Genomic DNA, 56178 nt, shown 5'->3' with positions numbered 1-56178 from the left:
TATTTTTTCAGATAATTACTACATACTCTTTGGAGTTTGGAATGAGAACATTCAGTGCAAAGCCGGCTGAGGTCAAACGCGATTGGTACGTCGTGGATGCCGAAGGTAAGGCGTTAGGCCGTTTGGCCACAGAAGTAGCCCGGCGTTTGCGTGGAAAACACAAGCCGGAATATACCCCTCATGTTGATACAGGGGATTACATCATTGTCATTAATGCCGACAAAGTTGCTGTGAGCGGTAATAAAGCTCAAGACAAGATGTACCACAAGCATACTGGCTATATTGGTAATATGAAATCTTTCTCGTTTGAGAAGTTACAGCAACGTGCTCCTGGTCGTGTTGTAGAACTCGCGATTAAAGGCATGCTGCCAAAGAATCCATTAGGTCGTGCGATGTACCGTAAACTAAAAGTTTATGCAGGTGCTGAGCATAACCATCAAGCTCAACAGCCATTAGTGCTGGAAATTAAGGGCAAGGAGTAAGAATCAATGGCTGCAACCCAATATTACGGCACTGGTCGCCGCAAATCTTCTTCTGCTCGTGTTTTCTTACGCACAGGCAGTGGTAATATCACTGTTAACAATCAGCCGATTGACCAATACTTTGCGCGTGAAACAGCACGGATGGTGATTCGTCAGCCGCTAAACAGCATCAGTTTAACGGACAAAGTTGATTGTGATGTGACAGTGACAGGTGGTGGTACAACTGGTCAAGCGGGTGCAATTCGTTTAGGTATTGCCCGTGCATTATTGCAATATGATGAAGGTTTGCGTCCTTCACTGAAAAAAGATGGCTTCCTGACTCGGGATGCACGTAAAGTTGAACGTAAGAAAGTCGGCTTGCACAAAGCACGTCGTGCTACACAGTTCTCCAAACGTTAATCTTTTCTCCAAGCTGATCCGAAAAGCTACAAGTGTTCGCGCACTTGTGGCTTTTTTTGTATTAGACTCATTCATTTAGAGTTCAATTTAAGTCTCAGTTTCAGGTCATCAAGGATGACTCTTTAAGGCGGCTAAGATTAAATAAATTAAATAAGTATAGGGAAGGAGTCGATCAATGAAGCGGATCAAGTTCTTATTAGCCATCACGGGTTTAACGACACCCTTAGTCACTGCAGCCGATACCACGATCTTTGGTACTTTGCATGCCAATTACGGTTTTCTTAAGGACAATGGTAAAAGTGTCGATAAAGTCCATATGACGGGTTCACGCTTGGGGGTTAAAGGCTTTATGCCACTCTCAACAGGGTTGGAAGCCACGTATATTCTTGAGGCTGGGGTTGATCTTGAGGGTGGGCAAGTCACTACCGATACACGCCAAGCTTGGGTCGGTTTGCGGGGTCAGTTAGGTGAAGTCCGTATCGGTCGGCAGTTCGGTGCAACGAAAGTCTCCTCAGCCCCCGTTGATTTATTTAGCGATCAATTCGCCGACTATAACGCTATTTTAGAGTCAGAATTTACTTACAATCAAAGTTTGGCTTATATCAATAAATTGGGCTCTTTAGGTTTTGCGATTGAACTGACTAAGGATCAAGATTTCAGCCCAACCGATACGCAAATCACGGCTATTGATGCGGTAGTGAATTATTCGCAAGACGGTATGTATGCAGCTTTTGCTACGATGCAAGGTAAAGATAGCCTAAAAATGTCCCGTTTAACCGGTGCTTATACTTTTTTTGATGGGCATAAGGTGGGGGCTAGCTTTGAGCGAGCGCGTCCTGAAGGTGCTGAAACTCAAGGGCATGATGCGTTTGTGGTAAGTGGTGGCTATCAATCGGGTGCTTCTTTTCTGAAAGCACAATATGGCGAAAAAAAATCTAAAGCGGGTGGCGAAAAGGAATCTTTGTCAGCGGTCGGCTTGGATTATCGAATGGCTAAAAAAACAGTCTTAAGTTTCGAATATAGTATTAATAAAAATCGAGCACATCTTGCGGGTGATCAAGTCAAAACCACCGCAGTGGGGCTGTCACATAGTTTTTAAGCGTTCGCCGTGGATGGCTTCGATCTTGAGTGGAAGAAGCTTTCCGCCCAGGTGTTGTCATAGCAGTTGCCTTTGGCACTCATATCGTTGAGTGTTTGAATTTCAACCTTCATATCCGACTGAAAGACTTGGCAACGACTGCAGCGCACATGTAGAGCTAAGGCGAGGAAAAAATTTCCTGCCAGTAAATTATGCCCACGACTTGCCCTCGCCATCGCGTAAACCTGCCCATTCACATACTCGTATTTCTGCCCATCCGGGCGGTCGTTTTCCCCTAATAAATATTTTTCTGGGGACACATAAGGTGACTTCGGTAACGCACCCATTGCATTGACTCCTGCATAAGGGATTTTAAGCTCAATTGTATGATTCCATCTTCGTGGTTTTTTAGAACTAGTTCAAGTGATGCGAGGAAATCCAGTAGTTTACAAGAGTATGCGTAAGATTTTCGCCAGCGTTATGCTAGTTTCATGATGGATTCAATACGCTTAAGTCTTGTTAACTTTGGACTTTTGAATCACGCGAAGCAATTCCGCCACTGTATCGGCAGAAGCGAGTAGTTGATGCCAGACCCGCACTTGTCGAAAAAATGAGGCACTGCTTGATTTCTCGTTGGTAAAGGCACTAATCAGCGTATTCGTATCCAATACGAGCCGTTGTCGTGTGGTGGTCATTGATAAGCTTTTGTTAATGGTTAGCAACAGGTAAGACTTTTCTGCCCGTTTTTCAGCGCGTGCTGTCTTGATTTCTTCAAAGGCGAGTTTAGCAGTTCTGGCTTCAAGCCATTCTAGTCGCAAACTGTTATACTTCCACCTCCTAAAACATTTTTTAATCCAAGTACCATGAGCCTCCAATCCCACCAAATCGAACTCCTTGCTCCCGCTAAAACTGCTGAAATCGGCCGTGAAGCGATCCTCCACGGTGCCGATGCGGTGTATATCGGTGGACCTGGCTTTGGTGCTCGGCATAATGCCAGCAACTCAGTGGCAGAGATCGCTGAGTTAGTGCAGTTTGCGCATCGCTTCCATTCACGTATTTTCGTCACCCTCAACACTATTTTGCATGAGGCGGAATTAGAGCCTGCGCGGCGTTTGGTGCATGAGTTGTATGAGGCAGGTGTAGATGCTCTGATCGTGCAGGATATGGCGCTGTTGGAAATGGATATTCCACCGATTCAATTGCATGCCTCCACCCAATGCGATATTCGTAGCGCAGCGAAGGCGAAGTTTTTGGCGGAGGTTGGGTTTTCGCAATTGGTATTGGCGCGAGAGTTAAGCATTCCGCAGATTCGTGAAATTGCCCAAACAGTCGGTGAGGCAGCGACGATTGAATACTTCATTCACGGTGCTTTATGTGTGGCGTTTTCGGGGCAATGCTATATCAGTCATGCTGAAACAGGGCGTAGCGCGAACCGGGGTGATTGCTCGCAGGCTTGTCGTTTACCGTATACGTTGACGGAGCAAACCGGTGCGGTGATTGCTTTCGATAAGCATCTATTGTCGATGAAAGACAATAATCAAAGTGCAAATCTGGAAGCTTTATTAGCAGCGGGTGTGCGTTCGCTGAAGATCGAAGGGCGATATAAAGATTTAGCTTATGTGAAAAATATCACCGCGCATTATCGCCAATTAGTCGATGAGATTTTAGAGCGCCGTCCTGAATGGGCGCGTGCGAGTTCGGGCGATAGCGAGATTTTCTTTAAACCTGATCCTGATAAAACTTTTCATCGTGGTAGTACCGATTATTTTGCGACGGGGCGCAAAGACGATATTGGTGCTTTCGATTCGCCTAAATTTGTGGGTTTACGCTTAGGTGTTGTCCATCAAGTCGGTAAAGATTGGTTAGAGCTAACCAGCTCTGAAGTGATGCACAATGGTGATGGTTTAAACTTCATGCGCAAACGCGAAGTGGTCGGTGTGCAGGCCAATACGGTCGAGCAACGTGGCAAAACCAAAGCAGGTGAGTTGATTTGGCGGGTTGTGCCGAATGATCCTAGTGTCTTGGTGGGCTTAAAACTGGGGTCGGAAGTCTCGCGTAATCGTGATCACGCTTGGGAGTTAGCCCTCCTGAAAAAATCGGCTGAGCGGGTTATTCCCGTGTGGTTGAGCTTGAGTGAAACCGCCCAGGGCTTGAGCTTAACCCTGACGGATGCAGATAGGATCAGTGCGAGCGCGCAACTTGCAATGACTTTAGAACCCGCTCAGCAAATCGACAAGGCTTGGGCAAGTTTGCGTGAGAATTTAAGCAAACTGGGCAATACCATATGGGTTGCGCAAGCCATTCAATTGAAGCTGAGTCAGCCGTGGTTTGTGCCTGTTTCTAGTTTAAATCAATTGCGGCGTGATGCAGTGGCGGCTTTAGAGCAAGCACGGCTAAGTGCATGGCAGCGCCCTGCACGGAAATTACCCGTTGAGCCAGCGCCAGTCTATCCTGAAACCACCCTGTCCTATCTAGCCAATGTTTATAATTCATTGGCTTGGCAATTCTATCGCAAACATGGCGTGGAACTGATCGAGCCTGCTTATGAAGCGCATGAAGAAACAGGTGAAGTCAGTTTAATGATTACTAAACACTGCTTGCGTTTTTCCTATAATCTTTGCCCCAAACAAGCTAAAGGTGTGCAAGGTGTGATGGGGCAAGTACGGGCTGAACCATTGATACTCAAGAGTGGTGATGAAACCTATACCCTCAAGTTTGAATGTCGCCCTTGTGAAATGCATGTGATGGGCAAGCTCAAGAAGCATATTCGCAAACAGCCACCTCCAAGTGCCGTGCCAACAACGCTACCTTTGCAGTTCTATAAGCAACGCCCAAGCTAACTATTGCAGCTTTGCTCGCAAGGCATACCAAGCTAAACCCAGCCATTCGTGTAAGGCAATCTGGCTACGAACTAAGGCGGTGGCTTGGGGGATAAATTTCATGTAGTGATCCGACCATTGAATAACACCGCTATAAGAGACCGAAGCCGGCAAATATTGGAGTTTCTGCTGACGAAAAGCATACAGGCTACGGGGCATGTGCCAAGCTTGTGTGACCAGCCAAGCGGATTGAATGCCTTCTGCGGCTAATAGTTCATCGGTAAATTGAGCATTTTGCCAAGTCGTATGGCTTTGCGTTTCTAGCCATTTTACTGGGACATGAAATTCATCTTGCAATACATCACGCATTAGCTCCGCTTCGCTGCGTGCTTCAGCCAAAGGGCTGCCCCCTGTGACTAAGATCGGTAAACCCGTTGCCCGATGTAAGAGAGCTGCATAGCGCAGACGTTCGATCCCAGCCAGTGAAGTGCTTTCCCCACCTGCATACTCAGGTACATTTAGATTTCGCCCTGAACCCAGTACCACAATGGCTTGCGGGACGGGATCATGTTTCCAGAGTTCAAAGCGCGGTGGATATTGCTTTTCGAGTTTACCCAGTAACCCACTAGCGGTTAGTGGCAGACTTAAGATCAAAACCTGCAAAACGGCTACGGTCATTAAGGTGCAGACGAGCATTTTGCGTTTTCTCCAAAAAACTGCTAACAGTGCCAACACTAATAACTGGCCGGGAGGCAGGAATAAAAATTCTAGACTGCGATTGAGGAGGGCATTATCCATTCAGGGGTTGCTCAGTTTTATGAATTTTTGTCTAAATAGCGCATGTCGATTCGGAAGGGTTTATACTTGATTTCACTGAACTTTGCCTAGGCTGAATAAAGTATGGGTATGCTAGATAATTCTATCATCGTCGTTTTGATTATGGCACTCATCCTCGTGCTGTTTGTGGTTGTTTTATTTTCAACCTTTTACCGACGCTCGACTAAAGACCGTGCTTTCGTGCGGACAGGGTTTGGCGGTGAGCGCGTGGTGATGAATAATGGTGCACTAGTGCTGCCCGTTTTGCATGACATGATGGTTATCAATATGCAAACCATGCGGGTGGAGGTAGAGCGCTCTAACCATGATGCCTTGATTACTCATGATTCTTTACGGGTAGATGTGGTGGCTGAGTTTTTTTTACGGGTCGCACAAAATCATGCGGCAATCTCAACAGCGGCACGTACTTTAGGGGATCGTACTTTAAATCAAGAGCGGATGAAGGAAATCGTTGAGGCGCAATGCGTGGCCGCCTTACGTTCGGTCGCCTCGAGTATGTCTTTGGATGAATTGCATGTTAAACGCGCTGATTTTGAAAGCAATGTAGAAAACAATCTCAATAGTGAGTTTCAAAAAAACGGTTTAGAGCTAGTCTCCGTTTCTTTAATGCGTTTAGATCAAACTGCCCGTGAATATTTAGATGAGAATAATGCCTTCGATGCGCGTGGTTTGATTAAGCTGGATGAAATCACCGAGGAAAGTAAAAAGCGCCGGAATGACATCGAGCAAGAAAACAAAATTAAAATTCAAGAAAAGAATAAAGAATCTGAGCAACGGCGGTTACAGATTGAGCAGCAGCAGGTTGAATCACAAAAGCAGCAAGAGCGTTATTTAGCTGATTTACAGGCGCAAACAGCGAAAGATATTGAAGAAAATAAATTAAGAGTAGATCGGGAACTCGAAGAAATTCGTATTGCCAAAGAGACCGCTATTGAAATGGCTAAGCGTGATATGGAAGTAGCCCGGGCAGAGTTTGAGCGCGGTATTGCAGAAGCTTGGATGGCAACTGATAAGATGAAAGCAGAAGCGGCTCGTTTGACCGAGGAAATTGCCACCTCTCGAGAAAAGGCCGAAGCCGAGCGCAAAAAGCTGTTAGAGGTGATTGGTGCACAAAGAGAAGCGCAGCGCCAAACGATTATCGCTGAGGCTAATGCGGAGGTGGAGCGCTTAGCAGCGAAAGCAGCAGAAATTCGTTATCAAGTGGAAGCCATTGGTAAGCGCACTTTAAATGAAGCCGCCAATATCCTCGGTCAAAGCCAAGTGGATATGCAAGTGAAAATGGAAATCGTGCGGCAATTGCCCCAGATTATTCGGGAAAGTGTTAAGCCAATTGAGAACATTGATGGCATTAAAATTATGCATATTGATGGTCTTGGTGCACTTTCTAGTTCATCTTCAGGCAGTCTTAAGGGCGGCGGTAGCAATGGTGGTTTAGCCGATCAAATTGTCGATAGTGCTTTACGTTATCGGGCGCAAGTGCCATTAATTGATAGTTTACTGCGCGAAGTCGATTTAAAAGGCGATACCAGTGAGGGTTTAACCGGGTTCATCCGAGAGCAAATTGCCCCCGGTGAACAGGCTAAGCGTCGCAATCAAGATAAGTTTGAGGCTGATGATAAGCCGGATGCGGCTTAGTTTAATTTTGTTCAGTTTGCATCCGCAGAGGGTGTTGGTTCGGTCGCGGAAGCCTGTTTATTTTCCCATTCACTTAAACGGGCTTCTAGCGCCTCTAGTTTTTCCCGGGTGCGTTGTAGCACTGCGGTTTGAATATCAAACTCTTCCCGAGTGACGAGGTTCATTTTTTGCAGCCCCGTTTCCATCATGCTGCGCATATTCTTCTCAAGATCGTCCTGCATATTACGCAGTGGCTCAGGCATTAGCTCTGAGAATTTCTTCATCATATCGTCAAGTGGACTTGTCATTTACCCCATTCCTTATTGGTTGTAACGAAGATACTGGTGCAGCTCGATTGAGGTTAAGCACTTTTCTGGTGCATTGCTGTCGCTGCCTGTTCGCTAATCAGCGCTATTCTTGCTGAATTTAAAGATTTTACGTTGTTTTTAGAGTTGGCACATCACTTGCTAGCAAGCATTTAGGTTTTAACACTGCAATATTGCAATTGAACGGCCTTTATTAAGGAGTGCTCGTGATGAAGATGATAACAGCCATTATCAAGCCATTTAAGCTCGACGATGTACGAGATGCGCTGAGTGAAATCGGGGTTAAAGGGATCACGGCGACAGAAGTGAAAGGCTTTGGTCGCCAGAAAGGTCATACTGAGCTCTATCGAGGTGCTGAGTATGTAGTTGATTTTCTTCCAAAAATTAAAGTTGAAATTGCCATAGATGATAGTTTGGTGGAGCGTGTGATTGAAGCGGTCAGTCAAGCCGCTAATACGGGCAAAATTGGCGATGGCAAAATCTTTGTAACTGCACTAGAGCAAGCTGTGCGGATTCGCACCGGTGAAACTGGCAGCGAAGCACTCTAAAGGGGGATCTTATGAATTTTAAATTGGCTTTGATGCTAGTGGGCGCTGTATTCGGTTTATCCGGTCTAGCCTTGGCTCAAGAGGCGAGTACTGCAGTGGCAGAAGCAGCTCCTGCTGCACCTACACCCGATAAGGGCGATACCGTATGGATGATGATCTCTACTATTTTAGTGATCATGATGGTGATTCCGGGGTTGGCTTTATTCTACGGTGGTTTAGTACGTGCTAAGAACATGTTGTCGGTGCTCGCACAGGTCTTCAGTATTTTCTGTTTGATTGCTTTGCTCTGGGTGATGTATGGCTATAGCTTGGCGTTTACGGATGGTGGCAGCTTAAATAGCTTTATTGGTGGCTTTGATAAGCTGTTCTTAACAGGGGTAGACCCTTCAGTCACCGTAGAAACTTTCAGTAAAGGGGTCGTGATTCATGAAATGGTCTTTGTGATTTTTCAATTGACCTTTGCGGCGATCACCGTTTCATTAATTGTGGGTGGTTTTGCGGAGCGGATTAAATTTTCTGCACTTTTATTGTTCTGTATTTTATGGTTCACCTTCTCTTATCTGCCGATGGCACACATGGTTTGGTTCTGGGGTGGTCCTTCGGCTTATGATGCACCTGCGGGTTTCTTATTTGCTAAGGGTGCTTTAGATTTTGCAGGCGGCACGGTGGTGCATATCAATGCAGCGATGGCCGCTTTAGTGGGGGCGATTGTGGTCGGCAAGCGGGTGGGCTATGGGCGTGATTCGATGGCTCCGCATAATTTAGTCATGACCATGATTGGAGCTTCCTTACTCTGGGTGGGTTGGTTTGGTTTTAATGCAGGATCTAATTTAGAAGCCACCGGCACCGCAGTTTTAGCGATGTTGAACACCATTGTGGCAACCGCTGCTGCGGGTTTATCGTGGATGATGGCAGAGTGGTTATTAAGGGGTAAGCCGTCCTTATTAGGAGTAGTGTCGGGTGCGGTATCTGGTTTAGTGGCAATCACGCCTGCTGCAGGTTTTGCAGGTCCAATGGGTGCGATTGTACTCGGTTTAGTGACGGGTGCAGCTTGCTTATGGGGGGTGACGGGTCTTAAGCATATGCTCGGCTATGATGACTCCTTGGATGTATTCGGGGTGCATGGAATCGGCGGGATACTCGGAGCGATTGGTACCGGTATTTTGGTGAATCCCGCTTTAGGGGGTTCAGGTGTGTTTGATTACTCAACGGGTACAGTAGCAGCGTATAACAGTGCTCAAATCTTGAGTCAGCTCTGGGGGGTGGGGGTTGCGATTCTGTGGTCAGGTGTCGTGAGTTTTGTGATTCTAATGCTGCTTAAATACACCATCGGATTGCGGGTCAGTCAAGATGAGGAACGCCAAGGCTTGGATACAGTCACGCACGGTGAGCGCGCTTATACCATGTAGTTTAATAATTTAAGGTTGGATGTCTTGCTCTAGATTTGGCGGGTATTAAACCCGCCTTTTTTAGAGGGTTGAAGCAGGCAAAGCGGCCATACTACTTAGAATTTAGGTGTAAAAGGATCCATCACCACCATCTTGCCTTGGCGGGTGCGCATTAGATTATCACCGTGCAAATCCCAACTTACAAAATCTTGATGCTCACGATAATAACGACACAACTGTCGGAGATCCTCTGCTAAAGCTTGGCCATAGCGATCTTTGACCCAAGTCCAGACTTGAAGGCGTTCTTGTTCGTCCATCCAATCAATCGCGTGCACATGATCAGTGAAAAAATTGGTATCTTCTTCGTTAAGGTGCTCTAAACGTTCCATGACATAAATAATTCGATAATCTGGCTCTTGCTCCTTAAATAGCTCAATACGCTCTAAGGGCAGGACAGTATCATCTTCAGCGAGTAAACCAATGCGTCGAATAAAAGGAATTTCAGTAAGTTGCTGGTGCTGAATCGCATCACAGAAGTATTCGAGGCCTAAAGAAAATTTCTCGAGCAGGACATAATGCCTCCACTCGCCCTCTTCGGTATCACTAAAAAAACGACGGTGGCAGTTTTTGCACCGCAGTGAGCTTTTGCCATCATGGTGGATGGCATACACATTGGTTAGGAAGGTGTTTTCACATTGTGGGCATTGCAGGCGTTCATATTGGCCTGCAAGAAAACATTGCAGAATTTGTTGACTGGCGTCCATGAATAGTTATATCTATATTAATAATCAATACCATTGATTTGTAAGATCCACGTCCCCGGATGCGCGATGCCCGGAAAATAATCATCAATCCACAGACCTATATCAATGCCTTGTTCGTATAAATAGGCGCGCTTTAGTTGACCGTCTGTAGTATAGATGGGAATACTATCATCTTTCAGTGTTTCCCTGATTTCTGTAATACCATCAGCATCGTTGCAGCGTAAACTGCAAACCAAAGGTTCCCAAGCTGCTGCACGATAGGCGGCAATCAAATGCATGAAAAATGAAGGGTCGGCCGTAATGGTGCAGTCAAAATCGAGAGCCACTCGACGCGAAGTGGGCGAATCAGCCAATGCGTAAATATCGACTTGGAATTCGTCAAATTCTGAGGTTAAGCGATGCAGATTTTGTTGCTCGAGTGTTTGGCTGAGCACCTTAAACGCAGGGCATAAGCCCGAGTGTCGATAATAAAAAACGAGATCGCTCATAGTTGCTCTCCATCCATTCAGCCGAGCCTACTGGGTTGCATTGCATATTCTAGCAGTTAGGGTATAAAACTAGCGTATAAAATACTGAATACCTGTTTTTAAGGAGGCTTGTTATGTTCACTGTTCCCGTTGCTTGCCCGCATGATTGTCCTGATACCTGTGCTATGCGCGTTACCGTGAATGAGCTAGGCCGCGCAGTAAAGATCGAGGGTGATCCCTTACACCCAACAACCGATGGTGTGTTATGTACCAAGGTTGCTCGCTATTTGGAGCGTACCTATCATCCTGAACGTTTATTACACCCGCTCAAACGCATTGGCCGCAAAGGTGAGGGTAAGTTCGAACCGATCAGCTGGGATCAAGCTTTAACCACTATTGCCGAGCGCTTAAAATCTATTGCGGAGCGCAATCCAGAAGCCATCATGCCGTATAGTTATGGTGGTACGATGGGGATGGTGCAACGAGAGGGTATGGCTGCACGCTTTTTCAATAAACTAGGTGCTTCGCGTTTAGATCGAACGATTTGCGCTTCAGCAGGGGCAGCTGCCATGCGTGCTACGTATGGGGCTGGTGTGGGGATGGATGTCGAGCAACTCGATCAAGCTAAGCTGATTCTGATTTGGGGGAGTAACCCGATCACGACGGGTGTTCATATTTGGCGCAAAGTTCAGGAGGCCCAGCGAAATGGGGCTAGGGTCATTGCGATTGATCCGCATTGCTCTTTGACTGCACAAAAATGCCACCAGCATCTCGCGATCCTACCGGGTACAGATGCCGCCTTAGCCTTGGGCTTAATGCATATTTTTATCCGTGAGCAATGGCTGGATCACGAGTATATCGAGCGCTACACCTTAGGTTTTAATGAATTAGCCGAGCGTGCTGCCGGTTACTCTCCAAAGCGGGTCGCAGCTATTTGTGGAATAACCATTGCTGAGCTTGAAGCCTTGGCACAAATCATCGCCAAAACCGCTCTTCAAGATAAGCAGCCTGTGGCTTTTCGTTTAGGCTATGGTGCTCAGCGGGTGCGGGGTGGAGCGAATGCGATTCGTGCCGTTGCGTGCTTGCCTGCATTAATCGGTGCTTGGCGGCAGGCGGCAGGTGGCTTATTACTGTCTAGTTCAGGTTTTTATCCGATGAATCCTGCGGGTTTGGAGCGTCCTGATTTATATCCAAACGGCTTGCCACGGTTATTGAATATGAGCACGCTGGGAGATCAGTTACTGCATGAGGGTGACGATAGCTTTGGGCCAAAAATCGAAGCCATGATTGTCTATAACAGTAATCCAGCAGCGATTGCGCCTGAAAGTCGTAAAGTCGCCCAAGGCTTGGCCCGTGAGGATTTGTTCACTGTGGTTCTGGAGCATTTCCAAACGGATACAGCGGACTATGCGGATATTATCCTGCCTGCAACCACGCAATTAGAGCATAGCGATATTCATAAATCCTATGGGCATCGCTATATTTTGCTTAGCCAGCAAGCGATTCAGCCTTTAGGTGAGTGCAAATCGAATGCAGAGATTTTTCGCTTATTGGCGGCTAAAATGGATTTTACCGAGCGCTGTTTCCAAGACGATGATATGAGCTTAGCCCGAGCGGCGTTTAATTGGCAGCATCCCCATACCGCAGACATGAGCTGGGAAACTTTGCAGCAGCAAGGTTGGCAAAAATTAAAGATAGCGGATGCTGCGTTTGCAGAGGGGAATTTTCCCAGTCCTTCGGGACGTTGTGAGTTCGCCTCCAGCGAATTAGCCGCCCAAGGTTTAGATCCTGTTCCAGACTATGTGCCACCGTATGAGTCAGTCGCTAGCAATCCAGATTTAGCTGCGCACTATCCTTTACAGCTGATTTCACCACCAGCCCGTCATTTTTTAAATAGTAGCTTTGTCAATGTGGCGAGTTTGCGTAAGCAATTCCCTGAGCCGGGCTTGGAAATTCATCCTGCGGATGCAGCGGCGCGTGATCTACACGAGGGGCAAACCCTAACAGTTTTTAATGCACGGGGTGAGTTTCAAGTCAAAGCAGTGATTACTGATCGAGTCAAACCAGGGGTCGTGTTAGCGTATTCGGTTTGGTGGAAAAAAAGCTCAACAGATGGCAAAAATTGCAATGAAGTCGCCAGCCAAGCACTCACTGATTTAGGGGCAGCCGCCACTTTTTATGATTGCTTAGTCGAGGTTCAAGCCGCTTAAGCTTATTAAGATTAGGAAATGCTCGTGGTTTGATGATCGCTAAGGTCATCTCGAGCAGAGACTTTTTCATGTGGCGAGGCATAGCGTGCTTCGCCGACACGCAAAACAAAAGCTGCAATCGCTAATAATAAAATCGCTGCGACAATAGTGATGATCTTATGATCATCTAGAGCCTTTAAATCAATGGCTAAATAGCGGGTGAGGGCGGTCATTGAGATGAATAATAAGAAAATCACTGGTAAACGATGGGTGCGGAAGAAAATGCCGACCATTGCCCCTAATTCTAAATAAATAAAAAGCAGCAAAATATCATCAAGGCTGGCATAGGGTTTACTCATAATTTCATACATATAAGTATGAATCGCAGCCCAAACAATGGTGCCCCCGATCACAAATAAACCGAGTAAATGGAAGGTATCCACGGCGAAATTACCAAAACGCTCTAGCCATTTGTTGATTTGTATATTCATCCCACCCGCTCCTCTAAGTCAGCTGACTACCTATCATGGCATAGATAGACTCTGGCGTGCTCTACGCCTTAAGCGATAGTGGCTGAAAATAGCGGATAGAACATAAGCACTTCCTGCTAGCAAAATAATGGTTGGGCCAGCCGGTAAATTCGGGCTATAAGATAGTGCTAAACCGCCCACGGTGAAGCTACTACCTAATACCGTCGCAATCAGCATCATCCCCCCGAGGGAGTGTACATAATGTCCTGCAATCGCGGCGGGTAAAGTGAGGAGGGCAATCACTAAAATTAGACCAACGACATGAATTAATAACACCACCGTGACGGCAATTAAGCACAGTAGCAGCAAATAGAAAAAGCTCACGGGTACACCACGTAGACGCGCAAATTCTTCATCAAAAATCACGGCTAAAAATTGACGATAGAACAAGCCCACCACCAGCAAGAGTAAAAGATCCAGAATGGCCATGAACCAGACATCTTGCTCAGGGACGAGCAAAATATTGCCGAATAAATAGCTGGTCAAACTGCTGGCATAGCCCGGTGTTTGTGAAATAAACAATAAACCAATTGCCATTCCCATCGCCCAAATCGCACCAATCAAGGTATCTTCTTGGGTTTTCCAATTGAGACGAATCCAACCAATTAATAATGCAGAGACGATCGCTGCCATCAAAGCACCTAGCAGGGGATCAAAACCAAAATAAACAGCAGCTCCCATCCCCGCTAAGACCGAATGCGCAATCCCACCCGCCAAAAAGGTAATGCGTTTGACCACGACGAAAGTCCCCATCACACCGCAGCCTAAGCTAGCTAATAGCCCAGCGAGTAAAGACATTTGTAAAAAGGATTGTTCAGCTACCGCACTTAGAAATTCAGTCATGGTCGAGGTCGCAACTAAGATTAATGAGCATGAGCCACCCGGCGTACAGGTTCGCCATATAAATCTTGAATAAGCTTGCCATCAATCGCATCGGTTTGATGACAGACTAAAGTGCGATTCAAGCAAGCCACTCGGCTGACATAATCGGAAATAAAGGCGACATCATGTGAGACCACTAAAATGGTCAAACGCTTATTCAATTCACGTAAATGAGTAAAAATATCAGTTTCAAGGCGCATATCAATATTGGCAGTCGGTTCATCCAAAATCAGAATTTTAGGCTCGCTGACTAAAGCTCGGGCTAATAAAATGCGCTGTAATTGCCCACCCGATAAAGCACTAATCGGTCGTTCGGCCAGATCTTGAGCCTCAAGTTCACCTAAGGCTTGTTGAACTGCGAGGTGATCTGCCTCGGTATAACGCCCTAACATTCTGCTGGCACCTAAGCGACCTAATAAAACAGTTTGTTTAACCGTAATGGGAAAATCACGTGCAAAGCCCGGATATTGTGGAACATAACCAATCTGAGTGCGTTGCTGAGTTGGTTTTTTACCCAAGACCGTGATGTTCCCCGTTTGCGGTTTAAGCAGACCCAATATTAATTTGAGCAGAGTGCTTTTACCTCCTGCATTCGGCCCTACAATTCCTAAAAACTCACCTTCCTTTACACTAAAATCAATAGCTTGTAGCACAGGGACTAAGCCATACGAAAAGCTTACCTTCTCTAGCTCGATGACTTTATTCACGGTCTACTCCAGCAATTAAACGGGCGGCTTTACGTAGATTAGGAATATAGTCTTCCGCTAAATTATCAATAGAGACCACTTTACCTTGAATCGCTTTAGCGACTTGTTCGGCGGCGCGTTGGCTAAATTGTGGTTGCACGAAAATCATGGTTACTTGTTCATGTTGAGCTGCAGCGATGATGGCGGCTAAGGCTTTAGCTCCCGGCTCTTTGCCGTCGACTTCAATCGGGATTTGCTGCAAACCATAGGCATCAGCTAAATAACCCCAAGCAGGGTGGAAGACCATAAATTTTAGGTTTTGCTTATCTTTAAATAACTCAATGAGTTCTTGATCCAATTGATCGAGTTCAGCCGCTAATTGTGCGTAGTTTTGCTTAAATAATTCGCTTTGCTCAGGGCGCAAGCGGCTGAAGTGTTCCGCCAATTGCTGAGCCATTTGCTTGGCGATGCGAGGGCTAACCCATAAATGAGGATCAGGTTCAGCCTTGACGGCTTGGGCTGCTGGTTCAGCCTTAGTTTGCTGTTCAGTTTTATGAGCTATACCCTGATCCGCTTCATGCGCTGTGTCATGTTCAGTGTGTGAATGGGCTTCTAAGTGGCGTAGTTTCACCCCGTCACGCGCATCAATGACCTTAATATTTGGATTTACACCTTGGATGCGTTGCATCCATGCGTCTTCAAAAGGCATACCGACCCGTACATACAACTGTGCTTTGGCTAGTGCACTGATCTGCTGGGCGGTTGGCTCATAGGTTTCGGGGCTAAAACCGGGTTGAACCATTGGCTCAACTTTGACTTGATCCCCCCCGACCTGCTCTGCGAAATATTTTTGGGGCACAACGCTCACAAAAATGTGTAAAGGCTCAGCCGCCAAGCTATTTGGCATCAAAGACACTAAGTAACCAGCCAATAGACAAAGGGCTAGTTGCTTGAAGTTAAAGGCAGTTGGTAGATTCATGCTAACTAATCAGCGGATGCAATAATTTAGGGCGCTTGATAGTAGCTCAAACTGAGGCAGTTGGCGATTTTTCTAATTTGGTTGATTTTTGGTCAAACTGTGCACAGATCACACAACCCCGGTGATTTATGTACTCGGCTTGCTGGGATAAATCTGGATAATAAGTTACAACTTATCTGAAATATAGATGACTACCTCCCAAACACCGTTTTGATATATTTCTCTAAAGTTGTCCTAATATTTAGCCCCTGTCATCAGGGGCTTTTTTATGCCAAATCAAAAGGCTATCCCCTATTTAGGTAGAGAACAAACTGAGCTAACGCTTGTCTCAATGTTTAGAGCAATTGTCTGACAAACATCAGTTTTTAAACGCAGTAATGGTATGGTTGTTATATACAAAACATAGCTGCATTATAACTCGGAGAAATGCTATGAACGCCATCACTCGGTATTTACCTTTACCTCAAGTCTCTAAAGCCCTCACAGACCTGCAAATGGGTGCACGCGCCCAGATGCAAGCAGGTAGTGAGCGTTTGGTTCAAGCGCGCACCCTGTATGTTCTTGCGGCTCAATTGGAAAGCTTTGAATCAGGCCTACAGCACAGCAAATTGCAACTCACAGAAGTGGTTGCCAAAAAAATCCATTTACGCTTTCGCTTAGCTGCGTTAAAGCCTGAAACCGATTTCAATTTGCAACAGGCTTATAATGAATTGCATTTATATGAAATGCGCTTACTGGCCTATTTAAGAAAAGGTGGGCAAGCGTTAAAAAATTATCATGAGCGTTTACAAGATTTACGTGCTCAGACTGAGTTAGATAATGAAGAACGGGCTGTGCAGGCCGCTGAATTAGCTAAAAAAATTCAATGGCTGCAAGACGAGCGTTTTGCGCTTGAAAAAGAATTGTTGAAATTCACTGAAACTAAGCAGGAATTAAAATTTACAACGCCAGCAGAGCTGGATTCGACTAAAAGTAATCCTTGGTTAGGACGTATCCGCAGTTGGTTACCCGCTTAGTAAGTTAGCTTGGCCTGCTGAACCTTTAGCAGGTGGGCTAGTCAAATTGTTCTCCAACGTGGTATAGATAGTCTTGATTACAATGAGGAGGAGAACGATGAATATTGTTATGCACCGTGTTTTAACCGCAGCATTCACCCTGTTTTTATTGCTACCTTTGACCAGCCAAGCCGCTGATAATTTTCCGGCTAAGCAAGCTTTTGTCGGTCAAAATCTCACCCTAAATGGTAAAGGAATACGTACTAAATTAGTTTTCAATTTATACACAGCGGGTCTGTATGTGGCTGCACCGAGCAAAGATGCGAATGCACTCTTAGATGCGAAGCAACCTTTGGCCTTACGCATGGAAATCACCTCTAGCATGATCACCAGTGAAAATATGGAAGAAGCGGTCCGCGAAGGCTTCCAAAAATCAGCGGGTGCTAATCTGGCTGCTTTACAGCCGAAAATTGAAAATTTAATTCAGGTTTTTAAACAACCCATTAAAGAAGGTGATATCTATGATTTTGTGTATAAACCCCAAAGCACGGTGATTATTAAAAATGGTCGCAATGCCGCTACCATCGCTGGGGCTGACTTTAAACAAGCCTTATTCGGTATTTGGATTGGCGCTAAACCCGTGCAAGCTAATCTGAAAAGCGCTCTATTAGGAGGCTAATCGGTGATAGGTCGCTGTCGAGTAAAAGTATGTGGCCTGACTTCAGTGGCTGATGCCTTAATGGTGTCAGCTGCTGGCGCAGATGCTTTAGGCTTAGTTTTTTATCCTAACAGTAAGCGCTATGTGAGTATTGAGCAGGCGGCTGCCATCTGTACCGCTGTGCCACCTTTTGTGGCGACGGTGGGTTTGTTTCTTGATGCTGAAGCGTGTTGGGTTGAACAAGTGTTAGCAGCAGTCCCCTTAACACTTTTACAGTTTCATGGCTCTGAAACCCCCGCCTATTGTGCTCAGTTTCAGCGCCCTTATATCAAAGCAGTGGGGATGAAGGGGCTGACTGCTAGGGGTGGCTTTGCTGCTTATGCCGATCAATATCTAGATGCCCAAGGCTTTTTAGTGGATAGCCATGCACCGGGGGCAGCAGGCGGCACGGGAGAAATCTTTGATTGGACTCAAGTTCCACAGGATTATCCTAAGCCAATTATTCTGGCAGGGGGGTTGACGCCAGATAATCTCGCAGAAGCGATTCGTCTCAGTCGAGTCTATGCCGTCGATGTCAGTAGCGGCGTTGAGGCTCGCCCGGGCATAAAAGACGCAGCTAAAGTATGGGCGTTTATTAAGAAAGCGAATGCTGATTCTGCTTAGCGTTATTAAGATAGCGGTTGTTCAAACTTGGTAGCGTAGGGCAACCCAAATTCCTGAGCCTAACATGGCAAGCCCCACCAGCCAGAACGTGATTTCCAGCCCTTGTGACCATTGTGCCAGCAAGCCCATGCAGAGTGCGCCAATTGCATATCCAAAGTCACGCCAGAAACGATAAATGCCTAGCAAGGTACTGCGTTGTGCGGGTGGACTAGCATCCGCTACGGCTGCACCGAGCGTAGGGTAGAGCAGCGCCATCCCGAAGCCGATTAAGCCGGCTTCCAAGGTCCACAACCAGACTGAGTGGCTCAACTCCAGTAATAATACACCCAGCCCACACAGCCACATGCCACTAATAATCAAGGGTTTGCGCCCGAAACGATCCGAGGCTACCCCCGTGCCAAGTTGACTGACTCCCCACACCAGCGCGTAGATACCGATGATGGAACTGCCTTGTACTAAGCTTAGGTTTTGCGTTAAGAACCACACCGGTAAGATAATCCATACCAGCGCATCGGTGAATTTTTCAACTAATCCGGCTTGGTTCAGAGCGAACAGATTGCGGTTTTGCCAACTGGCATAGAAAAAGGCTTGACCTAATGAGGGTGCAGGCGTGGGTTTTATTGCCTGACTGTGTGCTAACGCCCAAGGTCGTGTTTCTTTCACCATGAGCACCGCGAGTACTAAGCCCAATATAATCACCATGGTGCCAAACATAAACAAGCCCCATCGCGCACCGTATACGCCCACTAACCACGCGGTCAACACCCCTGCCACGGCAACAGCGGCATAGCCGGAAAACTCATTCAGGCCATTGACTAATCCTTTCTGACTCAGATGAGTCATATCGAGTTTGCTGTTTAAAGTCATCGACCAGCACAAACCTTGGTTGATGCCGAGCAAAGCAGTTGCTGTGACCACCCAACTCCAGTTGGGTGCATATAATAGCAACAAGGGAATCGGTAATGCTGCTATCCATCCCGCAATCAACACCCGCTTACGCCCGTAACGGTCGGCAAATCGCCCTGCTAAGAGGTTCATGAGGGCTTTGACTGCACCAAAGACCACTACAAACGTAGTCAATAAAAAGAATTCTTGCCCACCCAGCCCGAATTCAGTTTCCGCCAAACCGGGAATGACGGTGCGTGTCATGCCGATGGTTAAACCTACCAGAAAGACTTGTAACAACTGGAGCAAGATTTGCGCGAGGTTGGCATGGATACCATGTTGGACAGTGGCTATATTCACAGAGCGTTACCAGTCAAGAAAATGGGTAGTCTTTTCAACCAACTCGTCCGCATACAGGTCAAGGAAGAAATGGTCTGCGCCCTCTACTGTTTCGATAGTCAAATTGTCCTGTTTAATACCCTCCAGTTTGCTTGGTAGATCTGCAACGACAGCATCAGCCGACCCCATCACAATGAGCATTGGCTTTTTAATTGGTGACAATAAGTCAGGGGTGTTTTTGCGTTTATCATCACGATAATACGATATGACCGCATCGGCGGTTGCTTTAGCTTTTTCACAGTACACAAAGCCCGGCAATTCCATTACCGTATTTCCCTTGCCTGCATCGACCAGTTTTTGTGCCTCAGTCATCACAGTTGCCAAGGGCTTTTTATAACGTTCCTCATAATCTGTGGTAGCTTTATTGCTATCCCAAGTCGCAGGAGCAACCATCACTACTTTATCCAGCAAGGTGGAGCCTTTTTCTGCCGCAAACCATGCTACCTGATTACCGCCCCGTGAATGCCCCAATAGTGCAACTTTGCTCGCACCTTGCTCCTTCAACCAGCGCATCCACGCCTCGAGTTCTGCAACAGCATCTTCGTGTTTATGCTGGTGTTCGATAGAACAATCCAGCATTTGTGACGGACGCTGGTCCAATGCATAACTCAGGTTAATGTTTAGGGTGTTGTAGCCATTATCCTTGAGCAATTCAGCCACATTTTGCATGATCTCCATCCGGTTGTGCGCTAACGTACCATGTAACATCAATACCACACCCTCTTCAACGCTTTTACCCTCAGCCAGTTCCAGATCAGCTCGTAGCTCAATATCTCCTTGCTTGAGCATAACTTCTGCTGCTTGCAAGGAAGTACCAGCAACCATTAATAGAAAACCGATACCCTGCGTGAAACGTAACATCTTACCCATACCAACCCTCCTGACATAAAGCCAATTTAAAAACGATCAATTGATTGATTGAATATAAAACTTTTAGTATTTACAATGCAAGGTATCTCTTTCATCTGTGCCAAAGTAAACAATGTCAAACCAGACATGATCTTAGCTTTTCGAGGTAAGGCAGTTACCCTGATCAGCACCCAAAAGCCTGATGAATGACCACTAGATGATGAGGAAGCATTGGATGAGATGGCAAAAACCCTTGCTGATCTACAAAAAAAGGGTGTACGGGTAGAAGCCTGAACTGGCTATCATGCGTAAGGGTACGCCAGTGTCCCGGTTTACTAAGGGATTCCAGCCATGAAAATACGGAAGTATGGGTTTTTTTGATGGCAGATGCGGCGACTTGCACCATTCCGAACCAGACCACCCCGCAAGGCGATTACAACCTAGAACGCATGGTGAAAGCCGTCATCCATAAAGGTGTGCAAGTCAAAGCCCGTGATACTTGTCTCGACGCACACGGGTTGAAAGCCCTTCCCTTGATCGAAGGCGTGGAAGCCAGCAATATGCTGCAACTAGCGCAATGGACGCTGGCAGCCAATAAAGTGCTGACATTTTAGTAAGGAACAAGCATGACGCTCCCCACCCCAAAGCAACAATTGAATGGTCAATTTGCCCTGATTGCACAAGCACTTGCCTCCCCGCAACGCTTGGAAATTCTCGACTACCTTGCGCAAACCGAGCGCAGTGTGGAAGAGCTTAGCCAGCTTGCCAGCCTGACAGTGGCAAATACCTCGCGGCATTTGCAAACCCTCAAGCAAGCCGCATTGGTGAGTGTACGCACGGATGGCAAACGCCGCGTCTACCGCCTCGCGGGGAATGACGTAGTACAACTGATTGCCAGTTTGCGGCGCACGGCGGAATTGCATCTGGCGGAAGTGGAACGGCTTGCCCACACCTACCTGACCGACAAACAGGCGATGGAAGCGATTAGCGCGGAAGAATTGCTGACCCGCATTCAACGCGATGAAGTCACCGTACTGGATGTGCGCCCACAAGCCGAGTACGCCGCCGGACACATCCCCGGCGCGATTCACCTGCTGCCAGAAGAAGTCGCCGAACGCCTGCACGAACTTGATGATAGCAAAACCATTGTCGCGTATTGCCGTGGGCCGTATTGCGTGTATTCCTACCAGATGGTGCAAGCCTTGCGCGAGCATGGCATTAACGCCATCCGCCTTGTCGATGGCTTGCCCGAATGGAAAGCCGCTGGATTACCTGTTCAAACTGTTTAGGAGGATTACCCATGTTGTTCTTGCAACGGGCTGCACCATCGAACCCTTCCTCGCTTGCTTATTTGTTTGGTTGTGGTGGCAAAGGTCATGCTATTGCGGTCGATGTCCATGCTGAAGATGTGGTTTGGTTCATGGAGCAGGCGGCCAAGCAGGCAGTAAAAATTGATTATGTGATTGATACGCATATCCATGCGGATCATTTATCGGGCGGGCACGCACTAGCGCAACGCTGTGGTGGGGAATACGGTTTGCATGAAAGCACTACGCCGGAATTTGCCTTTACTGCGCTTAAGGATGGGCAAGTGTTGACCATTGGCAATGTGACTGCGCAAGTCTTGTATACACCGGGGCATACTACTGACAGCCTTTGCTTAGTCGTGGCTGATCAGCGTCGCAGTGCTGATCCTTGGTTTGTCTTGACGGGGCATACCCTATTCGTTGGGAGTGTGGGGCGACCCGATTTGCGAGGTGAAGAAGAACATATGGGTGGATTGTTGCACGATTCGCTGTTCAACAAGCTACTAACCTTGCCGGATCATGTCGAAATTTTCCCCGGTGCGCAGGCGGGTAGTGTCTGTGGGGCAGGTCTATCGGGCAAGCCGTCTTCTACGATTGCATTTGAAAAGCGCTTTAATCCAGCCTTACTGGCAGATAAGCATGAATTTGTGGCAGCGATATTAGAGAGTTTGCCGCCACAACCAGAATCTATGTTGGGCATTATTCAGCGTAATTTGATGGCGGATGCGTAGAACTACGCTGTTATGTTGTAGTCATCAATCGGTCGGAGTTCTTCAAAGGATAACGACTTGTCATAGAGCAAGATAGCGAGCTAGGTTTGCTTATGGTAACTTAAGCTCCTTTATTTATTCTGCCGACTCTTGGGAGCAGCTCGTGAATTTCAGCGAATTTAACTGGAAGGCCATGCCGGATGCAGCGGGGCATTTTGGCGCTTACGGCGGGCGTTTCATCGCAGAAACGCTGATGGAACCGATTTATCAATTAGAGCAAGCCTATCATAGCTTAAAAAATGATCCTGCTTTTCAAGCGGAGTTTGATCGTGATTTAAAACACTATGTCGGTCGGCCTAGTCCTTTGTATTTGGCCGAGCGTTTAACCCGTGAATTAGGCGGGGCTAAAATTTTTCTTAAGCGTGAAGACCTAAATCATACGGGCGCGCATAAGATCAATAATACTATTGGCCAAGCTTTGCTCGCTAAACACATGGGTAAAACCCGAATTATTGCTGAGACTGGCGCAGGCCAACACGGGGTCGCTTCAGCCACGATTGCAGCTCGTTTAGGTTTAGAATGTGTGGTTTATATGGGAGCAGAGGATGTACAACGCCAAGCCCCGAATGTCTTTCGTATGAAGCTATTGGGTGCTACCGTTGTTCCAGTGCACTCTGGCTCGAAAACTTTGAAAGATGCTCTGAATGAAGCTATGCGCGATTGGGTAACGAATGTTGACGATACCTTCTATATTATTGGTACGGTTGCTGGGCCACATCCTTATCCTGCTATGGTCAGGGATTTCCAAGCCGTGATTGGCCGCGAAGCCCGCCAGCAAATTCTAGAGCAAGATGGGCGCTTGCCCGATGCCTTGGTGGCTTGTGTCGGCGGAGGCTCGAATGCCATAGGTTTATTTCACCCCTTTTTAGCGGATGAATCCGTCGCTATTTATGGTGTGGAGGCGGCAGGCTCGGGCATTGCTACCGGTAAACATGCAGCTCCCTTAACAGCGGGTAAGTCGGGCGTGCTACACGGCAATCGCACCTATCTGATGGAGGATGATAATGGGCAAATTATTGAGACCCACTCCATTTCAGCGGGTTTAGATTACCCTGGTGTAGGGCCTGAGCATGCATGGTTGAAAGATATTGGGCGCGCTCATTATGTGGCAGTAACGGATGCACAAGCGATGGAGGGTTTCCATACCTTGACACGCAAAGAGGGGATTATTCCTGCCCTCGAAAGTAGTCATGCAATGGCTTATGTGCTGGAGCTTGCACCTAAAATGTCTAAAGAACAAAGCATTATTATGTGTCTATCCGGGCGCGGTGATAAGGATATTAATACGATAGCGCGCTTAGAGGGGATTAGCTTATGAGTCGAATCGCAGCTTGTTTTCAAACACTTCAAGCACAAGGCAAAAAAGCTTTAATTCCCTATATCACTGCAGGTGATCCCCATCCCTCAATCACCGTTCCGCTGATGCATAGCATGGTTGAAGCGGGTGCGAATATTATTGAATTAGGTGTACCTTTCTCTGATCCGATGGCCGATGGTCCTACTATTCAGTTAGCCCATGAACGTGCTTTGGTGCATAACACTAGTTTGACGAGTATCTTGGCGATGGTGCAAGCGTTTCGCCAAACTAATCAGACTACTCCGGTGGTATTAATGGGTTATTTGAACCCTATTGAAATCATGGGGTATGAGGCTTTTGCACAAGCTGCACAAGTAGCGGGTGTTGATGGGGTGTTGACCGTTGATCTTCCCCCCGAAGAGGGTAAACAAGTCTTGCCGCTCTTTAAAGCTCACGGTCTAGACCCCATCTTCTTAGTAGCACCAACGACTCCTGCTCATCGGATGCAGGCAATTGCTGAGGCTGCGAGTGGCTTTATTTATTATGTTTCCCTCAAAGGTGTGACCGGGGCTAATACCCTAGATACCGCACAAGTGGCTGAGCGCTTAAAGCAAATGCGCGAATATACGCAGTTAGCTTTAGGGGTCGGTTTTGGGATTAAGGATGCAGCAACGGCAGCAGCCGTGGGGCAAGTTGCGGATGCCGTGGTGGTGGGTAGTGCTTTGATTAAGCAGGTAGAGGCGACCCCTGATGATCATCCGAGGATTATAAAAAATATTAGTGGTTTGCTAGCCTCCATGCGCACTGCGCTGGATGCGTGACTAAAAGGTAAAAGAGACAATGAGTTGGTTTGAGAAATTGCTGCCTTCACGTATTCGTACTGAATCGGGGTCAGCAGAGAAAAAATCCATTCCAGAAGGATTATGGCGGCAGTGCCCAGAGTGCCAGTCTGTCCTCTATAAAGCTGAGCTTGAGCGCAATAATGAAGTTTGCCCTAAATGTGAGTTTCATATGCGGATTTATGGGCGCAAGCGGTTGGATATTTTTTTGGATAAAGAGGGGCGCGAAGAGATAGGCGCTTCAGTCGGTCCTACCGATATGCTCAAATTCCGCGACACCAAAAAATATAAAGATCGTATCGTTGCTGCACAGAAAGAAACCGATGAAAAAGATGCACTGATCGTGATGAAAGGCAGTGTCTGCGGTATTCCTGTGGTGGCAGCGGCCTTTGACTTCCGCTATATGGGCGGTTCAATGGGGTCAGTCGTGGGAGAGCGGTTCGTGCGGGGTGCACAAGCAGCGATTGAGGCAAAAACAGCCTTTGTGTGCTTCTCAGCGAGTGGGGGTGCACGGATGCAAGAGGCCTTATTTTCACTGATGCAGATGGCTAAAACCAGCGCAGTACTGACTAAACTGAGCGAAAAAGGTTTACCCTTTATTTCAGTCTTAACTGACCCGACGATGGGTGGGGTATCTGCTAGCTTTGCGATGTTAGGCGATATTCATATTGCCGAACCTAAGGCTTTAATCGGCTTTGCGGGGCCACGAGTGATTGAACAGACGGTGCGAGAAACCTTGCCAGAAGGTTTCCAGCGCAGTGAATTTCTTTTGCAAAAGGGCGCGATTGATTTAATTGTGCACCGAAATAAGCTCAGGGAAACGATTGCCGATTTATTAGCAATCCTGCAACATCGCCCCAATCCTAATCCGCAAGCCGTGGCAGCAGCGTGACCTCTTCCGCTCCCTTTGGACAGAGCTTAGCCGATTGGTTGGCATGGCAAGAAAGCTTGCATGTGAATAGCATTGAGTTGGGCTTAGAGCGCATTGCCAAGGTGGCTGCTCGCTTACAACTAGTTCAGCCGACTTTTCCGGTGATTACTGTTGCAGGTACTAATGGTAAAGGCTCTACGGTCGCTCTACTCACTACAATGCTGCAAGCTGCTGGCTATCAAGTCGGCTCTTATACCTCTCCACATATTCTACGCTATAACGAACGCATTAGCTTAAATGGTCTAGCCGTGGAGGATGAGCACTTATGTCAGGCTTTTACAGCGATCGAGTTAGCACGTGGCAATATCTCACTGACTTATTTTGAGTTTGGCACTTTAGCGGCCATGTGGATCTTTACAGAGGCTAAGGTTGAGGTTGCAGTCTTAGAAGTAGGTTTAGGGGGGCGTTTGGATGCGACTAATCTATGGGAGGCTGAGGTAGCGATTATCACGTCCATTGGTATTGATCATGTTGACTGGTTGGGGCATAACCGTGAACTGATTGGGCGCGAAAAAGCAGGTATTGCCCGCCAAGCCAAACCTTTAGTGTGTGGTGATCCGAACCCACCACTCAGTATCAGTCAGGTTGCACAAGAAAAAGGGGCTAAGCTGATACAGCTTGGCCATGATTTTACGGTAGAGCAACTGAATATTGAGCAATTCTCGATCTGTTTACGGTCAGCAAGCTTAGACACAGCGTTAACTTATGTGTTGCCACTGCCTCGTTTGCAAGGTCAAGTCCAATTACATAATGCGGCGTGTGCCGTCGTGGCTTTACAGCTTTTGGCTGAGCAGCTACCACGTGTTAATCTGGCTGCTTTACAACAAGGCCTGCTTAAGGTCAGTATCGCGGGTCGGTTACAAAAGTTACAAAATGAACCTGCTGTCTGGATTGATGTGGCACATAACCCTCATGCAGCTGAAAATTTAGCAAATTGGATAAAAAATAATCCAATTGAGGGGAAAACCTTTACGATTTTTTCTATATTGGCTGATAAGGATATCGCCGGTGTCATTCGTCCCTTGCAAGACAAAGTAGACGAGTGGCATATATTTCCGCTAGATTCTCCCAGAGCCGCCTCTCTTTCAATGCTTCAATCGGCATTCGCATCTGCTAATGTAAATAATTTTCAAGTTTATCCTGATATTTATCATGCTTGGAAAACCTTAAGTAGGCAGGTTGCGTCTATAGACAGAGTGGTGATTTTTGGATCATTTCTGGTAGTATCCAAAGCGTTAGACGGTATTTTTTAAGTGCTGGAGCGCACCCCTCGGCGCATTTGAGTGTATTAATTAAGGAGTATCGGGACAATGGACAACAAGTCAACAACCAAACGTATGATTGGCGCGGTTGTATTAGTATTAATAGCAGCTTTGTTGCTCGCTTGGTTGTTAAAAGGTAAGAACAGACCAGCTGAACAGAAGGATCTGATCGCTGAGCAAACTCAGGAATCTACCCCAATTTTAGGTTTCCCGGGGGTCAAAGAAGATCAGGCTCAAACGGGCGAGGCTAACTTAGCAGCTGCCAATTCAGCGACTGATCCGGCCACGCAGCAAGCAGGTGCTAATCCTAATCAAGAATATGCAATTGGTTCAACCAACGCGGGTGGCGCAGGCGCTGCGGCGGGTGGAGCGACCGCAGCGGCTGATCCGGCTCAACAGCAAGCACAAAATGTTTTAGGTACTCAAGATCCTAATGCAGCCGTGCCGATTGCTGATCCAAATACAGCAGCGCCAAGCAGCTCTACGACCAGTGCAACTGGTGGCGCTACTGAACCGGGGGTCGTTGCTGCGGCTGGAACGGCGGTGGCAGGTGCGGTCGAGTCTGGCAAACAAGCCATTCAAGGCATGACTAGCCAAATGCAATCGGATACTACGGGCTTCCAAGTGCGTGATCCAAAGCAAGGCGAGGTACGCGAAGTCGTTGAAAATGGTCAGAAGCAACCTGGGATTGGGAATATGGGGGCTAATGCGACCACTACGGGTGCGAATACGAAGGCCGCTGCGACGACGGAGGCAGGGAGTACCGCTGCTAAAACAGCAAGCACGGCGAGTACAGCGAGTAGTAATGAAACCGCTAAGGTGGCCAGTACTAATAAATCCAGCTCAACAGCGAGTAATGCCAGTACAAAAGACCGCCCAGCAGTAAGCTCGGGTGAATTAAAGCCTGAAAATCCTCGCTTAGTGAATGAGCGCCCTGTTCCAGCCCCGAGTGCGCAGCCGCGTAATACAGCGAGTACCCGCCCAGCTACCACGACAACAACGACTACCACGACAACCGAGCGTCGTGTAACGGCCAATCCTGCCGAAAAGCCTGCAGTTACGACCGCAGATGCTTCGGCGAGTGGTTATGTGATTCAAGTCTTGGCAACCTCTGATAAAGCTAAGGCCGATAGTATTAAAACGGCCATGACGGGTGAGGGTTATCCGGTGTTTGTAACCAGCGCTAAAGTCGATGGGAAGACAGTTTATCGGGTACGTGTGGGGACTTATCCGGGTAAAGGTGATGCGGCTGCAGTTCAGTCTAGAATGAAGGCTCGCTATACACAAAACCAGTATGTTCAAAATAGTTTTGTGACTAAAAACTAAGGTGTAAAGGTAAGCCACGCATGCAAGTTTCTGCTGATTTGGTAGATTTAGGCATTATTATTCTGATTGTCTTATCTGCGCTCATCGGTTTGGTGCGTGGCTTTGTTCGTGAAGCCGTTTCGTTGGCGACTTGGATCGCAGCGGCGGCTTTTGCTTTCTTGTATGTCCGCCCTCTAGCTGCTCAATTACCGTTTGCACTGCAAAGCGAGGTTGCACGCCTTGGTATTGCCTTTGCTATTATCTTTTTTGGGGTCTTGGTGGTAGGCGCCATCATTAATTATTTATTCAATGCGGCTGTTTCTGCTATTGGCCTCGGCGGGGTTGATCGCTTTTTTGGAGGCCTATTCGGTGCTTTCCGAGGGGCTTTATTAGTGACTTTGGCAGTGGTTTTATTAGGTCTAACCAGCCTACCAGCGAATGCTTGGTGGAAAGAATCGCGTTTATTGCCTTCTTTTGAATTAGCTGCACTTAAATTGAAAAACTATATTCCTGCTGATGTGTCTAATTTTCTGGAAAAAGGTGCTGCCAATCCCTTACCGACACCCGCTTCTGCACCCAATGTCTCACCTGCTGAATAAACTCACTAAGTTTTGATTTTACAGCAGTTGGATGCTGTGCATGGCTTTTCGGGTGAAGAAGGGTAAAATGCCGTTTTGTTTTTGTAGTTGGGTCAACTGCGTATGTGTGGAATTATTGGGATTGTTAGTCAAGAGCCAGTGAATCAAGCGCTTTATGATGGCTTAACTGTCTTACAACACCGAGGTCAAGATGCTGCTGGTATTGTCACTAGTGACGGTCGCAAATTGTATTTGCGACGTGACAATGGTTTAGTGAAAGAAGTATTTCTTGAGCAACACATGCGTAGCTTGCTCGGTTCGATGGGCATCGGTCATGTGCGTTATCCGACAGCGGGCTCTTCGTCGTCAGCTGAAGCTCAGCCCTTTTATGTGAACAGCCCTTATGGGATCTCGCTAGCGCATAATGGTAATCTCACCAATGCCGCAGAGCTGCGTAAAGATTTATATATGCAAGATCGTCGGCAGATTAATACTAATTCTGATTCTGAGATTCTGCTGAATATTTTTGCGCAAGAATTATTAAAGCAAGATGCTTTTTATGTGCGCCCAGAGGATATTTTTGCCGCTGTTGAGGGAGTGCATCGCCGTTGTAAAGGTGCTTATGCAGTGGTGGCGATGCTAACTCGGGATGGCTTAGTGGGATTTCGTGATCCAAATGGGATTCGCCCTCTCGTCTATGGTGTGCGGGAAACCGCACGTGGCAATGAGTATATGCTGGCCTCTGAAAGTGTCGCTTTAGATGCGCAAGGTTATCGCTTAGTGCGTGATATTGAGCCGGGTGAAGCTATTTTTATTACGCATGATGGCAAGGTTTTCACTCGCCAATGCAGTGATAGCCCGCAGTATAATACCTGTATTTTTGAATATGTATATTTCGCTCGTCCAGACTCGATTATTGATAATGTATTTGTGCACAAAACACGGATGCGGATGGGGCATAAATTAGCGGAACAAATCAAGCGGGTTTGGCCGGATCATGATATTGATGTGGTGATGCCAATTCCCGATACGAGCCGTACTTCAGCTTTGGAAATGGCTTATACCTTAGGTGTGCCTTATCGTGAGGGTTTTATGAAAAACCGTTACATTGGGCGTACTTTCATTATGCCGGGGCAGAAACAGCGGAAAAAATCGGTGCGTCAGAAACTGAATCCTTTGCATGTCGAGTTTAGAGATAAGAATGTCTTACTCGTCGATGACTCGATTGTGCGTGGAACGACTTCTGAAGAAATTGTTCAAATGGCAAGGGATTCAGGCGCTAAAAAAGTTTATTTTGCTTCCGCTTCGCCACCGATTCGTTATCCAAATATCTACGGTATCGACATGCCTGCGGCGAAAGAACTCATAGCTCATGAGCGCACGGAAGAAGAGGTTGCTCAAGCCATTGGTGTCGACCGTTTATTTTATTTGTCACTCGATGATTTGGTGGCAGCGATTCAAAAAGGAAATCCGCGTTTGCGGAATTTTGATTGTTCAGTATTTACTGGTGAGTATGTGACTGGTGAAGCGGCTGATTATTTTGTCGAATTAGAGGCACAACGTAATGATCAAGAAAAACAAAAAACTGGGCTTCGGGATGCTGCCATTGACTTGCGCGATAGCGATTAATTTGCTGAGTACGCAGCTGAATGCAGAAAGTCCAGCAGCCCCTCCAGTGCTAGCTACGCAAGCGCAGGGGGCGGGGCAAGGTGTCGGTAATTTTTCAGGGCTGTTGCAAGACTTACAACAGCGCTTTCCTCAGTATTCTAGCCAGCAAGTGATCTTAATTGACGCGACGACCCAAGAGTTATTTTTGATTGAAGCGGGTCAAGTCGGCGGCCGCTGGGTGATTTCTACTGCTGAAGCTGGTTTAGGTAGTCGTAAAGGCAGCAATCAAACACCTTTGGGAGTACATCGCTTAGCACAAAAGATCGGCGACGGTGCACCTCTTGGCACGGTATTTAAAGCCCGCCAAAATACGGGGCGTGTGGCTAAGATTCTAACAGCTGCCGGTGCGCGTAGTGGTGAAGATAATGTCACCACGCGAGTGATGTGGTTGGATGGTTTAGAGCCGGGCCTAAATAAGGGTGGGGCAGTCGATTCTTATCAGCGTTATATTTATATTCATGGTACTGATGAGGAGGGGCGCTTAGGTGCACCCGCTTCGCATGGCTGTATTCGGATGCGTAATCAAGATGTTGTTGATTTATATGAGCGTGTTGGCGAGGATACTTTGGTTGTAATCGCGCAACGGAAATAACGGAGACTGGTGATGTGGGTGCTTGCATAATGCACGACAAGAATGATTGGAGCTTTGAAACCTTAGCCATTCGAGCAGGCCATCAGCGCACGCTTGAAGGTGAACATGCTGAAGCTATTTTTCCGACTTCAAGCTTTGTATTTGCCTCGGCTGCAGAGGCTGCTGCGCGTTTTGCCGGAACAGAGGCAGGGAATATTTATTCGCGCATGACTAATCCTACCGTGCGCTATTTTCAGGAGCGCTTAGCCGCTCTTGAGGGTGGGGAAAGCTGTGTCGCAACTTCTTCGGGGATGTCGGCAGTCTTGGCGGTGTTGTTGGCTTTTCTGAAAACAGGCGATCATCTGATTTGTTCTAGCTCAGTATTTGGGACAACTACGGTACTACTGCAAAATTATATCCAAAAGTTTGGAGTGCAAGTCAGTTTTGTACCGCTGGCGGATTTAGCGGCTTGGGAGCAGGCCTTACAAGCAAATACTAGGCTGCTATTTGCCGAAACACCGTCTAATCCCTTGACTGAGTTGGTTGATATTCAAGAGCTGGCGCGCTTAGCCCATCGGAATCAAAGTTTATTAGTGATTGATAATTGCTTCTGTACGCCGGCTTTGCAGCGACCTTTAGAGTTAGGAGCGGATGTGATTGTGCATTCAGCGACTAAATATTTAGATGGTCAAGGGCGTGCTATGGGTGGTGCAGTCGTGGGTGATGCTGAGCGAGTTGGTAAGGAGGTATTTGGGGTATTACGTTCGGGTGGGGTAACCATGAGTCCGTTTAATGCTTGGATCTTCCTCAAAGGTTTAGAGACCTTGAAGCTTAGAATGCTAGCCCATTGTCAGCAAGCGCTTGGGTTTGCGCAATGGTTGAGCGAGCAACCTGAAATTGAGCGTGTCTACTATCCGGGGTTAGCCTCTCATCCTCAACATGAGTTGGCTAAAAAGCAACAAACTGGCTTTGGGGGTGTAGTGTCTTTTGTGGTCAAGGGCGGGCAGGCTGCGGCTTGGCGTTTGATTGATCATACCCAGATGCTCTCGATTACGGCTAATCTTGGGGATACGAAAACGACCATTACCCATCCGGCAACCACGACGCACAGCCGCTTAAACGCTGAGCAACGCGCTGCTGTGGGGATTGAGGAGGGCTTAGTGCGAGTGTCAGTGGGTTTGGAGAATCTCATGGATATTCAACAAGACGTACAGCGGGGTTTAAAGCTTTAATAAAGCATTCGCTGCAAGCATAAAAAAAGGATGCTGAATGCATCCTTTTTTATAAGTTCAAATACGTATTCTAAGTTAGAAGTCGTATTTCAGAGCAGCTTTCAGTTTGGTGACTTCGCTATCTTTCGCGCCTAAGTCATTGTCAGATTGTTGAGCTTCAAACCAAGCAGAAGTTTTCTTGCCGATTGGTAAAGTATAACCTACTGAAACGCTAGTTGGCTTGGCGCCAGAATCTAAATCAGCTTGACCATAAGCTAAGTAAGCACCCGCATAACCTAAGTGTAAGTCGATAGAGTTACCGGTGTTATCACGATCAGTGTAAGCAAAGCCGTATTCTGCAGGGCCTAATTTGCCACCTAAAGAAACGCCATAGGCTTTGCTGGTATCTTCAGCAGCACCGCTGAAATCAGCATCTTTATAGGCAACGCCCACTTTAACTGGGCCAGCGCCGAAAGTAGCGCCTACTTCATAACCGTCGTTATAAGTATCATCGCCTTGATACATCGTAGCCGCTAAGCCAATTTGACCAAATGTAGTGTCATAGCTTAACGCTTCGCCAGTACGGCCTGTATAAGTACCTAAAGCACTTGCACCTGTACCACCCGAATCCCATGCGATATCCATTGGTGCGATCACAGCATTATAGAAAGTGTGATAGTCTTGGCCCAGACGGACACGACCGAAGCCACCTTTCAAACCAACATACGCTTTACGAGTGCTAAGTGCACCATTAGCGTTATCAGCAGAATCAGTGTCAACACCAAATTCATAATGACCGAAACCTTTTAAGCCGTCAGCGACTTCAGTTTCAGCCTTGAAGCCCATCCGTGAGTACCAGTTTTGGATTTGTGTTGTCGAAGCAACACCATTGTCAGTGCTATTGATACCAACACGAACAGAGCCATAGAAAGAAGTACCATCTTCAGCTTGAGCGGCGAAAGAAGTCGCAGCCAAACTTGCCATTGCGATGGCGATTGTCAGATTTTTCAATTTCATAGTAGTTTCCCATTCCACCGTTGCATAAACGCAGCGAACTGTATTATAAAGCCAACACTATCGAGACACAATTGCTATCCAGATAGTTTTTTCGATTTGGTAACCTAACTTACGAAAAAACCTCAATCTTTCTATCACCTCAAGGCTTTTCGGCCAGCTTCATTTTAGTTAAAAACTCGCTCTTAAGCTCTGTTACCTTGCGTAACACTATGTAGCATAAATGACACTGTTGTAAAAGACCTACTTTCCTGATGAGCGTAAGATTTTCAGGGATTGCTTAAATTTAATTCATGTTGACGTATACGTTAACATGTTCTAGTATACGTGAAGAGGTGTTTATGCAGCAAAAACTTTGGACTATTTCTGAATTAGCTGAGGAGTACCAAATCAGTACTCGCTCAATACGCTTTTATGAAGATAAAGGCTTATTAGAACCCCAGCGCGTGGGCGCGAATCGGGTCTATAGTTATAAAGATCACGCACGTTTAAAGTTGATTTTGCGCGGTAAACGTCTGGGTTTTTCCTTGGAGGAGATCAAGGAGTTTATTGGTTTATACAATACGGAGCTTGATCCTGAGTTGACCGGACAATTGCAGTTTTTACTAACAAATGTCCAAGACAAGCTAAGTATTTTAAAGCAGCAACAGTTAGATTTAGCAATGACCCTCGATGAGCTAGAGCATATTAAATCCGAGTGTTTAAAACGCTTAGTCAGCCGAACACAATGACAGTACATTGAACAGCACACTGTTAGCTGAGCCTTAAACCAATGATTTCTCATTAATTCACGAGTAATGGATGGAGAGCAGAAATGAAACAAGTTGTGATTGCAGGCTATGCACGCACCCCGTTTACCTTGGCGAATAAAGGTGAGTTAGCACGAGTTCGCCCTGATGACCTCGCCGCGACTGCGGTAAAAGGCTTAATGACAAAAACGGGCATTGATGCTAAAGAAATCGAAGATCTGATGATGGGCTGTGCTTTCCCTGAGGGTGAGCAGGGCTTTAATATTGCCCGTTTAGTGGTTTTAATGGCTGGGTTACCGATCTCGATTGGGGGTGTCACGGTGAATCGCTTTTGTGGTTCTTCCATGCAGAGCATTCATCAAGCAGCAGGTGCGATTCAAATGAATGCAGGGCATGCATTTATCTGTGCAGGTGTGGAGTCGATGACTCGTGTGCCGATGGCGGGTTTTAATCCCTCCCCTAACCCTAAGCTCTATGAAACCATGCCGAATGCTTATATCAGTATGGGCTTAACGGCTGAAAATCTGGCGAAGCAATACGGGATTTCTCGGCAGGAGCAAGAAGCTTTTGCAGTCGCTAGCCATCAAAAGGCAGCTGCCGCTCAACAAGCTGGCAGGTTAGCTGATGAAATTGTAGCCGTGGGTGCGGTGACTCAGGATGGCTGTATTCGTCCTGAAACTACCCTCGAAACCCTAGCAGGTTTGAAGCTGGCCTTTGATGAGCGAGGTTCTGTCACTGCAGGTACTTCTTCACCCTTAACTGATGGTGCTTCTGCGACTTTAGTCTGTAGTGAGGAGTTTGCCAAAGCACACGGCTTGCCTATTCTAGCGCGTATTAAGAGTATTGCGATTTCAGGTTGTGCACCAGAAATTATGGGGATAGGCCCTGTCCTCTCCAGTCAAAAAGCCCTGCAACGTGCTGGTTTAACTGTTAATGATCTGGATATTATTGAGCTAAATGAAGCATTTTCTTCTCAGTCTTTAGCCTGTATTCGTGATCTGGGTTTGGATTTAGCAAAAATTAACCTCGATGGGGGCGCTATTGCCTTAGGTCATCCCTTGGGTGCAACGGGTGCAAGGATTACTGGCAAAGCCGCTGCTTTATTAAACCGTGAGGGCAAGCAATTCGCGCTAGCAACGCAATGCATCGGTGGTGGTCAAGGCATCGCAACCATCTTGGAGGCTGTGTAATGGATATTCGTAAAGTAGCTGTCATCGGCGCTGGCGTGATGGGGGCGGGTATTGCCGCTCACATTGCCAACGCAGGTGTACCGGTCGTCTTATTGGATATTGTTCCTCAAGGGGCCAGTAATCGAAATATCGTGGCTGAAACAGCCGTTGAAAAGCTCTTAAAGTCTGATCCAGCGGCCTTTATGCACAAGCGTAATGCACGTTTAGTGACCACAGGTAATATTGAAGATCACATGAATCTACTCGCGGATTGCGACTGGATTATCGAAGCTATTATTGAGCGCCTCGATTTAAAGCAAAATTTGTATAAGAAGATTGATGCGGTTCGTCGTGCGGATGCGGTGGTTTCTTCAAATACCTCCACCATCCCGCTACAGGATTTAGTCGCAGGGATGCCAGCAAGTTTTGCTGAACACTTCATGATTACTCACTTCTTTAATCCGCCGCGTTATATGCGTTTATTGGAGGTGGCTTCGGGTGTGCAAACTCAGCCTGAAGTGGTGCAAGCGGTCAGTCAGTTCTGCGATGTGAAATTAGGTAAAGGAGTGGTCGGCTGTAAAGATAGCCCGGGCTTTATCGCTAATCGTATTGGCATTTATTGGATTCAGACCGCGATTTTAGCTGCAATGGAACTGGGTCTGACGGTTGAGGAAGCTGATGCCGTAGTGGGCAAGCCGATGGGCATCCCGAAAACAGGGGTATTTGGCTTATCGGATTTAGTCGGTATTGATTTAATGCCACATCTGATGGACAGCATGAAGCGCACTTTACCGGCTGAAGATGCTTTTCATGCCAAAGCCATCATCCCGGCAGTGGTCAGCCAAATGATTCAAGAGGGTTACACCGGGCGCAAAGGTAAAGGAGGATTTTATCGCTTAAATCGCCTAGGGGCTGAGAAGATAAAAGAATCCATTAATCTACAAACGGGCGAATATAGCAAGTCGCAAGCAGGGCGTTTAGACAGTGTTGCTAATACGCGCAAACTCGCTGATTTAGTGAATTATCCTGATAAAGGTGGTCAATATGCGTGGCAAGTACTCTCACAAGTCCTGAGCTATGCTGCTTCCTTAGTACCGGCTATTGCAGAGGATATTCATTCAGTGGATACCGCTATGCGTTTAGGCTACAACTGGAAATATGGGCCGTTTGAGTTGATTGATCAGTTAGGTGCAAAAGCGGTGGCAGAGCGCTTAACGGCTGAAGGTCTGTCAGTACCGCCTTTATTAAAATTAGCGGCTGAGGTGGGGAGTTTCTATCGTGTTCAAGCGGGCAAATTGCAGTATTTAACCACGGCGGGTGAGTATCAAACGATAGAGCGTCCAGCCGGTGTCTTATTGCTAGAGGATATTAAGCGCACCAGTAAACCCGTGGCGAAGAATGCTTCGGCGAGTTTATGGGATCTTGGCGATGGGGTGCTCTGCCTAGAGTTCACCAGCAAGATGAATGCGATGGATCCGCAAATCCTTGGCATGATTCAACAAGCGATTAGTCTGGTCTCGAAAAGCTATAAAGCCTTGGTTATTTACAACGAAGCTAGCAATTTCTCAGTGGGTGCGAATTTAGGCCTGCTGTTGTTTGCAGCGAATATCGCTTCTTGGGATCAAATCGAGTCGATGGTCAAGGGTGGACAAGAGACTTATAAAGCAATGAAGTATGCACCTTTCCCCATCGTTGGTGCACCTGCAGGCATGGCCTTAGGTGGGGGCTGTGAGGTATTGCTCCATTGCTCAGCGGTACAGGCGCATGCTGAAACGTATATGGGCTTAGTTGAAGTCGGTGTCGGTGTTATTCCGGGTTGGGGCGGCTGTAAAGAAATGCTTCAACGTTGGGTCACGAATAAGCGTCGCTCCGGTGGTTTGTTGCCGCCCGTGATTAAATGCTTTGAAATGATTAGTACGGCCACGGTTTCGAAGTCAGCCCAAGAAGCGCAAGACTATTTATTCCTGCGCCCAAGTGATGCCATTACGATGAATCGTGATCGCTTATTAGCAGATGCAAAAACACGAGCCTTAGCAATGGTCGAGGGTTATCAAGCCCCTGAGCCGATTGAAATTAACCTACCAGGTCCAACAGCCCGAGTAGCAATGGAAATGGCGGTACGTGATTTCCAATCAATGGGCAAAGCGACACCTCATGATGGCGTAGTGTCTAATCAGTTAGCGTATGTGTTAAGCGGTGGTGATACTGATATGTTAGATAAGGTCAGTGAGGAGCAGTTGCTGCAATTAGAGCGCACGGCTTTTATGAACTTGCTGCGCACTAAAAATACGTTAGCCCGCATGGAAACGATGCTGGAAACAGGCAAACCGCTGAGGAATTAATCATGCCAACTTATCAAACACCTTTACGCGATATGCGTTTTGCGTATAGCGAATTATTTAATCCTGCTGATATTCAAGCACTCCCCGGCTTTGAGGAAGTGAATAATGAATTGGTGGAAACTATTCTCGAAGAAGCGGGTAAGTTTTGTGAAAGTGTACTGCAACCTTTAAATCGCTCTGGTGATGAAGAGGGCTGCCAGTTTGAAAATGGGGCGGTGACTACACCTAAGGGCTTTAAACAAGCTTATCAGGCTTATTGTGAAAATGGTTGGGGCGCTTTGACCACTAACCCTGAATACGGCGGACAAGGCTTACCCAATACAGTCGGCACGATGGTTGAAGAAATTATCTGTGCTACCAATATGTCTTTCGGTATGTATCCGGGTTTAACCCACGGTGCTTATAACGCGATTGAGCATTACGGCACTGCAGAGATGAAAGCCATCTACTTGCCAAAAATGGTCGAAGGCGTATGGAGCGGTACGATGTGTCTGACTGAGCCGCATTGTGGCACAGACCTAGGCTTGCTGCGGACTAAAGCAGAACCCCAAGCGGAGGGTAGCTACCAGATTACCGGGACGAAGATTTTCATTAGCTCAGGTGAGCATGATCTGACAGAGAATATTATCCATTTAGTCCTAGCGCGGTTACCGGATGCACCGGCTGGAATTAAAGGAATCAGTCTATTTTTAGTGCCTAAGTTTTTGGTGAATGCCGATGCTTCTTTAGGTGAGCGCAATACGGTAGTCTGTGGGGCGATTGAACACAAAATGGGGATTAAAGCATCTTCGACTTGTGTGATGAACTTTGATGCGGCTACGGGCTATTTAGTGGGTACACCCAATAAAGGCATGCAGGCGATGTTTGTCATGATGAATGCAGCTCGCCTTGGGGTTGGAATGCAGGGCTTAGGCATTTCTGAGGTGGCCTATCAAAATGCAGTCATTTATGCCAAGGAACGTTTACAAGGCCGCTCCTTAAAAGGTGCGATTTATCCAGATAAACCCGCTGATCCTTTAGTGGTGCATCCTGATATTCGCCGTATGCTGCTGACGATGCGTGCGTATACAGAAGGTAATCGGATGTTAGCAGTCTGGATGGCACGCCAGCTAGATGTATCTTTGCATGCGACAGACCCCGAACAACAGCAAACGGCTGAAGATTTTGTCGCACTGATGACACCTATTGTAAAAGCCTTTATGACGGATTGTGGCTCTGAGATTGCTAATCTAGGTATGCAGGTTTATGGGGGACACGGCTTTATTCGTGAATGGGGTATGGAGCAATTCGTGCGGGATGCACGTATTTCCCAAATCTATGAAGGCACGAATGGCGTGCAAGCCCTCGATTTAGTAGGGCGCAAAATGCCTGCTCATCTGGGGCGGAGTCTGCGGCCTTTTTTCCATGAAGTCAGTGAATACTTAAGCGCTAAGCAAACTGATCAGCGTCCCGAAGTCCAACCGTTTGTACAGGGTTTGGCGAAGGCCTTTGGTCGGTTGCAAACTGTCACTGCTTGGTTGGCTGAAAAAAGCTTGGGCAATCCTGAAGAGGCGGGTGCGGCAGCTACCGATTATTTACGCCTATTTGCCTTAGTCACGTTGGCTTATTTGTGGCTGCGTGCTGTTGAGATTGCCCTAGAAAAACGTGCTGGGGATGAGGCCTTGTTTTATCAAGCTAAATTAGATACGGCTCGTTTTTATTATGAGCGTCTGCTTCCACAGACAGGTGCTTTAATGAGCATTATTCTCGCAGGTGGTAGCAGCTTAATGAGTTTTAATGCAGAAGCTTTTTAAGTTGATGCTCCATCCCTTCAAGCTCCTTATCCTCGGATGAGGAGCCGATAAAAAATAACTGTCCATTTATCTGATGTATTTATACAAGTAAATTTTCACTCCCTAAAATGAGACTTCATGTAACCCTACGCGAAGTGTCAATCGTGCGAACCCTAGTATTTGTTAGCCTTCTATGCTGTATGACCCTTGCTTCGGCCGAAATCTATCGCTGGACAGATGCAAATGGGAAGCAGGTCTATGGCGATGAGCCTCCTGAAAATGCGCGGGCGATAGAAGCTATCGAATTACCAACCTTGACGGTTGCTGAGCGTTTTAAAACTAATCCTAAACCTAATCAAACTCAAGCACCTACGACTGCTTCTGCAGAGCCAGCGGTTGTTCACGAAACCCAAGCTCCAGTTGCCGCCGCCACCGTCAGCGAGGCGAATCAAGCCGCGAGTGAGTCCGTCACTGCCACAGGGTATGAGCAGTTCAGTATTTTAGCCCCACAGACGGATGAGGTCGTGCGCTCTAATGCCGGTGAACTCACTATTCAATTAACTATTCGGCCAGCACTAAAAAAAGGACATGGCGTTGTACTGTATGTCGATGGTCGTCAAGTGGGTGAAACGACGCAAAATTCCATTGAGATTAGCGGTATAGAGCGAGGTGAACACAGTGTCTTTGCCGTTTTACATGATGCTCAAGATGCTATTTTAGGTAATACGGCGGCCGTGAATTTCACGGTGATCCGTGCCTCAGTAGCCTCTAGCACCAAAGATCGCAGTGCCAAGCCGAACCATACTAGCCCCCTCGGCAATCGCGGCTTCTAAATCATTGCTCATGCCCATCGACAAAGTATCTAGCGGGAAGCCTTGTGCTTGAAGTCGTTCAAATAAATCACGAACGGCAGCAAAGGCTTGGCGCTGTTTGGCAAAATCGTCTTCAGGGGCTGGAATCGCCATTAAGCCACGGAGTTGAACCTGAGGTAGTGCTGAGACAGCCGTCGCTAGCTCTAATAATTGCTCAGCAGCTACCCCCGATTTACTCGGCTCGGCACTAATATTCACTTGCAAGCAGAGTTGGATCGGTCGTTCTGGATAAGGGTTTTGCTTACTCAAACGTTCGGCAATTTTTAAGCGATCCACCGAATGCACCCAAGTGGCTAATGCAGCGATTTGCCGTGTTTTATTCGCTTGAATAGGGCCAATAAAATGCCATTCAATGGGATAAGCCGTTAATTGTGCAGCTTTTTCAGCCATTTCTTGCACGTAATTTTCACCGAAGGCTAGTTGTTCGGCCTGCAGCGCTGCTTTTAACGCACTGAGCGGCTGATGCTTACTCACTGCTAATAATTGAACACTGCCTGCTGGGCGACCGTATTTATTTTCAGCCTTACGAATACGTTCTCCGATTATCAGAAGATTATCCTTAATACTCATGCTGTGTGTTAACTTTGATTAAATCCTAAAAATTATAAAAAACTCAGTAACAATGGATATTACTCAGCTGTTAGCGTTTGGCGTCAAGAATAATGCCTCTGACTTACACTTGTCAGCTGGTTTGCCACCGATGATTCGGGTGGATGGTGAAATGCGCCGCATTAACTTGCCTGTTTTGGAGCACAAGCAAGTACACGGCATGGTCTATGACATCATGAATGATAATCAGCGTAAAGCCTATGAGGAGTTTTGGGAGTGTGACTTTTCCTTTGAAATTCCAGGGATCGCTCGTTTCCGGGTCAATGCCTTTAATCAAGGTCGTGGTGCGGGGGCGGTGTTTCGAACGATTCCTAGTAAGGTCTTAACCCTAGAGCAGCTTAATGCTCCAACGAGTTTTCGTAAAATTGCTGATAATCCACGCGGATTAGTCCTAGTGACTGGGCCGACAGGCTCGGGGAAGTCGACGACATTAGCCGCTATGATTGATTATAAAAATGATAATGAGTATGGACATATTCTCACCATTGAAGACCCCATCGAATTTGTCCACCAAAGCAAAAAAAGTTTAGTCAATCAGCGGGAAGTCCATCGTGATACCCGTAATTTTGAAGCCGCTTTACGTTCAGCCTTACGTGAAGACCCTGATACGATTCTAGTGGGGGAAATGCGTGATCTGGAAACGATTCGCTTAGCGTTGACAGCCGCAGAAACAGGTCACTTAGTTTTCGGTACTTTGCATACTACGAGCGCGCCGAAAACCATCGACCGTATTGTCGATGTTTTCCCCGCAGCGGAAAAAGAGATGGTGCGCTCGATGCTGTCTGAATCTTTACAAGCCGTTATCTCACAAACTTTATTACGTAAGCGCAATGGTGGGCGTGTTGCTGCCCATGAAATTTTGATTGGCACTCGTGCGATTCGTAACTTAATCCGTGAAAACAAAATTGCTCAGATGCGCTCAGCCATGCAAACCGGCCAAGGAGATGGCATGCAAACTTTGGATCAATCCTTGCAATCTTTAGTGATGAAAGGCGTGATTGATAAAGAAACGGCACGCCGGAAAGCCGATAACCCAGACGCTATTTAACATGATTTGAATCATTCTAAGGAGTAAGGCTCGTGGATCGCGATCATGCAATGGGCTATGTGCAGAAATTACTGCGTGGCATGTTAGACAAGGGTAGTTCTGACTTATTTATTACCGCTGAAGCAGCACCTTCGGTGAAGGTCAATGGTGAAATGGTGGCGCTCACCCCAAACATTTTATCGGAAATGAATGCTCGTATGTTGGTGCGCTCGATTATGAACGACTACCAATTACAGCAATTTGAATCACAAATGGAATGCAATTTCTCCATTAGTTTACCAGGGACGGCGCGTTTTCGGGTGAATGCTTTTACCCAACGCGGTTGTTCAGGAATGGTGTTGCGACATATTCCGACCAAAATTCCTAAATTCGAGGATTTGGCTTTACCGCCGATTTTGCGTGATCTAGCTTTAACTAAGCGGGGCTTGATCATTTTTGTGGGTGCGACGGGTTCAGGTAAATCAACCTCGTTAGCCGCGATGTTGGATTATCGGAATGAGAATTCGCGGGGGCATATTGTCACGATTGAAGACCCGATTGAGTTTATTCACCAACACAAAGGCTGCTTACTCACTCAGCGTGAGGTGGGTTTAGATACCAGTAGTTATGAGGTAGCACTGAAAAACACGCTGCGTCAAGCGCCCGATGTGATTCTGATGGGTGAGGTTCGTGATAAGCAAACCATGGAATATGCGATTGCTTATGCAGAAACCGGACATTTATGCCTAACCACTCTCCATGCTAATAGTGCTAACCAAGCAATTGAGCGGATATTAAATTTCTTTTCCGAAGAGCGTCATCCCCAATTATTGATGGATTTATCTTTAAACCTCAAATCAGTGATTTCTCAGCGGTTAGTCCGCTCAGTCGATGAAAAATCGCGTGTGCCTGCCGTGGAGATTCTAATCAATACACCGCTAATGGCTGATCTGATTTTGAAAGGCGATGTCTCAGGCATGAAAACCTTGGCCTCGAAATCACGTGAATACGGTATGTGTACATTCGACCAAGCCTTATTTGATCTGATTGAGAACCGTAAGATTACAGTGCAGGAAGGTCTACGAAATGCAGATTCCGTGAATGACCTCCGCTTGCGCTTGAAATTAGAAAGCCGCTTCTCTAAAGACAATGATTTCTTCCGTGGTACTGAACAGCTCGAAATCGAGCCTGTTGCGAATAATGTCAGAAGGTAAATTATGGCTAATCTAATTGAAGAGGATATGCGCCTGTCACCATTATTGCATATGATGGTTAAGCAACAGGCATCCGATATTTATCTAACGACGGGGGCGCACGCCTCCGTGAAAGTTCGTGGGGCTTTGCGCAAAATCAGCAAAGAACCCATGAAGCCCGGTAATATTCGCCAGTTGGCGGAAGAAGTCCTGACCTCTAGCGAAATGGAGGCTTTCTATAGCAATCGTGAGTTTAATAAAGGGATTGCGCTGAAGGGCATTGGTCGCTTTCGGATGAATTTGTATTTTCAGCGTGGCGAAGTTTCGATGGTGGTGCGGCATATTCGCAGTAATATTGCCTCTCCCGATGAATTGGATCTGCCTGTCATCTTAAAAGAACTGGTGATGCGTCGGGATGGCTTAATTCTGTTCGTAGGCTCGACGGGTTCTGGTAAGTCCACCTCGATGGCTTCCCTGATTCAGTATCGAAATGAACGGCATTGTGGGCATATTCTGACGATTGAAGATCCGATTGAATACACCTTTAAGCATGGGCAATCCATTGTTGGGCAGCGTGAAGTCGGCTTTGATACCTTAAGTTATGCCAATGCCATGCGTGAAGCGATGCGTGAAGCACCGGATATGATTATGGTTGGGGAGGCGCGGGATTCTGCTACGATGGGTGCAGTGTTAGGTTTTGCGGATACTGGGCATTTAGTGATCTCGACCTTACATGCGATTAATGTCGTGCAAGCGCTGGAACGGATTTTATACCTGTTTAGTAGTGAAGATAAAAACCGAGTCTTGATGGATTTATCCCTGAATTTGCGTGCCATTGTCGCACAGCGTTTGATCCCAGCCTCAAGTGGTGAAAGTATTCACTTAGCGGCCGAAGTGCTAGTGAATACACCTTATGTGGCAGAGTTAATCCGTAAAGGTCATTTTAATGATCTACCCGAGATTATTGAGAAGGGTACTTCAGACGGTATGGTGAGTTTTGATCAGTCTTTGTACCGTTTACTGCGTGATAAGAAAATCACTAAGGCTCATGCCTTAGAGCATGCTAGTTCCCGGAATAATCTGGAGTGGCAAATTAGCTTTGGCAACGGTAGTTTTGCCGCTGATAACAATAAGGCAGCGTCCGAGCCAAGTGTGTATGAAAAGATTTTAGAGTCGACGAAAAACAAAATGACGGTTAATCTTGAAATTTAAGCAGATGGCCAGCGAATAATCGGTACAGCCAGTAAGGCTTGTAAGTCTTGCTGGTTATCCATACCCTTAGGTGGCGTTGAGTACCTAGGGTTGAGAATGACGGCGACTAAGCTTAATTGGCGGGCTTGGATCGCTGCTGCAGTCAGCAGAATCTGATTAATACAGCCCACCCGATCTTCACTAACTAATAAGACCGGGAGCTTTAACGCTTGGGCTAAATCTGCATTTAAACCATCATGAGCTAAGGGAGAGTAAAAGCCTCCTGCGCCTTCAACATAAAGAAAGCTTGGCTGAGAGTGCCTAGGTTGGCATTGTTTGGCTAGTTGTTGAATGCTCAGCGTTTTACCCTCATAGTGGGCAGCACGCGGCGGTGAAAGCGGGGCGAGTAATGGATTCGGGCAAATGTGGGTTAACGGCTGCAAACCACTGGCATTAATGGCGAGTTTCCAGCTATCTGTTTCGGTAATCTGCTCGGCTAACCACCCAGATTCGACAGGTTTGCGCGGGGTAATATGCAAGCCTAATCGGCGTAAATGCTGTAAGAGCTGTGTTCCGACCCAAGTTTTGCCAACGCCCGTATCTGTACCTGTCATAAACAAGCCGGGCAATTGACTGATTTGCTCTAGCCATGCTTCAAAAGAACTTTGATTCAAGCTGTATTCTCTAAGTTTGGGTAATTTTCTATTATACTGCAGCACTTTCAACTGCATAGAGAGCTTAATGATGCGCGCCCGATTTTGGCATGAGCGGTGGCAGCAAAACCAAATTGGTTTTCACCAAGACGAGATTAATCCTTATCTACAAACTTACTGGCCTCAACTTCAACTCTCGCTAGGCTCAAAGGTGTTTGTACCTTTATGTGGCAAAACTATTGATATGCTTTGGCTGCGCTCGGCGGGTTATGAGGTTTTGGGTATTGAATTAAGCCCAATTGCAGTACGGGATTTTTTCACTGAACATCAGTTAGAGCCAAAGATCAGCCAGTATGGGGCGTTTGAGCTTTGGGAGGTTGATGGTTTAGGTATTTTGTTGGGTGATTTCTTTCAACTCACGGTGGCTGAGTTGGCAACTTGCCAAGCAGTTTATGATCGAGCAGCTTTGATTGCCCTGCCTCCAGATATGCGTTGGCAATATGTCGCTCATCTCCAGCAAATTGCGCCTGCTAAACCGACCTTATTAATCACTCTAGAATATGATCAGTCCATTACCAGTGGACCGCCTTTCTCAGTACCTGCAGCAGAGGTTCAGGAATACTACGCTGATCAATACCAGATTACCCAACTAGCCCAAGTGGATATTAGTCATACTCAACATGGTATTCTCGCTAAAGGTGTTAAACAGCTGTATGAAGGCATCTATTGGCTGCAAGCGAAGTCAGTAGAGGTTTAGGTACTGAAGTTTGCTATAAAATCAAACCATCCATTAATCAAAAAAATCTATACTTTCATCAGTAAACTTGTATACTGGGTTCATCAGGTTAGTAATCCCAATAATTCTCCTACCTGAGGTCAAACCCAATGAAAAAACAAGTACTCGCTGTCAGTGTGGCAGCATTGCTAGCTAGCATGCCTGTGGCTACACAAGCTGAGGTCATGTTAGGTGCCTATGTGAAAGGTGATGGTTGGTCGCTAGCTGAAATCGACCGCTTCAATACTCTGACAACTAAGCCAATGGCGGTTGTTAATCTATTCTCCAACTTTGATTATGACTGGGGTTATCTCAAGTACCAAAGCGATAATATTATTTCGCGGGGTGCTATGCCGATGATCTCTTGGATGCCTGCCACCAAAAATCAGTCAGGGGTTAATCTGTTGACGCAGATTAGCGCTGGGCAGTGGGATGCTTACATCCAAAAATGGATTAATGGTTTCAAGTGGTTTCAGTCTGCTTATCCGGCTGATAAAAAGCCCCGTATCCTCTTACGCTTTGCTCATGAGTTTAATGGTCGCTGGTATTCATGGGGAAACAGCCCCGATGCTTACAAAGCGGCTTGGCGTTATCTACATGCCAAATTTACTGCGGCAGGTATCAATCAACAGATTGAATGGGTTTGGTGCATCAATAATGTAAGTGCTGATAATTATAATGATGTGACTCTTTATTATCCGGGGGATGATGTGGTCGATTGGACCGGCATTGACGGCTATAATTGGGGTACTAATTATACTTGGTCGCATTGGAAAAGTTTCGATGAGACCTTCAGTATACCCTATTTATCCTTGGTGGATAATTATCCCTATAAACCGATCTTGCTCGGTGAGGTTGCTAGTGCTGAATCGGCTGATTTACCCAATGCCACTTACGGTCAAAATGGTAATAATACGGATGCCGGTCAAAGTAAAGCGGTGTGGGTCGCGGATATGTTTGAGCGTCTGAAAACAGATTATCCGGCCATTCGTGCCGTGTCATGGTTCAATATTAACAAAGAACTAAGTTGGGCTTTGCATAACAGCAATAACACTGGATTGAGTGCCTATAATTTACAGGTCAATGACCCCTATTACACGAGCACACCTCAGTCAGTTAGTACCATGAACTTAACCACACCCTAGATAAAGAGCGAGGGGATTATGAGTAAAATACAATGGATACGGCCTTGCCTTATCATGATATTGTTCGGCAGCTTAAATGGCGCTACTTGGGCCGAGGCAAAGGATGAGGCCACGGAGAATATGACTGCACTGACAGAGAATTCGGCTGGGGTGGCTGCTTCAGGAGCGGCACTTGATCCGATGGCGGTTGATGTTAATACGCTGTTGGCTCGGCAGCCCACAGGAAAAATGATTGACCCGACTGAACAATGGCTGCTGGCCATCAGTCGCCGTCCCATCGCGGTGGGCGCGGAACGATTAGCGCTAGAGGCCGAAGGCTTACGCAGGTTACCACCTCATGTGGTCAAAGCATGGCAAGAGAGCCGAGAGATTTTGACCTATTGAAGAGAGCGGTCTTAACTTGGTAAATAATGCACGCTGGTTGCTAGTTGACCATCGGTATAAAGTAGAAATTCGCGCCAACCGGGTTGAGTATGTTTAAAGCCTAGCCGAGTTTCATCATGGGTCAGTTGCACACAAGTTGCAGGTGTCCCATAGACAGCAATCTTATTACCTTGTTGATTGGTGACCGCACCGACAAATTCAGCATGAATATGCCCAAAGGCTACCGCTTTAACCTGTGGAAAAGCGGTAGTGATCTCCCAAAATTGTTCAGCTTGTTGTAAACCCATCCGATCCATCCACGGACTGCCAATGGTGAGTGGGTGATGATGTAAAAACAGCAGGACATGCTGATCAACTGGCAGCTGTTTTAAGCGAGTTTCTAAGGCTTGTAATTGAGCCGTACTGAGATAGCCTTCACTATGCAGAGGGCGACTACTATCTAAAAATAGCAACTGCCAACTGCCTAATTGAACCTGTTGCACGAAATGTACATTCTGACTGGTTAGCTCGAGTTGCATCAGAGCTGGTGTATCGTGATTGCCGGGTAGTACATAGACCGGACTTGGGAAACAATCTAATAGACTGTTCAGACGTTGATAGGTTGCAGCGACTTCTTCCTGAGCTAAATCACCACTGACAACTAGCGCATGACCTGACTGGGCAGCTAAATAGCTTAACACTCGATTTAAAGACTGATTAGGATAAACCGCTAAAGGTGACCAAATTAAACGAGAAGAATCTTCAGCATAGCAGTGAGTATCACTAATTTGCCAGATGCGCAGTGGAGTTGTTTCAGCCATTATTAAAGTCCAGATAAAGACTGATCTTGAGGATAACTCAGGCTATAACCATAATTAACCTCGACCTGACCCGCTGCAGACACGTCCCTTATCCAAGCATACACGCCTTGTTTATGCTCTATATCTTTTAAACTAGGCTGATCCCCTGTGGGCGTCACGCTGATCTCGGCGGTGTTGGCAACTGGGATCGCGTCATAGAGTTTCACGCTGCGTGCTTCAGCATGCTGATTATGAACCGTGACTCGATAACTATAATCGAGACGTTTACGGTTACTGAGTAGACCTGCTGGTGTGGTTTTTTCCGGTGTAGGTTGGAAGAGAATTTTCACGCGATCATCTTCACCAAAGGCCAATTTCATTAATTCACCCGGTTTGAGTTCAGGCAAGCTTGAGTTACCAATAAAGTTACCATCTCGATATAAAGCCACTATACCCGGAATCAGCGGTGCTTGACCTTGATAGCTTGCCTCAGTGGTTAAAATAGCCCGTGGATCGAAGCGTGGCGCACTGCTTAGTTGTAATTTAGCGGCGAGGGTTTGACTGCCTAAAGTCACCCGGCGGGTATCACTACCCGAGCTAAGCGTCAGTAATCCCGGAACTTGGTATTCGGCATTATAATTGCCGGTCATGAGTGCGCTATTTTCTTCAGACAGGGTGATAGGGCGTGCTTTTTGCTGACGGATAGCAGCGCGAGGTTCTGCAGGTGCAGGCGACATCGGCATCGCTATATCCGCTGCCATTTCAGCGACTGCACTTCTGGTGGGCATGGGTTGAGGCTCATATAAAGAAATCACCCAGCTATTGAGTTCTGGTAAGCTGGCACTGGCGGTTGGGCGCAAGGTGGATAGCTTTACTGGCACATTTGCCCAATCTTCCCCCGTATTTTGTTGAATCGCGGCTTGAGTTTTGAATTGTAATTGGCCTGTATTACTGTCTAATTCAGCCTCATAAACCGGTGTCCAATTCGCGGCGGGTATTTGATAGCTTAAACTCAGGGTTAACTGGCTGGCCTCAGCCGCTTTGACATAGAGGCTGGCGGTGCGATTACTGGTTTCACCGGTAGCAATTTGCTCCAATTGTTCTTGTAATTGTGTGAGGCCTTTATCAAACTCTTGCAAGGTCTTGTCTGCAGCGCGTACCTTGGCTTGAGCCTCGGCAGTGGCTGTTTCTAAGGTTTGCCATGCTTGTTGCCATTGATTTAAAGGTAGTCGCTGCGCACCTTGGGCGGTCTCTTCTTTACTGGTTGGCTGCAAACCTGTGGCGCGAATGAAAGCGAGCTGCTGTTCAGCTCGAGTTTTAGTGTCCGCGACTTCTTGACGTTTTTCCTGCCAACGGCGAATCTCAGCTTCTAATTGGCGCTCACGAGCTTGTACCGCTTCAGAGCTTAATTGCTCCGCGAGTTGAACGCTACCTAAACTAACAGCAGTGGTACTTGTACCTGCAACCCGTAGTGAATTGGTATCCATTTGCAAAGGTAAACCGGGTAGGCTAATTTTGGTTTCGCCCGCAGGCAGGTTGAGCGTGGTTGTGCGCGTAATTCGAGCGCTATCAGGGTATACTGTGACGGCGCTAATACTGGAATTAGCCTGTACATCAGCCTCAACGGATTGAGGGAAAACCCAGCTAATTGAAAGACCACATAAGACTACTAAGCTAATACGCATGGCGCAAAGACTCCGGTTTATTTTTTTCTTCGTTATGCCGCGTTTAGCATAGCAACAAAAACAGGACTTGGAAAATCATCCGTTTAATTGATACACATTGTCATTTTGATGATCTGAGCTTTAGCCACGATCGTGCTGAAATCTTAGGCTGTATGCCCGCCGTTGGGGTGAGTGATTTAATCATACCTGCGATCACGCAAGCCAGTTGGGCGGGGATTCAGGCGTGGTGTATCAAGCGCAGCGAACTGCATGCGGCTTATGGCTTGCATCCTATTTATTTAGCTGAACACAAGGATGAGCACCTAACTGAGTTGGCTAGCTTGCTCGACACAGATCGGGCGCAGGTGGTTGCGGTGGGCGAGTGTGGCTTGGATTTCTTCTTGCCAGAACTTGAAGTAGAGCGTCAAACTGAGCTATTCAGCGCACAATTAAAACTGGCTAAGCATTTTGATTTGCCAGTGATTGTCCATGCTCGACGTTCAGTGGATGCGGTATTGGCAAATATTCGGCGCATCGGTGGTTTGCGCGGTGTGATCCATAGCTTTGCGGGTAGCCAGCAACAGGCTGATCAATTGATTGCCAACGGTTTTTATTTAGGTGCGGGTGGGACTTTGACGTATGCGCGTGCACAACGCTTAAGGCAAGTCTTGAAAACTGTACCACTTGAGCGTTTATTGTTAGAAACCGATGCCCCTGATCAGCCAGATAGCCAATGGCGTGGGCAGCGTAATACGCCGTTACGCTTGCCGGTGATCGCTAGTGCTTTAGCGGAGTTGCGTGATTGTTCATTAGCAAAGATCGCACAGACTACGACGACTAATGCACAAGTTTTATTTGGGATAAGGTAAATGAAGTATTTTTTTCCCGTGTTAATGGGGATTTTGATTGTATTGGGGCTGGTTTTAACCGCAACCCCGTATATTGCTGATTGGCTCTTACCTGTGAGTGCGTCTAGCTATCAGCAAGCTAAACCTGAGGATGCCCGTCAAGCAGTCGCTGATTGGTTTGGCGTTAAACCCGAGCAGATTAAATCAGCACAAGCGCTGCGTCAGCGGACTGCCACTGGTAGCACGGCGTGGCTTATGTTTGAAGCCACTCGTGAGCCAGTTGTACAATTTGTGATTAATGCCCGCCTTAAGCAAGAAACTCTAGATCCAGTGAGCTTGCAAACCTTGTGGTTAACGGCTGCACCCAAGTTGGCTTGGTGGCAGCCTGCTGAGTTGAAGCGCGAAACTTATTTTTCAGGCAAGACCGAAAATCGTAGCCTAGCTTTGATGTATAATGAAACGCTGCAAAAAGGTTATTTATTAGTTAAAACCACAGAAACCGCTAATAGCAAACCGAAAAATAGTTTTTAGCGAGATCTTAATGGTTTCTGCGCTTTTCTCAGCTAGTGAGTCAGACTCTTAGCCACATGAGATGTTTGATTAGGCTGAGTCAGTAACCGCGCCGCTTGCACCCACTGGTCTAAAGGTAGAGCACTATCTTCACTCAGTAAACCTTGCAGCATTTGCAACTGTTCCGTATTACAGGCCGCTAATTGTTCGCAATTCAAAATACCGAGCATGTGGAGCTTGCGCAGATTGACCGCATCTATGGTTTCAAGGCAAGTTAATGGCTGGTTAGTGGTTGGGTTGGCGGCTGAGCTGCTTGGATGAACTAACTGCAGAGGTGTTCTGGTTGGTTTGCGTAATAGCTTAACTAAATCACTTAAACGCCGTAATTGCTGTTCACGCTTAGCTAATAAATCGGTGTTGGCTCTAAGCTGATTGCGTGTATGCATTAATTGCAGACGTAATTGCTCAAAGCTTTTTAGGTCTTGAGAACGGCTTAATTGAGCGAGTGCTTGGTTTTTTTCGGCCTCAGCATGGGTGGTGTGTTTGTTTAGCTCAGTAAAATCTTGTTGCAAGCGTTGATGGGCATAACGCAAACGAACCAGCTCTTGATAACAGGCGGAGCGGGCATGTCTTTGAAAGAAGTGGGCTCCCCACCAACCGATACCTAAGCCAAGTAATAACAAACCAATACCAAGGGCTGAGAGTTGGAAGCTGAGGGCATGCATGCTTATTCCTTAAGAACGGTCAACTCAATCCTCCGATTACGGGCGCGTCCAGCTTCATCTGCATTGCTAGCAATCGGGCGGGTTGCTCCATAACCTTGGGCTTTAATCTGATGTAAATCAATACCTTTAGTGAGTAGGTATTGAAGCACAGCTTCAGCTTTAGCTTGAGTCAGTGCTGTTTGACCGAGGGCAGTCCCCTGATTGTCGGTATGTGCAGAGATTTCGACTAAAGTTTTTGGGTATTCTTTAAGCAAATCGGCTAATTGATCCAGTATGGGGTAAGATTGTTCCGTTAAGACAGCTTGAGTGGGTACGAACTCAAGTTTGCTCAAATCAAATTGCTCTAAAGGGTGATGTTTAGGCGGATTATATAAGCCTTCTTGAGTCAATTTAGGCGGTTTAGGTTGGAGGAGGTCGCTAGCTTTAGGGGCAGGCGCTAGGGTGACTTGACTATTGACAGTGCGAACACCATCAATGCCACCTACGATGGTTAAAATAGCCTCTAAAGAGGTTTCTTGGGTAAGAATCCCGCTGATATTGCCATCTCGGCCTTCAAAGTAGACATTGACTGAAGGTAGATTAGCCTCTGCTAATGCTGTGCGTGCTTTTTGTGCTAAATCATTTTCAATGCTGGCTTGCTTCCAAAGCAAAGCCAGCCCCGTTAAACTCAATGCAATCAGTAGCGCCAAGATCGAAAGACGCATATAGATTTGGCGCTCATAATCATTATTGCTAAGCATAAAAACTCCGAATTTCGGGCGGAATAAATCTTAAAAATCAATAAGCCTGAGCGTAAATCATTAGCATGAGTCTCATTGAGGTAACAAGTTCTAAACCTAATAAACTATGAAACCAACCGAGTAAGAGAGGGTATTTAAGCTGGTAATAAAACAGCTTATGGTGGTTTCGTCAATTTTGTTTGCACAAGGTTGAGTGGGGTCGGCTCAACCTTGCTGAGTTTTAAGCTAAGAATGAGAGAATTTCACGTGCTTCTTGTTGTTGTTGTTGACCCCCTTCACGCATGACTTCTTTTAGCAAAGAACTCGCCGCGACAGGATCACGCAGATCAAGATAAGCACGCACAATATCTAATTTAATCGCGGCATCGACATTATCATCATTCGCCGCAACCGAAGGAATGGTAGCTGCCAGCGTGACAGGTACGAAGTCTTCAGCTGTTAGTGGCGCAGTTGCAACCTCGGGTGTGGGTAATTCAGTGGTTGTAACCGTAGCAGCCCCGGCGGGTGCTGCAGTTGTGGCTTTAACCGTTATCGGTGGTTGCACGCTAGGTGCAGCTGCACTACGCCGCCCTAACAGCCAACCCACCGGAAGCATTGCCAAAGCAAGTAGCCACGGCCACCAAGAGCCACGCTGACTTTCTAAACTGGCTTTATTCAGCTCAGCACTAGCACGCGCCGCGTTGGCAAGGAGTAATTCTTGTTGAGTCGTTTCGAGTTGTTGTTTGTTTTCTGTGATTTGTCCAGACAAAGCCGCCATAGTTTGTTCACGCTCTTTTAATTGTTGTTGCGCTGTTTCTAAATCAGATTGGAGCTTGTTTTTATCCGTTAAGAGTTGCTCATTGGCTGCTTCAATTTCATCAAGCTGCTGGGTCAGAATCGCAGGATCTGGGGCATCTGGATTAACACTCGCAGTATCAGCTGGGGGTAAAGTCGCTGGTGTAGAGCTAGCTTCAGGCTGTTTATTCTCAGCTTCTAGGGTTTGTAGTTGCTGTTTTAGTTGGTCTCGTTCTTGTTCTAGTTGTTGCTTGTCGGCAAGAAGCTGCTCATTCGCGCTTTCAATTTCGTCAAGTTGTTGATTTAAAATCGTGGGGTCTAGGGCCTCAGTCGCAGCAGTTGTTGGCGCAGTTTCAGTCGTAGTTTCAGTCGTAGTTTCAGTTGCTATGGCTGCTTCAGGGGTAGCAGCGAGTGTTGCCTGTTCAGCCAGTTTCGTTTCTAACTGCTTTTTATCAGCCTCAAGGGTTTGTAGTTGTTGCTTTAAATTCTCCTGTTCCTTGATCAGTTTATTTTTGTCGGCAAGAATCTGTTCGTTGGCACTTTCAATCTCATCTAATTGCTGCATTAAAATTGCAGGATCAGGTGCATCTGTTGTGGTTGCAGGCGGCGTTACTGGCGCTGTTGCTTCGGCTGCTTTGGCCGCTTCGGCTGCTTTTATTGCAGCCTCATTCAATTCTTTTACTTGGTTGTTTAATTGTTCTTTGTCCGCCTCTAATTGTTTGAGTTGGTTTTTTAGCTCAATCAGCGTGAGGTCAGTTGCAGCAGGTGTCGGAGTGACTGTAGCTACCGTAGCAACAATCGGTGGTTCAGGTGGTTGTAAATTGGGGATGTTGCTAGGGTCGGGTAGGCTCAAGCTTTTCCCGACGATTAATTGATGTATATTTTGGTTTTTGAAACTGGCAGGATTCGCTGCTAATAAAGCCTGCATCAGCGCTTGGTTATTTTTATAGTCGGGATAGTGCTCAGCAATTAAAGTACTTAAAGTATCGCCGGGCTTGACCTCCACACTTTTTTCTTCAGCGTAAACTAAGGGGATTTGACATAAAATTGCCAAACTAGTCGTTAAAGTCAGAGCGGGGGTACGGAGCAGGCTTTTCATTTAAGTTACCAAAGTATCCATTAAATCAATCATGAACTCTGTGTCTTCTTGCCGCAACAATTCCCAATCGACAAATCCAAGATTTGCCAAAGCATCGCGGCCTTTCACATCGGAGCTCATCTTGGCTAAAATTGTTCTTAAGGTCTCATACTCTACGTGTAACTGGGGTTCTACCAGTAAAATATGCCGAATGTCGTGTATTTGACTACGAAGTAACTCACGTAGCTGACTACGCACCACACGCGAGAGACCATCATAAGCCTCTGCTAGAAAAAAGCCGACATCTACTTTGCCTTGCAAGACTAATTTAGCTACAACCACATAAGTATCGGCTGTAACCGTTTGCAGGGTTTGGCGAGTAATGTCAGCTGGCTCTAACAGAATAGCACTGATTGTATTCACATCGGGTGCTTCTGTCATAGCAGCACGGCAAGTCATAGGTAAATCTTCAATGCGTTTTATGGGTGACTCAGCGTGGACAGCCAGCACAACTTCATCTGACTTGCCGACTGCTGCGGCAATAGCCTTAAAGCCTTTTTCACGTACCAGCATGGCGGCATCAAACGGGTTGGCATAAATAATACCAATTTCATCGCGTTGGATCGCTGCACGTTGCTGTTGAAAACTTGGAAAAAGCTCCAAACGAACGGGATGTCCCCATTGCTTTTGTAACCAAGTATTAAAAATATACCAGCCTGCAATTCGATCAGGGCCAATATCGGGGCTAATCGTCATAACAGGACGCTTCATAGACTCACGCTCGTCTTCTGCATCTGCGCATAGAGTTCAGTTGCTTCGAGCACCTTAGCACGGGAAGGTTTACGCCGTACTGAGGTATAACCCATGATCAAGCCATCGCGAATATTAGGGATGACAGTAGCGTAAACCCAGTAAAAACAGCCATCTTTACGTAGGTTTTTAACATAGCCATGCCATTGCTTGCCGTGTTGAACGGTCGCCCACAAATCTTGGAAGGCAGCAGCGGGCATGTCAGGATGACGGAGAATATGATGTGGCTGCCCGATTAATTCTTCACGTTCATAACCCGACATTTCAACAAATGAAGGATTACAATGAGTGATAGTGCCTACTAGATCGGTACGCGACACGATTAATTTACCCTCGGGGAAGGGGATTTCTTCGTTCTGAACCAGCACTTCTCGCTTAGTGCCATCGTGATATATTAAATACACGAACGGGCTTATCATAGATATGACCCTCTCAGTCGGAGTGGATGCCGTTTGTTAATTGTCGTTGAGGGCTATCCAATAAAATACAGGCTTATCCGTTAGATAAGCTTGGCAATGCTTTCAGAGGCGCGTTTAACATCTAAGAAAATTAATCCTAAACGTGCATTGGGTTTAGCCAAGACCGTCACCACCGCATCTTTGCCGGCGTGAGTCATTAAAATATAACCATGACCCCCTTTAATGAGCACCTGTTCAAGGCCACCGCGAGCGAGTTCTTCTGCAGTACGATCGCCTAAAGATAGCATCGCTGCACTCATCGCACCTACCCGATCCTCATCCATCCCAGCAGGTAGCATGGAAGCCATCATTAAGCCGTCGGTGGATAGGACTGCTGATGCTTCAATATCTGCAGACGAGCCATTTAAATCACTGAGTATAGAATGCAGCATTTCAGAGCGCATTGATGAATCTCCCTTCGTAATTAGTTAAAAGTATATGCAATAATGAGTAATAGGTTGTACTTTTTTTGCACAATCGCACGATTCTTATAAAGAGCTTAACTCGCTATTACCATAACGCATCTCTAAAGCCCAAACGAGTTGCTTAAATGCAGGTTGGTTTAGCTGCGGAATGCCACCTATGATCAAAGTGAAGCGATTCTGTCCGATATAAATAGGCCAAAAACCCACCTCGCTATTGCCACTGGCATCAATTAACCCCCAAGCTCGTTGCCGATAGCCGAGATTGCCCTGAAGTAGCTCTTTGTGGCGAGCATACA

Annotated in this window: 59 protein-coding genes and 1 pseudogene (1 of these 60 running past the window's edge); 36 read left to right on the top strand and 24 right to left on the bottom strand. The window is 46.8% G+C overall.

The features are described 5' to 3' along the window. Positions 1 to 41: 41 nt before the first annotated feature. From rplM to B5D50_RS10275, 3 genes are all read left to right on the top strand, one after another. On the top strand, positions 42 to 482 hold the full coding sequence (rplM, locus tag B5D50_RS10285) for a 50S ribosomal protein L13 (protein WP_078922520.1): 441 nt from the start codon (positions 42 to 44) through the stop codon (positions 480 to 482). 6 nt (positions 483 to 488) lie between these two features. Beyond that, positions 489 to 881, top strand: coding sequence for a 30S ribosomal protein S9 (gene rpsI / locus B5D50_RS10280; protein ID WP_078922519.1), 393 nt, complete (start codon positions 489 to 491; stop codon positions 879 to 881). A gap of 175 nt (positions 882 to 1056) precedes the next feature. Further along, the gene (locus tag B5D50_RS10275; RefSeq protein ID WP_078922518.1) at positions 1057 to 1980 is read left to right on the top strand and encodes a porin; all 924 of its coding nucleotides are present in this window, start codon (positions 1057 to 1059) and stop codon (positions 1978 to 1980) included. Positions 1981 to 2087: 107 nt separating this feature from the next. On the opposite strand, the pseudogene B5D50_RS20750 reads toward B5D50_RS10275, so the two are convergent. Further along, positions 2088 to 2306, bottom strand: a pseudogene (locus B5D50_RS20750) (Uma2 family endonuclease); the annotation flags it as partial. 162 nt (positions 2307 to 2468) lie between these two features. Further along, the gene (locus tag B5D50_RS10265) at positions 2469 to 2840 is read right to left on the bottom strand and encodes a PIN domain-containing protein (RefSeq protein WP_143594325.1); all 372 of its coding nucleotides are present in this window, start codon (positions 2838 to 2840) and stop codon (positions 2469 to 2471) included. On the opposite strand from B5D50_RS10265, the gene B5D50_RS10260 reads away from it, so the two are divergent. Next, complete coding sequence (locus tag B5D50_RS10260) at positions 2823 to 4799, top strand: peptidase U32 family protein (RefSeq protein WP_078922515.1); 1977 nt, start codon at positions 2823 to 2825, stop codon at positions 4797 to 4799. The genes B5D50_RS10265 and B5D50_RS10260 overlap by 18 nt on opposite strands. Here the strand turns inward: B5D50_RS10260 and B5D50_RS10255 are convergent, their stop codons facing one another. Beyond that, positions 4800 to 5576: a YdcF family protein gene (locus B5D50_RS10255; RefSeq protein ID WP_078922514.1), complete on the bottom strand. Its 777-nt coding sequence runs from the start codon at positions 5574 to 5576 to the stop codon at positions 4800 to 4802. 108 nt (positions 5577 to 5684) lie between these two features. On the opposite strand from B5D50_RS10255, the gene B5D50_RS10250 reads away from it, so the two are divergent. Next, complete coding sequence (locus B5D50_RS10250) at positions 5685 to 7250, top strand: flotillin family protein (RefSeq protein ID WP_078922543.1); 1566 nt, start codon at positions 5685 to 5687, stop codon at positions 7248 to 7250. 11 nt (positions 7251 to 7261) lie between these two features. Here the strand turns inward: B5D50_RS10250 and B5D50_RS10245 are convergent, their stop codons facing one another. Next, positions 7262 to 7537 (bottom strand): accessory factor UbiK family protein, encoded by a 276-nt coding sequence (locus B5D50_RS10245; RefSeq protein WP_078922513.1) that lies wholly within the window; start codon positions 7535 to 7537, stop codon positions 7262 to 7264. A gap of 227 nt (positions 7538 to 7764) precedes the next feature. On the opposite strand from B5D50_RS10245, the gene B5D50_RS10240 reads away from it, so the two are divergent. Together B5D50_RS10240 and B5D50_RS10235 are read left to right on the top strand one after the other, a co-directional pair. Next, on the top strand, positions 7765 to 8103 hold the full coding sequence (locus B5D50_RS10240) for a P-II family nitrogen regulator (protein WP_078922512.1): 339 nt from the start codon (positions 7765 to 7767) through the stop codon (positions 8101 to 8103). A gap of 11 nt (positions 8104 to 8114) precedes the next feature. Then, positions 8115 to 9512 carry an ammonium transporter gene (locus B5D50_RS10235; RefSeq protein ID WP_078922511.1) on the top strand — a complete coding sequence of 466 codons (1398 nt, stop codon included), beginning with the start codon at positions 8115 to 8117 and terminating at the stop codon, positions 9510 to 9512. 95 nt (positions 9513 to 9607) lie between these two features. Here the strand turns inward: B5D50_RS10235 and B5D50_RS10230 are convergent, their stop codons facing one another. Both B5D50_RS10230 and B5D50_RS10225 read right to left on the bottom strand, forming a co-directional pair. Next, positions 9608 to 10255, bottom strand: coding sequence for a hypothetical protein (locus B5D50_RS10230; protein ID WP_078922510.1), 648 nt, complete (start codon positions 10253 to 10255; stop codon positions 9608 to 9610). 17 nt (positions 10256 to 10272) lie between these two features. Beyond that, positions 10273 to 10743 carry a hypothetical protein gene (locus tag B5D50_RS10225; protein WP_078922509.1) on the bottom strand — a complete coding sequence of 157 codons (471 nt, stop codon included), beginning with the start codon at positions 10741 to 10743 and terminating at the stop codon, positions 10273 to 10275. A 113-nt stretch (positions 10744 to 10856) separates the two neighbouring features. Between B5D50_RS10225 and B5D50_RS10220 the strand changes: the two genes are divergently transcribed. Next, on the top strand, positions 10857 to 12932 hold the full coding sequence (locus tag B5D50_RS10220) for a molybdopterin-containing oxidoreductase family protein (RefSeq protein ID WP_078922508.1): 2076 nt from the start codon (positions 10857 to 10859) through the stop codon (positions 12930 to 12932). A gap of 11 nt (positions 12933 to 12943) precedes the next feature. On the opposite strand, the gene B5D50_RS10215 is transcribed toward B5D50_RS10220, so the two are convergent. The 4 genes from B5D50_RS10215 to B5D50_RS10200 are packed head-to-tail and all read right to left on the bottom strand — an operon-like array spanning position 12944 to position 15988. Further along, complete coding sequence (locus tag B5D50_RS10215) at positions 12944 to 13402, bottom strand: phosphate-starvation-inducible protein PsiE (RefSeq protein WP_078922507.1); 459 nt, start codon at positions 13400 to 13402, stop codon at positions 12944 to 12946. 33 nt (positions 13403 to 13435) lie between these two features. Continuing rightward, positions 13436 to 14284: a metal ABC transporter permease gene (locus tag B5D50_RS10210; protein WP_078922506.1), complete on the bottom strand. Its 849-nt coding sequence runs from the start codon at positions 14282 to 14284 to the stop codon at positions 13436 to 13438. A 20-nt stretch (positions 14285 to 14304) separates the two neighbouring features. After that, positions 14305 to 15030, bottom strand: a complete 726-nt coding sequence (locus B5D50_RS10205; RefSeq protein WP_078922505.1) for a metal ABC transporter ATP-binding protein — start codon at positions 15028 to 15030, stop codon at positions 14305 to 14307. After that, positions 15023 to 15988, bottom strand: a complete 966-nt coding sequence (locus tag B5D50_RS10200) for a metal ABC transporter solute-binding protein, Zn/Mn family (protein ID WP_078922504.1) — start codon at positions 15986 to 15988, stop codon at positions 15023 to 15025. The genes B5D50_RS10205 and B5D50_RS10200 overlap by 8 nt, the downstream gene beginning before the upstream one ends. 431 nt (positions 15989 to 16419) lie before the next feature. Here B5D50_RS10200 and B5D50_RS10195 point away from each other — a divergent pair, with 431 nt between their 5' ends. The 3 genes from B5D50_RS10195 to B5D50_RS10185 all read left to right on the top strand — a co-directional run bounded on the left by B5D50_RS10195 (position 16420) and on the right by B5D50_RS10185 (position 18304). Next, complete coding sequence (locus B5D50_RS10195) at positions 16420 to 17004, top strand: hypothetical protein (RefSeq protein ID WP_078922503.1); 585 nt, start codon at positions 16420 to 16422, stop codon at positions 17002 to 17004. 97 nt (positions 17005 to 17101) lie between these two features. After that, positions 17102 to 17662 (top strand): chalcone isomerase family protein, encoded by a 561-nt coding sequence (locus B5D50_RS10190; protein WP_234975852.1) that lies wholly within the window; start codon positions 17102 to 17104, stop codon positions 17660 to 17662. 3 nt (positions 17663 to 17665) lie between these two features. Next, positions 17666 to 18304 (top strand): phosphoribosylanthranilate isomerase, encoded by a 639-nt coding sequence (locus tag B5D50_RS10185; RefSeq protein ID WP_234975851.1) that lies wholly within the window; start codon positions 17666 to 17668, stop codon positions 18302 to 18304. A gap of 21 nt (positions 18305 to 18325) precedes the next feature. On the opposite strand, the gene B5D50_RS10180 is transcribed toward B5D50_RS10185, so the two are convergent. Next, the gene (locus B5D50_RS10180; protein WP_078922502.1) at positions 18326 to 19549 is read right to left on the bottom strand and encodes an MFS transporter; all 1224 of its coding nucleotides are present in this window, start codon (positions 19547 to 19549) and stop codon (positions 18326 to 18328) included. Between the two features lie 6 nt (positions 19550 to 19555). After that, the gene (locus B5D50_RS10175; protein WP_078922501.1) at positions 19556 to 20458 is read right to left on the bottom strand and encodes an alpha/beta hydrolase; all 903 of its coding nucleotides are present in this window, start codon (positions 20456 to 20458) and stop codon (positions 19556 to 19558) included. Positions 20459 to 20727: 269 nt separating this feature from the next. Between B5D50_RS10175 and B5D50_RS10170 the strand changes: the two genes are divergently transcribed. The 12 genes from B5D50_RS10170 (at position 20728) to B5D50_RS10115 (ending at position 32197) form a co-directional block, all read left to right on the top strand. Beyond that, positions 20728 to 21051, top strand: a complete 324-nt coding sequence (locus tag B5D50_RS10170) for a DsrE/DsrF/TusD sulfur relay family protein (RefSeq protein ID WP_268807811.1) — start codon at positions 20728 to 20730, stop codon at positions 21049 to 21051. Between the two features lie 12 nt (positions 21052 to 21063). After that, entirely contained in the window at positions 21064 to 21726 is a 663-nt protein-coding gene (locus tag B5D50_RS10165) for an ArsR/SmtB family transcription factor (protein WP_078922499.1), read from the top strand. A gap of 11 nt (positions 21727 to 21737) precedes the next feature. Next, positions 21738 to 22475, top strand: coding sequence for an MBL fold metallo-hydrolase (locus B5D50_RS10160; RefSeq protein WP_078922498.1), 738 nt, complete (start codon positions 21738 to 21740; stop codon positions 22473 to 22475). 142 nt (positions 22476 to 22617) lie between these two features. Next, positions 22618 to 23832, top strand: a complete 1215-nt coding sequence (trpB, locus tag B5D50_RS10155) for a tryptophan synthase subunit beta (protein ID WP_078922497.1) — start codon at positions 22618 to 22620, stop codon at positions 23830 to 23832. Beyond that, complete coding sequence (trpA, locus tag B5D50_RS10150) at positions 23829 to 24632, top strand: tryptophan synthase subunit alpha (protein ID WP_078922496.1); 804 nt, start codon at positions 23829 to 23831, stop codon at positions 24630 to 24632. Before trpB ends, trpA begins: the two co-directional genes overlap by 4 nt. Positions 24633 to 24651: 19 nt before the next feature. Next, entirely contained in the window at positions 24652 to 25542 is an 891-nt protein-coding gene (gene accD / locus B5D50_RS10145; protein WP_078922495.1) for an acetyl-CoA carboxylase, carboxyltransferase subunit beta, read from the top strand. After that, entirely contained in the window at positions 25539 to 26834 is a 1296-nt protein-coding gene (gene folC, locus B5D50_RS10140; RefSeq protein ID WP_078922494.1) for a bifunctional tetrahydrofolate synthase/dihydrofolate synthase, read from the top strand. Before accD ends, folC begins: the two co-directional genes overlap by 4 nt. Before the next feature lie 57 nt (positions 26835 to 26891). Continuing rightward, positions 26892 to 28169 (top strand): SPOR domain-containing protein, encoded by a 1278-nt coding sequence (locus B5D50_RS10135; protein ID WP_078922493.1) that lies wholly within the window; start codon positions 26892 to 26894, stop codon positions 28167 to 28169. A gap of 20 nt (positions 28170 to 28189) precedes the next feature. Further along, positions 28190 to 28747, top strand: coding sequence for a CvpA family protein (locus tag B5D50_RS10130; RefSeq protein ID WP_078922492.1), 558 nt, complete (start codon positions 28190 to 28192; stop codon positions 28745 to 28747). A gap of 102 nt (positions 28748 to 28849) precedes the next feature. Then, the gene (gene purF / locus B5D50_RS10125) at positions 28850 to 30355 is read left to right on the top strand and encodes an amidophosphoribosyltransferase (RefSeq protein ID WP_078922491.1); all 1506 of its coding nucleotides are present in this window, start codon (positions 28850 to 28852) and stop codon (positions 30353 to 30355) included. Beyond that, positions 30291 to 30986, top strand: a complete 696-nt coding sequence (locus tag B5D50_RS10120) for a L,D-transpeptidase (protein WP_234975850.1) — start codon at positions 30291 to 30293, stop codon at positions 30984 to 30986. The genes purF and B5D50_RS10120 overlap by 65 nt, the downstream gene beginning before the upstream one ends. 29 nt (positions 30987 to 31015) lie before the next feature. Beyond that, entirely contained in the window at positions 31016 to 32197 is a 1182-nt protein-coding gene (locus tag B5D50_RS10115) for an O-succinylhomoserine sulfhydrylase (RefSeq protein WP_078922489.1), read from the top strand. Positions 32198 to 32272: 75 nt separating this feature from the next. Here B5D50_RS10115 and B5D50_RS10110 read toward each other — a convergent pair whose 3' ends face one another. Then, on the bottom strand, positions 32273 to 33193 hold the full coding sequence (locus B5D50_RS10110; protein WP_078922488.1) for a porin: 921 nt from the start codon (positions 33191 to 33193) through the stop codon (positions 32273 to 32275). 338 nt (positions 33194 to 33531) lie between these two features. Here B5D50_RS10110 and B5D50_RS10105 point away from each other — a divergent pair, with 338 nt between their 5' ends. The 5 genes from B5D50_RS10105 to B5D50_RS10085 all read left to right on the top strand — a co-directional run bounded on the left by B5D50_RS10105 (position 33532) and on the right by B5D50_RS10085 (position 40055). Next, the gene (locus tag B5D50_RS10105) at positions 33532 to 33921 is read left to right on the top strand and encodes a MerR family transcriptional regulator (protein WP_078922487.1); all 390 of its coding nucleotides are present in this window, start codon (positions 33532 to 33534) and stop codon (positions 33919 to 33921) included. Between the two features lie 83 nt (positions 33922 to 34004). After that, a complete protein-coding gene (locus B5D50_RS10100; RefSeq protein WP_078922486.1) occupies positions 34005 to 35129 on the top strand; it encodes a thiolase family protein in 1125 nt (374 codons plus the stop codon). Then, positions 35129 to 37450: a 3-hydroxyacyl-CoA dehydrogenase/enoyl-CoA hydratase family protein gene (locus B5D50_RS10095; protein WP_078922485.1), complete on the top strand. Its 2322-nt coding sequence runs from the start codon at positions 35129 to 35131 to the stop codon at positions 37448 to 37450. Before B5D50_RS10100 ends, B5D50_RS10095 begins: the two co-directional genes overlap by 1 nt. Positions 37451 to 37452: 2 nt before the next feature. Then, positions 37453 to 39243, top strand: a complete 1791-nt coding sequence (locus B5D50_RS10090; protein ID WP_078922484.1) for an acyl-CoA dehydrogenase C-terminal domain-containing protein — start codon at positions 37453 to 37455, stop codon at positions 39241 to 39243. A gap of 107 nt (positions 39244 to 39350) precedes the next feature. Further along, positions 39351 to 40055, top strand: a complete 705-nt coding sequence (locus B5D50_RS10085; RefSeq protein ID WP_078922483.1) for a DUF4124 domain-containing protein — start codon at positions 39351 to 39353, stop codon at positions 40053 to 40055. Here the strand turns inward: B5D50_RS10085 and B5D50_RS10080 are convergent. Further along, entirely contained in the window at positions 39981 to 40664 is a 684-nt protein-coding gene (locus tag B5D50_RS10080; protein WP_078922482.1) for a YggS family pyridoxal phosphate-dependent enzyme, read from the bottom strand. The genes B5D50_RS10085 and B5D50_RS10080 overlap by 75 nt on opposite strands. 52 nt (positions 40665 to 40716) lie before the next feature. On the opposite strand from B5D50_RS10080, the gene B5D50_RS10075 reads away from it, so the two are divergent. The 3 genes from B5D50_RS10075 to B5D50_RS10065 are packed head-to-tail and all read left to right on the top strand — an operon-like array spanning position 40717 to position 44135. Next, the gene (locus tag B5D50_RS10075; protein WP_078922481.1) at positions 40717 to 41751 is read left to right on the top strand and encodes a type IV pilus twitching motility protein PilT; all 1035 of its coding nucleotides are present in this window, start codon (positions 40717 to 40719) and stop codon (positions 41749 to 41751) included. 32 nt (positions 41752 to 41783) lie between these two features. Further along, positions 41784 to 42944 (top strand): PilT/PilU family type 4a pilus ATPase, encoded by a 1161-nt coding sequence (locus B5D50_RS10070; protein WP_078922480.1) that lies wholly within the window; start codon positions 41784 to 41786, stop codon positions 42942 to 42944. 3 nt (positions 42945 to 42947) lie between these two features. Further along, complete coding sequence (locus tag B5D50_RS10065) at positions 42948 to 44135, top strand: PilT/PilU family type 4a pilus ATPase (RefSeq protein ID WP_078922479.1); 1188 nt, start codon at positions 42948 to 42950, stop codon at positions 44133 to 44135. On the opposite strand, the gene bioD is transcribed toward B5D50_RS10065, so the two are convergent. Continuing rightward, positions 44132 to 44788, bottom strand: coding sequence for a dethiobiotin synthase (gene bioD / locus B5D50_RS10060; RefSeq protein WP_234975849.1), 657 nt, complete (start codon positions 44786 to 44788; stop codon positions 44132 to 44134). The genes B5D50_RS10065 and bioD overlap by 4 nt on opposite strands. A 67-nt stretch (positions 44789 to 44855) precedes the next feature. On the opposite strand from bioD, the gene B5D50_RS10055 reads away from it, so the two are divergent. From B5D50_RS10055 to B5D50_RS10045, 3 genes are all read left to right on the top strand, one after another. Beyond that, positions 44856 to 45524, top strand: coding sequence for a thiopurine S-methyltransferase (locus tag B5D50_RS10055; RefSeq protein ID WP_234975848.1), 669 nt, complete (start codon positions 44856 to 44858; stop codon positions 45522 to 45524). 128 nt (positions 45525 to 45652) lie between these two features. Beyond that, positions 45653 to 46687 carry a glycoside hydrolase family 26 protein gene (locus B5D50_RS10050; RefSeq protein ID WP_078922477.1) on the top strand — a complete coding sequence of 345 codons (1035 nt, stop codon included), beginning with the start codon at positions 45653 to 45655 and terminating at the stop codon, positions 46685 to 46687. Between the two features lie 18 nt (positions 46688 to 46705). Continuing rightward, complete coding sequence (locus B5D50_RS10045) at positions 46706 to 47071, top strand: hypothetical protein (RefSeq protein ID WP_143594324.1); 366 nt, start codon at positions 46706 to 46708, stop codon at positions 47069 to 47071. A gap of 11 nt (positions 47072 to 47082) precedes the next feature. Here B5D50_RS10045 and B5D50_RS10040 read toward each other — a convergent pair whose 3' ends face one another. Together B5D50_RS10040 and B5D50_RS10035 are read right to left on the bottom strand one after the other, a co-directional pair. Then, positions 47083 to 47871: a metallophosphoesterase gene (locus tag B5D50_RS10040; protein WP_078922475.1), complete on the bottom strand. Its 789-nt coding sequence runs from the start codon at positions 47869 to 47871 to the stop codon at positions 47083 to 47085. A 2-nt stretch (positions 47872 to 47873) separates the two neighbouring features. Further along, positions 47874 to 49535 (bottom strand): mucoidy inhibitor MuiA family protein, encoded by a 1662-nt coding sequence (locus tag B5D50_RS10035; RefSeq protein WP_078922474.1) that lies wholly within the window; start codon positions 49533 to 49535, stop codon positions 47874 to 47876. 74 nt (positions 49536 to 49609) lie between these two features. On the opposite strand from B5D50_RS10035, the gene B5D50_RS10030 reads away from it, so the two are divergent. After that, positions 49610 to 50383, top strand: coding sequence for a TatD family hydrolase (locus tag B5D50_RS10030; protein ID WP_078922473.1), 774 nt, complete (start codon positions 49610 to 49612; stop codon positions 50381 to 50383). After that, complete coding sequence (locus B5D50_RS10025; RefSeq protein WP_078922472.1) at positions 50384 to 50893, top strand: hypothetical protein; 510 nt, start codon at positions 50384 to 50386, stop codon at positions 50891 to 50893. It begins immediately after the preceding gene. 32 nt (positions 50894 to 50925) lie between these two features. Here the strand turns inward: B5D50_RS10025 and B5D50_RS10020 are convergent, their stop codons facing one another. From B5D50_RS10020 to B5D50_RS09990, 7 genes are all read right to left on the bottom strand, one after another. Continuing rightward, on the bottom strand, positions 50926 to 51597 hold the full coding sequence (locus B5D50_RS10020) for a hypothetical protein (RefSeq protein WP_078922471.1): 672 nt from the start codon (positions 51595 to 51597) through the stop codon (positions 50926 to 50928). Between the two features lie 2 nt (positions 51598 to 51599). Continuing rightward, positions 51600 to 52337, bottom strand: coding sequence for an OmpA family protein (locus B5D50_RS10015; RefSeq protein ID WP_078922470.1), 738 nt, complete (start codon positions 52335 to 52337; stop codon positions 51600 to 51602). A 220-nt stretch (positions 52338 to 52557) separates the two neighbouring features. Next, positions 52558 to 54210: a FimV/HubP family polar landmark protein gene (locus tag B5D50_RS10010; RefSeq protein WP_078922469.1), complete on the bottom strand. Its 1653-nt coding sequence runs from the start codon at positions 54208 to 54210 to the stop codon at positions 52558 to 52560. Then, a complete protein-coding gene (locus tag B5D50_RS10005; RefSeq protein WP_078922468.1) occupies positions 54211 to 54960 on the bottom strand; it encodes a PhnD/SsuA/transferrin family substrate-binding protein in 750 nt (249 codons plus the stop codon). After that, positions 54957 to 55418 carry a PAS domain-containing protein gene (locus B5D50_RS10000; protein WP_078922467.1) on the bottom strand — a complete coding sequence of 154 codons (462 nt, stop codon included), beginning with the start codon at positions 55416 to 55418 and terminating at the stop codon, positions 54957 to 54959. Before B5D50_RS10000 ends, B5D50_RS10005 begins: the two co-directional genes overlap by 4 nt. A gap of 80 nt (positions 55419 to 55498) precedes the next feature. Then, positions 55499 to 55861 carry a roadblock/LC7 domain-containing protein gene (locus B5D50_RS09995; RefSeq protein WP_078922466.1) on the bottom strand — a complete coding sequence of 121 codons (363 nt, stop codon included), beginning with the start codon at positions 55859 to 55861 and terminating at the stop codon, positions 55499 to 55501. A gap of 84 nt (positions 55862 to 55945) precedes the next feature. Continuing rightward, positions 55946 to 56178: the end of a hypothetical protein gene (locus B5D50_RS09990; protein ID WP_078922465.1), read on the bottom strand. It continues 418 nt past the right edge of the window; only the last 233 of its 651 coding nucleotides appear in the window; the start codon falls outside the window, past its right edge — the gene reads right to left on this strand; the stop codon is at positions 55946 to 55948.

Source organism: Thiothrix eikelboomii, assembly GCF_900167255.1.
Lineage (GTDB): Bacteria > Pseudomonadota > Gammaproteobacteria > Thiotrichales > Thiotrichaceae > Thiolinea > Thiolinea eikelboomii.
This window is presented reverse-complemented; position numbering and strand designations above follow the sequence as displayed.

What these genes read in the sequence shown, in the direction of transcription:
- rplM (WP_078922520.1), top strand. Translation starts at nt 42, where the DNA reads ATGAGAACATTCAGTGCAAAGCCGGCTGAGGTCAAACGCGATTGGTAC.
- rpsI (WP_078922519.1), top strand. Translation starts at nt 489, where the DNA reads ATGGCTGCAACCCAATATTACGGCACTGGTCGCCGCAAATCTTCTTCT.
- B5D50_RS10275 (WP_078922518.1), top strand. Translation starts at nt 1,057, where the DNA reads ATGAAGCGGATCAAGTTCTTATTAGCCATCACGGGTTTAACGACACCC.
- B5D50_RS10260 (WP_078922515.1), top strand. Translation starts at nt 2,823, where the DNA reads ATGAGCCTCCAATCCCACCAAATCGAACTCCTTGCTCCCGCTAAAACT.
- B5D50_RS10255 (WP_078922514.1), bottom strand. Translation starts at nt 5,576, where the DNA reads ATGGATAATGCCCTCCTCAATCGCAGTCTAGAATTTTTATTCCTGCCT.
- B5D50_RS10250 (WP_078922543.1), top strand. Translation starts at nt 5,685, where the DNA reads ATGCTAGATAATTCTATCATCGTCGTTTTGATTATGGCACTCATCCTC.
- B5D50_RS10245 (WP_078922513.1), bottom strand. Translation starts at nt 7,537, where the DNA reads ATGACAAGTCCACTTGACGATATGATGAAGAAATTCTCAGAGCTAATG.
- B5D50_RS10240 (WP_078922512.1), top strand. Translation starts at nt 7,765, where the DNA reads ATGAAGATGATAACAGCCATTATCAAGCCATTTAAGCTCGACGATGTA.
- B5D50_RS10235 (WP_078922511.1), top strand. Translation starts at nt 8,115, where the DNA reads ATGAATTTTAAATTGGCTTTGATGCTAGTGGGCGCTGTATTCGGTTTA.
- B5D50_RS10230 (WP_078922510.1), bottom strand. Translation starts at nt 10,255, where the DNA reads ATGGACGCCAGTCAACAAATTCTGCAATGTTTTCTTGCAGGCCAATAT.
- B5D50_RS10225 (WP_078922509.1), bottom strand. Translation starts at nt 10,743, where the DNA reads ATGAGCGATCTCGTTTTTTATTATCGACACTCGGGCTTATGCCCTGCG.
- B5D50_RS10220 (WP_078922508.1), top strand. Translation starts at nt 10,857, where the DNA reads ATGTTCACTGTTCCCGTTGCTTGCCCGCATGATTGTCCTGATACCTGT.
- B5D50_RS10215 (WP_078922507.1), bottom strand. Translation starts at nt 13,402, where the DNA reads ATGAATATACAAATCAACAAATGGCTAGAGCGTTTTGGTAATTTCGCC.
- B5D50_RS10210 (WP_078922506.1), bottom strand. Translation starts at nt 14,284, where the DNA reads ATGACTGAATTTCTAAGTGCGGTAGCTGAACAATCCTTTTTACAAATG.
- B5D50_RS10200 (WP_078922504.1), bottom strand. Translation starts at nt 15,988, where the DNA reads ATGAATCTACCAACTGCCTTTAACTTCAAGCAACTAGCCCTTTGTCTA.
- B5D50_RS10195 (WP_078922503.1), top strand. Translation starts at nt 16,420, where the DNA reads ATGAACGCCATCACTCGGTATTTACCTTTACCTCAAGTCTCTAAAGCC.
- B5D50_RS10190 (WP_234975852.1), top strand. Translation starts at nt 17,102, where the DNA reads ATGAATATTGTTATGCACCGTGTTTTAACCGCAGCATTCACCCTGTTT.
- B5D50_RS10175 (WP_078922501.1), bottom strand. Translation starts at nt 20,458, where the DNA reads ATGGGTAAGATGTTACGTTTCACGCAGGGTATCGGTTTTCTATTAATG.
- B5D50_RS10165 (WP_078922499.1), top strand. Translation starts at nt 21,064, where the DNA reads ATGACGCTCCCCACCCCAAAGCAACAATTGAATGGTCAATTTGCCCTG.
- B5D50_RS10160 (WP_078922498.1), top strand. Translation starts at nt 21,738, where the DNA reads ATGTTGTTCTTGCAACGGGCTGCACCATCGAACCCTTCCTCGCTTGCT.
- trpA (WP_078922496.1), top strand. Translation starts at nt 23,829, where the DNA reads ATGAGTCGAATCGCAGCTTGTTTTCAAACACTTCAAGCACAAGGCAAA.
- accD (WP_078922495.1), top strand. Translation starts at nt 24,652, where the DNA reads ATGAGTTGGTTTGAGAAATTGCTGCCTTCACGTATTCGTACTGAATCG.
- B5D50_RS10135 (WP_078922493.1), top strand. Translation starts at nt 26,892, where the DNA reads ATGGACAACAAGTCAACAACCAAACGTATGATTGGCGCGGTTGTATTA.
- B5D50_RS10130 (WP_078922492.1), top strand. Translation starts at nt 28,190, where the DNA reads ATGCAAGTTTCTGCTGATTTGGTAGATTTAGGCATTATTATTCTGATT.
- purF (WP_078922491.1), top strand. Translation starts at nt 28,850, where the DNA reads ATGTGTGGAATTATTGGGATTGTTAGTCAAGAGCCAGTGAATCAAGCG.
- B5D50_RS10120 (WP_234975850.1), top strand. Translation starts at nt 30,291, where the DNA reads ATGATCAAGAAAAACAAAAAACTGGGCTTCGGGATGCTGCCATTGACT.
- B5D50_RS10115 (WP_078922489.1), top strand. Translation starts at nt 31,016, where the DNA reads ATGCACGACAAGAATGATTGGAGCTTTGAAACCTTAGCCATTCGAGCA.
- B5D50_RS10110 (WP_078922488.1), bottom strand. Translation starts at nt 33,193, where the DNA reads ATGAAATTGAAAAATCTGACAATCGCCATCGCAATGGCAAGTTTGGCT.
- B5D50_RS10105 (WP_078922487.1), top strand. Translation starts at nt 33,532, where the DNA reads ATGCAGCAAAAACTTTGGACTATTTCTGAATTAGCTGAGGAGTACCAA.
- B5D50_RS10100 (WP_078922486.1), top strand. Translation starts at nt 34,005, where the DNA reads ATGAAACAAGTTGTGATTGCAGGCTATGCACGCACCCCGTTTACCTTG.
- B5D50_RS10095 (WP_078922485.1), top strand. Translation starts at nt 35,129, where the DNA reads ATGGATATTCGTAAAGTAGCTGTCATCGGCGCTGGCGTGATGGGGGCG.
- B5D50_RS10090 (WP_078922484.1), top strand. Translation starts at nt 37,453, where the DNA reads ATGCCAACTTATCAAACACCTTTACGCGATATGCGTTTTGCGTATAGC.
- B5D50_RS10085 (WP_078922483.1), top strand. Translation starts at nt 39,351, where the DNA reads ATGAGACTTCATGTAACCCTACGCGAAGTGTCAATCGTGCGAACCCTA.
- B5D50_RS10080 (WP_078922482.1), bottom strand. Translation starts at nt 40,664, where the DNA reads ATGAGTATTAAGGATAATCTTCTGATAATCGGAGAACGTATTCGTAAG.
- B5D50_RS10075 (WP_078922481.1), top strand. Translation starts at nt 40,717, where the DNA reads ATGGATATTACTCAGCTGTTAGCGTTTGGCGTCAAGAATAATGCCTCT.
- B5D50_RS10065 (WP_078922479.1), top strand. Translation starts at nt 42,948, where the DNA reads ATGGCTAATCTAATTGAAGAGGATATGCGCCTGTCACCATTATTGCAT.
- B5D50_RS10055 (WP_234975848.1), top strand. Translation starts at nt 44,856, where the DNA reads ATGATGCGCGCCCGATTTTGGCATGAGCGGTGGCAGCAAAACCAAATT.
- B5D50_RS10050 (WP_078922477.1), top strand. Translation starts at nt 45,653, where the DNA reads ATGAAAAAACAAGTACTCGCTGTCAGTGTGGCAGCATTGCTAGCTAGC.
- B5D50_RS10045 (WP_143594324.1), top strand. Translation starts at nt 46,706, where the DNA reads ATGAGTAAAATACAATGGATACGGCCTTGCCTTATCATGATATTGTTC.
- B5D50_RS10040 (WP_078922475.1), bottom strand. Translation starts at nt 47,871, where the DNA reads ATGGCTGAAACAACTCCACTGCGCATCTGGCAAATTAGTGATACTCAC.
- B5D50_RS10035 (WP_078922474.1), bottom strand. Translation starts at nt 49,535, where the DNA reads ATGCGTATTAGCTTAGTAGTCTTATGTGGTCTTTCAATTAGCTGGGTT.
- B5D50_RS10025 (WP_078922472.1), top strand. Translation starts at nt 50,384, where the DNA reads ATGAAGTATTTTTTTCCCGTGTTAATGGGGATTTTGATTGTATTGGGG.
- B5D50_RS10020 (WP_078922471.1), bottom strand. Translation starts at nt 51,597, where the DNA reads ATGCATGCCCTCAGCTTCCAACTCTCAGCCCTTGGTATTGGTTTGTTA.
- B5D50_RS10015 (WP_078922470.1), bottom strand. Translation starts at nt 52,337, where the DNA reads ATGCTTAGCAATAATGATTATGAGCGCCAAATCTATATGCGTCTTTCG.
- B5D50_RS10010 (WP_078922469.1), bottom strand. Translation starts at nt 54,210, where the DNA reads ATGAAAAGCCTGCTCCGTACCCCCGCTCTGACTTTAACGACTAGTTTG.
- B5D50_RS10005 (WP_078922468.1), bottom strand. Translation starts at nt 54,960, where the DNA reads ATGAAGCGTCCTGTTATGACGATTAGCCCCGATATTGGCCCTGATCGA.
- B5D50_RS10000 (WP_078922467.1), bottom strand. Translation starts at nt 55,418, where the DNA reads ATGATAAGCCCGTTCGTGTATTTAATATATCACGATGGCACTAAGCGA.
- B5D50_RS09995 (WP_078922466.1), bottom strand. Translation starts at nt 55,861, where the DNA reads ATGCGCTCTGAAATGCTGCATTCTATACTCAGTGATTTAAATGGCTCG.